The sequence below is a fragment of the Yeosuana sp. genome, from assembly GCF_057126245.1.
The window spans coordinates 57672-106390 of sequence record NZ_DBNGMQ010000049.1; the positions used below are offsets into that span (position 1 = coordinate 57672).

Annotated in this window: 33 protein-coding genes (1 of these 33 only partly in view); 16 read left to right on the forward strand and 17 right to left on the reverse strand. The window is 33.3% G+C overall.

Annotated features, from left to right (window positions below):
* The 3 genes from AC15TD_RS05305 to AC15TD_RS05315 form a co-directional block, all read left to right on the forward strand.
* Nucleotides 1-475 carry the 3' portion of a DUF3109 family protein gene (locus tag AC15TD_RS05305; protein ID WP_484451092.1) on the forward strand. It extends 92 nt beyond the left edge of the window, so only the last 475 of its 567 coding nucleotides appear in the window; its start codon lies beyond the left edge, outside the window; it ends in the stop codon at nucleotides 473-475.
* A 312-nt stretch (nucleotides 476-787) separates the two neighbouring features.
* Complete coding sequence (locus AC15TD_RS05310; RefSeq protein WP_484451093.1) at nucleotides 788-1768, forward strand: ribonucleotide-diphosphate reductase subunit beta; 981 nt, start codon at nucleotides 788-790, stop codon at nucleotides 1766-1768.
* Nucleotides 1769-1861: 93 nt separating this feature from the next.
* Complete coding sequence (locus AC15TD_RS05315) at nucleotides 1862-4336, forward strand: ribonucleoside-diphosphate reductase subunit alpha (RefSeq protein ID WP_484451094.1); 2475 nt, start codon at nucleotides 1862-1864, stop codon at nucleotides 4334-4336.
* A 159-nt stretch (nucleotides 4337-4495) separates the two neighbouring features.
* Here AC15TD_RS05315 and AC15TD_RS05320 read toward each other — a convergent pair whose 3' ends face one another.
* Together AC15TD_RS05320 and AC15TD_RS05325 are read right to left on the reverse strand one after the other, a co-directional pair.
* Nucleotides 4496-6799: an anion permease gene (locus AC15TD_RS05320; RefSeq protein ID WP_484451095.1), complete on the reverse strand. Its 2304-nt coding sequence runs from the start codon at nucleotides 6797-6799 to the stop codon at nucleotides 4496-4498.
* An 82-nt stretch (nucleotides 6800-6881) separates the two neighbouring features.
* Complete coding sequence (locus AC15TD_RS05325) at nucleotides 6882-8090, reverse strand: porin (RefSeq protein ID WP_484451096.1); 1209 nt, start codon at nucleotides 8088-8090, stop codon at nucleotides 6882-6884.
* 411 nt (nucleotides 8091-8501) lie between these two features.
* On the opposite strand from AC15TD_RS05325, the gene AC15TD_RS05330 reads away from it, so the two are divergent.
* Entirely contained in the window at nucleotides 8502-8852 is a 351-nt protein-coding gene (locus AC15TD_RS05330) for a toxin-antitoxin system YwqK family antitoxin (RefSeq protein WP_484451097.1), read from the forward strand.
* 71 nt (nucleotides 8853-8923) lie between these two features.
* Here the strand turns inward: AC15TD_RS05330 and AC15TD_RS05335 are convergent, their stop codons facing one another.
* From AC15TD_RS05335 to AC15TD_RS05345, 3 genes are all read right to left on the reverse strand, one after another.
* The gene (locus AC15TD_RS05335) at nucleotides 8924-10111 is read right to left on the reverse strand and encodes a multidrug transporter (protein WP_484451098.1); all 1188 of its coding nucleotides are present in this window, start codon (nucleotides 10109-10111) and stop codon (nucleotides 8924-8926) included.
* Between the two features lie 30 nt (nucleotides 10112-10141).
* The gene (locus AC15TD_RS05340) at nucleotides 10142-12952 is read right to left on the reverse strand and encodes a TonB-dependent receptor (RefSeq protein ID WP_484451099.1); all 2811 of its coding nucleotides are present in this window, start codon (nucleotides 12950-12952) and stop codon (nucleotides 10142-10144) included.
* 198 nt (nucleotides 12953-13150) lie between these two features.
* On the reverse strand, nucleotides 13151-13537 hold the full coding sequence (locus AC15TD_RS05345) for a carboxypeptidase-like regulatory domain-containing protein (RefSeq protein WP_484451100.1): 387 nt from the start codon (nucleotides 13535-13537) through the stop codon (nucleotides 13151-13153).
* A gap of 160 nt (nucleotides 13538-13697) precedes the next feature.
* Here AC15TD_RS05345 and AC15TD_RS05350 point away from each other — a divergent pair, with 160 nt between their 5' ends.
* Together AC15TD_RS05350 and AC15TD_RS05355 are read left to right on the forward strand one after the other, a co-directional pair.
* Nucleotides 13698-15038, forward strand: coding sequence for a deoxyguanosinetriphosphate triphosphohydrolase (locus AC15TD_RS05350; protein WP_484451101.1), 1341 nt, complete (start codon nucleotides 13698-13700; stop codon nucleotides 15036-15038).
* Between the two features lie 54 nt (nucleotides 15039-15092).
* Complete coding sequence (locus AC15TD_RS05355; protein WP_484451102.1) at nucleotides 15093-18275, forward strand: PA domain-containing protein; 3183 nt, start codon at nucleotides 15093-15095, stop codon at nucleotides 18273-18275.
* A gap of 43 nt (nucleotides 18276-18318) precedes the next feature.
* Here the strand turns inward: AC15TD_RS05355 and dxs are convergent, their stop codons facing one another.
* Nucleotides 18319-20088, reverse strand: a complete 1770-nt coding sequence (gene dxs, locus AC15TD_RS05360; protein WP_484451103.1) for a 1-deoxy-D-xylulose-5-phosphate synthase — start codon at nucleotides 20086-20088, stop codon at nucleotides 18319-18321.
* A gap of 170 nt (nucleotides 20089-20258) precedes the next feature.
* Between dxs and AC15TD_RS05365 the strand changes: the two genes are divergently transcribed.
* Entirely contained in the window at nucleotides 20259-22937 is a 2679-nt protein-coding gene (locus AC15TD_RS05365) for a T9SS-dependent M36 family metallopeptidase (RefSeq protein WP_484451104.1), read from the forward strand.
* 63 nt (nucleotides 22938-23000) lie between these two features.
* Nucleotides 23001-23450, forward strand: coding sequence for a nucleoside deaminase (locus AC15TD_RS05370; RefSeq protein ID WP_484451105.1), 450 nt, complete (start codon nucleotides 23001-23003; stop codon nucleotides 23448-23450).
* Here AC15TD_RS05370 and AC15TD_RS05375 read toward each other — a convergent pair.
* The 4 genes from AC15TD_RS05375 to aspS all read right to left on the reverse strand — a co-directional run bounded on the left by AC15TD_RS05375 (nucleotide 23447) and on the right by aspS (nucleotide 29184).
* Complete coding sequence (locus tag AC15TD_RS05375) at nucleotides 23447-23686, reverse strand: hypothetical protein (RefSeq protein ID WP_484451106.1); 240 nt, start codon at nucleotides 23684-23686, stop codon at nucleotides 23447-23449. The two genes, AC15TD_RS05370 and AC15TD_RS05375, sit on opposite strands and share 4 nt — an antisense overlap.
* Nucleotides 23687-23690: 4 nt before the next feature.
* Nucleotides 23691-25478 (reverse strand): chloride channel protein, encoded by a 1788-nt coding sequence (locus AC15TD_RS05380; protein WP_484451107.1) that lies wholly within the window; start codon nucleotides 25476-25478, stop codon nucleotides 23691-23693.
* Nucleotides 25479-25595: 117 nt separating this feature from the next.
* Entirely contained in the window at nucleotides 25596-27383 is a 1788-nt protein-coding gene (locus tag AC15TD_RS05385; protein WP_484451108.1) for a chloride channel protein, read from the reverse strand.
* A gap of 46 nt (nucleotides 27384-27429) precedes the next feature.
* On the reverse strand, nucleotides 27430-29184 hold the full coding sequence (gene aspS / locus AC15TD_RS05390; protein WP_484451123.1) for an aspartate--tRNA ligase: 1755 nt from the start codon (nucleotides 29182-29184) through the stop codon (nucleotides 27430-27432).
* Nucleotides 29185-29417: 233 nt separating this feature from the next.
* Between aspS and AC15TD_RS05395 the strand changes: the two genes are divergently transcribed.
* On the forward strand, nucleotides 29418-32309 hold the full coding sequence (locus tag AC15TD_RS05395) for a TonB-dependent receptor (RefSeq protein ID WP_484451109.1): 2892 nt from the start codon (nucleotides 29418-29420) through the stop codon (nucleotides 32307-32309).
* A gap of 74 nt (nucleotides 32310-32383) precedes the next feature.
* Here AC15TD_RS05395 and AC15TD_RS05400 read toward each other — a convergent pair whose 3' ends face one another.
* Genes AC15TD_RS05400 through AC15TD_RS05415 form a run of 4 tightly spaced genes read right to left on the reverse strand, consistent with a single transcriptional unit; the run spans nucleotide 32384 to nucleotide 39045 of the window.
* The gene (locus AC15TD_RS05400) at nucleotides 32384-35878 is read right to left on the reverse strand and encodes an efflux RND transporter permease subunit (protein ID WP_484451110.1); all 3495 of its coding nucleotides are present in this window, start codon (nucleotides 35876-35878) and stop codon (nucleotides 32384-32386) included.
* 23 nt (nucleotides 35879-35901) lie between these two features.
* Nucleotides 35902-37080: an efflux RND transporter periplasmic adaptor subunit gene (locus AC15TD_RS05405; protein WP_484451111.1), complete on the reverse strand. Its 1179-nt coding sequence runs from the start codon at nucleotides 37078-37080 to the stop codon at nucleotides 35902-35904.
* Nucleotides 37081-37095: 15 nt separating this feature from the next.
* Nucleotides 37096-38439, reverse strand: coding sequence for a TolC family protein (locus AC15TD_RS05410; RefSeq protein WP_484451112.1), 1344 nt, complete (start codon nucleotides 38437-38439; stop codon nucleotides 37096-37098).
* Between the two features lie 3 nt (nucleotides 38440-38442).
* Complete coding sequence (locus tag AC15TD_RS05415) at nucleotides 38443-39045, reverse strand: TetR/AcrR family transcriptional regulator (RefSeq protein ID WP_484451124.1); 603 nt, start codon at nucleotides 39043-39045, stop codon at nucleotides 38443-38445.
* A gap of 124 nt (nucleotides 39046-39169) precedes the next feature.
* Between AC15TD_RS05415 and AC15TD_RS05420 the strand changes: the two genes are divergently transcribed.
* Together AC15TD_RS05420 and AC15TD_RS05425 are read left to right on the forward strand one after the other, a co-directional pair.
* Nucleotides 39170-40144 (forward strand): polyprenyl synthetase family protein, encoded by a 975-nt coding sequence (locus AC15TD_RS05420; protein WP_484451113.1) that lies wholly within the window; start codon nucleotides 39170-39172, stop codon nucleotides 40142-40144.
* Entirely contained in the window at nucleotides 40144-40491 is a 348-nt protein-coding gene (locus tag AC15TD_RS05425; protein WP_484451114.1) for a hypothetical protein, read from the forward strand. Before AC15TD_RS05420 ends, AC15TD_RS05425 begins: the two co-directional genes overlap by 1 nt.
* A gap of 3 nt (nucleotides 40492-40494) precedes the next feature.
* Here the strand turns inward: AC15TD_RS05425 and AC15TD_RS05430 are convergent, their stop codons facing one another.
* Nucleotides 40495-40995 (reverse strand): c-type cytochrome, encoded by a 501-nt coding sequence (locus AC15TD_RS05430; protein ID WP_484451115.1) that lies wholly within the window; start codon nucleotides 40993-40995, stop codon nucleotides 40495-40497.
* 203 nt (nucleotides 40996-41198) lie between these two features.
* On the opposite strand from AC15TD_RS05430, the gene AC15TD_RS05435 reads away from it, so the two are divergent.
* From AC15TD_RS05435 to AC15TD_RS05445, 3 genes are all read left to right on the forward strand, one after another.
* Nucleotides 41199-43949 (forward strand): 2-oxoglutarate dehydrogenase E1 component, encoded by a 2751-nt coding sequence (locus AC15TD_RS05435; RefSeq protein ID WP_484451116.1) that lies wholly within the window; start codon nucleotides 41199-41201, stop codon nucleotides 43947-43949.
* 28 nt (nucleotides 43950-43977) lie between these two features.
* On the forward strand, nucleotides 43978-45189 hold the full coding sequence (gene odhB / locus AC15TD_RS05440) for a 2-oxoglutarate dehydrogenase complex dihydrolipoyllysine-residue succinyltransferase (protein WP_484451117.1): 1212 nt from the start codon (nucleotides 43978-43980) through the stop codon (nucleotides 45187-45189).
* Nucleotides 45190-45362: 173 nt separating this feature from the next.
* Nucleotides 45363-46064 carry a transporter gene (locus AC15TD_RS05445; RefSeq protein ID WP_484451118.1) on the forward strand — a complete coding sequence of 234 codons (702 nt, stop codon included), beginning with the start codon at nucleotides 45363-45365 and terminating at the stop codon, nucleotides 46062-46064.
* Between the two features lie 346 nt (nucleotides 46065-46410).
* Here the strand turns inward: AC15TD_RS05445 and AC15TD_RS05450 are convergent, their stop codons facing one another.
* Both AC15TD_RS05450 and AC15TD_RS05455 read right to left on the reverse strand, forming a co-directional pair.
* Nucleotides 46411-47034: a response regulator gene (locus AC15TD_RS05450; protein WP_484451119.1), complete on the reverse strand. Its 624-nt coding sequence runs from the start codon at nucleotides 47032-47034 to the stop codon at nucleotides 46411-46413.
* Nucleotides 47035-47085: 51 nt separating this feature from the next.
* Nucleotides 47086-47526, reverse strand: coding sequence for a retropepsin-like aspartic protease family protein (locus AC15TD_RS05455; RefSeq protein ID WP_484451120.1), 441 nt, complete (start codon nucleotides 47524-47526; stop codon nucleotides 47086-47088).
* A gap of 84 nt (nucleotides 47527-47610) precedes the next feature.
* On the opposite strand from AC15TD_RS05455, the gene AC15TD_RS05460 reads away from it, so the two are divergent.
* Complete coding sequence (locus AC15TD_RS05460; RefSeq protein ID WP_484451121.1) at nucleotides 47611-48378, forward strand: TatD family hydrolase; 768 nt, start codon at nucleotides 47611-47613, stop codon at nucleotides 48376-48378.
* Between the two features lie 2 nt (nucleotides 48379-48380).
* The coding region (locus tag AC15TD_RS05465; protein WP_484451122.1) for an asparaginase at nucleotides 48381-48719 on the forward strand (339 nt) is incomplete at its 3' end.

Below are 48719 nucleotides of genomic sequence, written 5' to 3' on the forward strand. Positions count from 1 at the left end.
TGATGGTGAAGCTGGAGCGCCACTAGCAAAAGGTGAGGTAAAGATTTTAGAAGATATTTATCCTAAAGTAAAACCTTTTTTACGTAAAAAAGGCATTAAAGCTATTGAAGATCAAGGTGTGTATATCACTACAGCATTGGGTGATTTGGAAACACCTTTAATTGATGGTGCAGACTGTGCTTATGTTATTTTTGATACAAAAGGAACGGCACTTTGTGCTATTGAAGAAGCCTACAATCAAGGAGAGATTTCTTGGAAAAAACCATTATCCTGTCATTTATATCCTGTAAGAGTAAAAGATTATAGTGAGTTTTCTGGGGTTAACTATGAAAAATGGGAAATTTGTGATGATGCCTGCGCTCTTGGTAAAGAATTACAGGTACCTATTTACAAGTTTGTAAAAGAAGCGCTTATTAGAAAATTTGGAGAGGATTGGTATGCTGAATTAGAAAAAGTAGCTGAGACGTATCAATAGATTTCGAATAAAAAAATAATTCTTTTTACCAAACAAAAAGGGAGCTCTACAACATTTTTTCTTATCATTTAAAAATTGCAATAGCCTTGTTTTATTGTGCTTAAGCAAATATGTATTTTTTTAAATACTTGATTATCAGTATCTTATATTTATATTTTTTAGAGGGTATTAAAAATTAACATATGTTAAGCTTTGTTAAAAACTTGTGGACATTGTTTATAACTATGCCTTTCATTTCCGAGGTCTTTTTTGAATCTTTGTTAATTCCAAAATCAATCTAATTTTCGTTTAATTCTAAAAACAAATAAAATAATGTCGCAGACAATGGAGCCCATTTTACAAGAAAATAAAAACCGTTTTGTTATTTTTCCTATTCAACACCATGATATTTGGGAATGGTACAAAAAGCAAGAAGCGAGTATATGGACTGCAGAAGAAATAGATTTACATCAAGATTTGTCTGACTGGAATAATAAATTAAGTGATGACGAGCGATATTTTATAAAACATATTTTAGCATTTTTTGCGGCTAGTGACGGTATCGTTAATGAGAATTTAGCCGAAAATTTTGTGTCTGAGGTTCAGTACAGCGAGGCCAAATTCTTTTATGGGTTTCAAATCATGATGGAAAATATCCATTCAGAAGTATATTCCTTATTAATAGATACATATGTAAAAGACGAAAAAGAAAAAGATCAGCTATTCAAAGCGATTGAAGTATTTCCTGCGATTAAAGAAAAAGCTGATTGGGCTTTAAAATGGATCGATTCTCCAAGTTTTGCTGAGCGTTTGATTGCATTTGCTGCGGTTGAAGGCATCTTTTTCTCAGGAAGTTTTTGCTCTATTTTTTGGCTTAAAAAGCGTGGGCTATTGCCAGGACTCACTTTTTCTAACGAACTAATTTCAAGAGATGAAGGCTTGCATTGTGATTTTGCAGTGCATTTGCATGAAAACCATATTGTAAACAAAGTGCCTAAAGAGCGAATTACAGAAATTTTAACGAATGCTTTAGATATTGAAAGAATGTTTATCACAGAATCATTGCCAGCAAGTCTAATTGGTATGAATTCTAAATTAATGACGCAATATTTAGAGTTTGTAACTGATAGATTATTAGGCGAGTTCGGTTGTGATAAAGTCTACCACTCAACAAATCCATTTGATTTTATGGACATGATTTCATTACAAGGAAAAACAAATTTCTTTGAAAAGCGTGTCTCTGAATACCAAAAAGCAGGAGTCCTTAATAAAGAAGATGATAAAGATAAGTTCAATTTTGATGCTGATTTCTAAGCAGAGTCCAATATTTGACTAATTATAAAATCTAATAAATAACTAACCATTTTTCTGAAGGTGTATCAGAAATTAATAAAAACCGTGTAAATAATGTATGTAATAAAAAGAGATGGCAGAAAAGAGCAAATCATGTTCGATAAGATTACCGCAAGAGTGCGTAAATTGTGTTATGGATTAAATGAGTTGGTTGATCCATTAAAAGTAACAATGCGCGTTATTGAAGGGTTGTATGATGGAGTAACTACGAGTGAGCTTGATAATCTTGCTGCCGAAATTGCTGCCACCATGACCACTGCTCATCCAGATTATGCACGTTTGGCGGCACGAATTTCGGTCTCAAACTTACACAAAAATACAAAGAAAACGTTTAGTGACGTTATGCATGATTTATACACCTATGTAAACCCAAGAACAGGCAAAGATGCACCACTTTTGGCTGATGAGGTTTACAAGGTTATCATGGAACACAAGGAAACCCTAGATTCTACTATTATATATAATCGTGATTTTGGATATGACTATTTTGGTTTTAAAACACTAGAACGCTCATATTTATTAAAATTAAACGGTCAAATTGCTGAACGTCCTCAGCACATGCTCATGCGTGTATCAATTGGTATACATCTTAACGACATTGAGTCTGCCATAGAAACATATGAGCTCATGTCTAAAAAATATTTTACACACGCTACACCAACATTATTTAATGCGGGTACGCCAAAGCCACAAATGTCATCTTGTTTTTTATTAACTATGAAAGATGATAGCATCGACGGTATATACGATACGTTAAAACAAACGGCTAAAATATCGCAGTCTGCTGGTGGTATTGGGTTATCTATTCATAATGTGCGGGCTACAGGAAGTTATATTTCTGGCACGAACGGAACTAGTAATGGTATTGTACCCATGTTACAAGTGTTTAATGATACGGCGAGATATGTAGATCAAGGTGGCGGAAAACGTAAAGGTAGTTTTGCTATCTACTTAGAACCATGGCACGCCGATATTTTTGAATTTCTAGAGTTAAAGAAAAACCATGGTAAAGAAGAAATGCGCGCACGTGATTTATTTTACGCCATGTGGATTTCAGACTTATTTATGAAACGCGTTCAGGAAGATGGTCCATGGACCTTAATGTGTCCAAATGAATGTCCAGGTTTATGCGATGTTCATAGTGAAGCCTTTGAAGCTTTATATTTAAAATATGAAGCTGCTGGTAAAGGAAGAAAAACGATTAAGGCACGTGATCTTTGGGAGAAAATTATGGAATCTCAAATTGAAACGGGTACACCGTATATGTTGTATAAAGATGCAGCAAACCGTAAGTCAAATCAGCAAAATCTTGGTACTATAAGATCATCAAATTTATGTACAGAAATTTTGGAGTACACATCTCCCGATGAGATAGCTGTTTGTAATTTAGCATCAATTGCCTTACCCATGTTTGTGAAGAACGGTGCTTTTGATCATAAAGAATTATTTCGAGTCACCAAACGCGTAACTAAGAACCTAAATAAAGTCATTGATAGAAATTATTATCCTGTAAAAGAGGCAGAAAATTCTAATATGCGTCATCGCCCTATTGGTTTAGGAGTCCAAGGATTAGCTGATACCTTTATTCAATTACGTTTACCCTTCACCTGCAATGAAGCTAAAAAATTAAATCAAGACATCTTTGAAACTATTTATTTTGCTGCGGTTACTTCTAGTATGGAAGAAGCTAAAGTTGATGGACCTTATAAAACCTATGAAGGATCACCAATAAGCAAAGGGGAGTTTCAATATAATTTATGGGGCTTAAATGATGACGATTTAAGTGGTCTTTGGGATTGGGCGAAGTTGCGTAAACAAGTTATGAAACATGGTGTACGCAACTCATTATTGGTAGCACCAATGCCAACTGCTTCAACATCTCAAATTCTTGGAAATAATGAGTGTTTTGAACCTTATACATCTAATATTTATACGCGACGGGTTTTATCTGGGGAGTTTATTGTAGTGAACAAACATTTATTAGAAGATTTAGTTGATCTTGGTTTATGGAATGATGGTTTAAAGCAAGAAGTTATGAGGGCTAATGGATCCATTCAGAATGTAGATGTTATTCCTCAAGATATTAAAGACTTATATAAAACCGTTTGGGAATTAAGTATGAAAGACATCATAGACATGTCTCGTCAAAGAGGATACTTTATTGACCAGTCACAATCACTTAACCTGTTCTTAGAAGGCGCTACCATGGCTAAATTAACATCTATGCATTTCTATGCATGGAAAAGCGGTTTAAAAACAGGGATGTATTATTTACGTACTAAGAGTGCGGTTGATGCGATTAAGTTCACATTAGATAAGGCTAAGAAAGAAGAGCCAGTCGCAGAGGAAATGGTTAAAGTTGACGAAAATCATTTAGCCCAACAAAAAAAATTAGCGGTTAAGGCTGCTGCTAAATTTGCCCAACAAAATGCCGAAGTAGAACCTATGTCGCCTGAAGAAATGAAAGCCTTAATTGCTCAAGCAAAGGAGTCAACAGGCGGTGATGATTGTTTAATGTGTGGATCATAGAAAAGTTTTTATATGGAAAGTAAATGTTATTAAGTGTTATAAAAAGCGTCTTTAAAAGACGCTTTTTTAAGCAAAACATGGCATCGGGACTAAAAAAAGTTATAAAATAAAAAACCACCTTAAGTAAGGTGGTTTTTTGCTTCTATAAAAAGATTAAACTTATTCGTCTTCCTCACGGGTAATAGTCGCTGGTTTTACAGAACTATCATGAGAACTGTGATATTCTTCTAAAAGATTCATTATCGTTTTTAATAAATCTTTAGTTTCTAATAATAGACTAAAATATAGTGTTGTGTTTTTCGGACTAGATTCTTCAGTACGTGTGCGTTCAACTTGTTTATGAATCTTATCGGATACTAATTTTAAAATTTCTTCTTTTTTGGTTAATATCATACCAATTTCTTCAAAAGAGCGAGACTCAAATGCATGTTTTGTGTTTTCAAATAATTTTTCAAAACGCGCATCAACTTCTTTTAGTTCTTTTATTTGATTGAATTTTAGTTTTTTGTGGTTATTATAAACATGTTTATGACTCACTTTAGTAATATACTCTAATGATTGAACCATATCTTGTAAATACCCTAGAATATGGATATAAAAATTACTGGCCCCAACGCTGGTTTCATCTAAATTCTTGATAAAATAAAAGATATTGTCTCGTAATTCGTCAACTTCATCAGATAATTTAACTATTTGCTTTTTATTCTTTTTAAGTAAATTTAAATCTTGTAACGCTAAACCATTAATGGCATTGGTATAAATCCTGTTTCCTCTTTTTACAACATTGGCAACATTAGCAGCACTTTCATGAATAACTCCTTGAATAGAACTACTCTCAGCTTTTATCAAACTGTCTTCAGCTTTCGATTCTTTACTTTTTTTATTATGAGCTAAAGAGCTTCTTATTAATAATCCAAAAGCAGCTAACAATAATATAGGGAACATGATAGTTATATTCAAGTTCAATAAGTAAGCAACCAAAGCTGCTGCGGTAAAGGCGCTAAATGCCGTAAAGAACCATCCACCAATAACATTTATTACACCAGCTACTCTATACACTGCACTTTCAGCTCCCCATGCTCTATCAGCTAATGAGGTACCCATGGCAACCATAAACGTTACATAGGTAGTAGAGAGTGGTAATTTATAAGAAGTTGCTATTGAAATTAAAACAGCTGCGACCATTAAGTTGACAGCTGCTCTTACCAAATCAAAAGCTGGAAGTTCGTAAGATTTATCTTTACTAAGTTTAATCACAGGCGTTTCAAATTGTTTGTCAATTTTTGTCTGCCATGATTCAGGTAATACATATGCAGATATTTGAGACATTAATACTGCTGATCTTACAAACCCACGTGATAAAAAGTTGGGTTGAAAACGTTCTTTAGTTTCACTCTGACTTGATAAATCAAGCTCCGTTTTAATCACGTTTTTGGCTTTTGTAGAAAACCACAGCGTTAATACCATTATCATGCCTGCTCCAAATAAAAGCCAGTTGTTGGTTGGTACCTTTTCAGCTAATACGTCCATGGGGAAATTCGATGCAGATAAACCAGAAGCAGTCCATTCTATAAAGGCACTATAAGCAGCCATGGGAACTCCAATAAAATTAACTAAATCGTTTCCAGCAAAAGCTAAGGCTAAAGCAAAGGTTCCAATTATAATGATAAGTTTGTAAATATTTGCCTTTGCAAAGGCGATTACACCATAAGATAATAATGACCAGAACATGAAACTAATCCCAACTATTGGCAAAACATTATGTTCTAAAAATGACTTAATGGTTTCTCCATCAATTATGTCATAAGACTGTTTAGCGAAGTTAGTGCCTCCAATTCCTTTCATAAATATGAAATAAGTAATGGATGTTAATGCAACACCTCCAAATAATGCACCTACCCATTGTGCTTTCTTTTCAAAATTATATGATAGAAGTACCCTAGAGAACCATTGTACCAATGCTCCTACAGAAAATGCAACGACAACCGAGAGGAGAATACCAAATATAATTTGCGAAGCTTTTGATGTATTAATATAATTTATTAAATCACCAAAATCTCCACCAGTATGACCAATTTTTATTAAGGCAATGGCCACTGCGGCTCCAAGTAATTCAAATACAATAGATACCGTAGTTGAGGTAGGCATCCCTACAGAATTAAAGAAATCTAGTAAGAGGATATCTGTTATCATTACCGCCATGAAAATGATCATGATTTCATCAAACATAAACTCACCAGGGTTAAAAATGCCCTTACGAGCAACTTCCATCATTCCACTTGAGAAAACAGCTCCAACGGCCACACCAACACTGGCAACAATCATAATTGTTTTAAAAGAAATAGCTTTAGAACCAATGGCAGCGTTTAAAAAGTTTACTGCATCGTTACTAACACCAACAACCAAATCAGCAACTGCTAAAATGGCTAAGGCGATAATCATGTATAAGTAAATATTATCCATAGGGTTTAGTTGTAAAATGTTTGCAAATATCATGACTAATATATAATAATTTGTTATGTAATTGTTATGTTTTTAAATAGTTTTAAAAATGAATATCAAATCCAAGTCTAAAAGTTATATTATTTTCGTTACCATCTAATTCGGTATAACTTAAATCACTCTGAACTTTTAATTTATGGCCAACTATAAATTTATTGACACCTAACGTATATTGTTTTCTTGGAGGTGTATTAGTAATAGTTTCATAATCTACTTTTGTAAATCGACCTGCAATTTCATAGTTACTTTTAAACAAATATCCTGCCTGTAAGTTTAATGCATGACCAGTTAAAACGATGTCACCAGTGGGCGTAGTGCCGTCTATTTCTGTTGCGATTTCATCATCAGCTGTACGTTTTGCATATTCACCCATGAATGAAAAGCCATTGTATTTAAACATGGCATCTGCAAAAAGAGTAGTTTGGTCTGTTTCATAAATAGAGCCATCTGTCCGTATCATATAATCCCCTGCAAATCCTCGTTCTCTAACAGCATCTTGATTGTAGTTATATGTAAAGCCAGTCATAAGTTTTGGTTTTTCCTCACGTTTTAAATCAGATTGACTGTAATCGCCTTTTGATTTAAAGGTTCCAAAAGGCAAAAATTCTAAACGAGCAGTATACTGTAGTCCACCTTCATTCCCCTCCGTAACATTACGGCCCTCACCTTGTGAAACCGAAAACTTTTCACGCATCAAGAAATTTCCACCTAGTTTAGTCTTATGATGTAACTGAATACCTAAATCACGATCAATATTAAAACGGCTATTCAGTAATGAACGGTCTATGAGTTGTAAATTTGCTGAAGAAACGACACGTTCTACATTACCTGGTAATTTGGTTTGACCTGCCCAAAGTTCCCAATTACCAGCAAAATTCCACATAATAACGGCATCTAGTATATAACGTGGTGTGTTTCTGTTAAATTGATTAGCTCCGGAAATATCTCTATTAGATAATCCTAGTTCTAATTTGTACTTAAGTTTAGGGCTATATGCAAAACCATCAAATTTTAAACGAGATCTTCGAACTATAAAATTGTGTTCTGGACTTCCGTATTGGTTGCCATCATGATCCCAAGAAGATATTGAACGCACTTGAAATCGGGGAGCAAATTTTATACTAAAAGAACTGTCTTTTGCAACAAAATTAATTAAGCCATTACCAAATGAAGTATCGCTTATTTCTTGAGCTTTAATGGAATTGATTGTAATGCTCGCTATTATAGCCATTACGCTAAGTCTTAGTTTCATTATAGTTATTAGTTTTTGTCATTGCAAATAACTGAAATCAATGTTAACTTAATGTTTCTATATGATTAAGTTTAGAACAAAAAAACTGCCTTGGCCAAAGGCAGTCATTAGATTCATGATAACGTAGTCGACAAAAACTAATAGATTATATGAAATACTAATTGTATTTTAAAATACGTTCAAATATCACTTTTAAAAGTAACTTGATTGTAAGGAGAATATTAAATAATCATTAAATATGATTTTCATTTTTTTATTCCAATGTTAAGTTTTTAGTGTATTTATATTTATAAGTAACTATAAAACAGAGCTTTGTGATTTCAATGTTAAGTAAACGTTATGAAAACATTTTTTTAATGTAAAATATGGATTATATTTGTTATATAATTATTATTACAACCCTATAGATAGATGAAAAAGATAGTGACACTGGTACTTGTTTTATGTGCTACAATAAGCTTTGCCCAAAAAGAAAGAACATTAAAATTAAATAAAGATACCAACTTAATAGACGTTGTATATTATCATGATAATGGAGAAGTAAGTCAAACAGGAGCTTATACGTTAGATGGTAAATTACAAGGGGAATGGACTAGTTTTAATAAGCAAGGTAAAAAAATTGTTTTAGCTAACTATGATAATGGAAAAAAAGTGGGTAAGTGGTTTTATTATAATAATGGAACAGTTAAAGAAGTTGATTATAGTAGAAATGTTATAGCAGGCTTAAAAGAATCTGAAGTAAAAGGAAATGGCGATTTATAAAATTGCCAAGTGGAATTATATAAAAAAAAGCATCCTATATTTAGGATGCTTTTTTTTAAAAACATATGTTATTAGTTACCTGTAGTCCAGTTTAGTCCCCAAGTAGCAAAATCTGTACCTGTACCATTTCCATCACCAGATTTGATAAAGTCTCCATCAATATTAAATGTAACGCCAGTATCATTCTTAACTTTCGTGGTGACATCAGTAAATGTTACGTCTGTTACATTTAAGTCACCACTTGTAACACCAGCACCTGTAGGGTTATCTCCTGTATCACCATCTAAATCAAATCCTTCTTCAAAACCTTGAATTAATAGGTTTGAAAATACACCTTGAGTTCCTGCTCTTAAACGAATAGCCTCAGTTCCTGCAGTATTTCCTTGACCTATAACTGTTAAATTTGTTACAGTAGGTTTAGAATAAAAACCTGCAGCATTACTAAAGTCTGTGTTATATCCATCAGCTTCAATAGCTTTATCGTGACTTATACCATGCTTTACATAAGCATTCGTTATAGAACCAGAAAACCCTTCTGTCCAGTCTAATGAATCATCCTGACAATTGGTAACGGCAACATAATTTATATTTACGGTTCCACCAAAAAACTCAATGCCATCATCTTTTCCTTCATGTGCTTGAATGTATTGAACTAAGGTTCCGTTTCCAACACCATAAAATGAGATACCATTATTTTCAGATTGCCCATCAGCGGCACCACCAGAATATTCAACACGTACATAACGTAAAATTCCAGAATTGTCATCAGCAGCAGTTCCTCCATAAGGTAAACTTGCAATTTCAGAGGTTGAAGTAGCGCTACCCGATACTGAGTTTATTGGTGCTTTTCCTAATAGGATTAATCCGCCCCAATCACCAGCGGCCGGTGAAGAGGCATCCGAAGTAAATATAATTGGGTTATCGGCAGTTCCGTTAGCAACAATTTTAGCACCTTGAGATATCGCTATATACACATTGGCGCCAGAAGCTAAAGCTGTAATAGTCATGCCAGCAGGAATTGTTAGAGTCGTTCCAGATGTCATAATTAACGCCCCATTTATTTTATAAGAATTGTTAGCATCTAAAGTTAAATTTTCAGTGTATGTTCCTGAGAGGAACATGGTTTGAGGATCTGTAGTGCCACCGCCATTATTATTTATGACGCTGTTATCATTAATAATGATATCTGCAGTGTCATCAGTGGTACATGAGAACATCACTGCAGTTATGGCTAATACTAGTAATAAATTATTTTTCATCATCTTTTGGTTTAATTATTTTTTTTTCGTTTAAAATTTATATTTAAGTAGAAGGCTCATTTCCATGCCTCTTTTATAGTTAGAAACACCTTTTCCGTTTGCAGAATTCACTACAATATCGCCAAGAGTAGTTTCTCTAATGTATTTAATAGTTGGGTTTAAAAGATTTTTAGCAGTAAGGTTGACTTCAAATTTTTTGTTAAAACTATTTTTCCAAATAAAGTCAAGTGTTGATATACTTTTTTCAATTACATTTCCTAATTGGCCAGACCCTAAGGCATCTATTCTATCTGAGAAATATGAAAACACTAGGTTGGCTGTTGGTTTATAGTTTTTAAATGTTGGAGAATAGTTAATATCTGCATTCAGAATTAAAGGAGAGGCTCCTTGCAGCTCTTCAGTAGTTTTGTTGAAACTTACATCATAAGTAGCACCATCTATTTGTTCGTATAAATCTTGTTCTGTATGCATGTAGGTAGCATTAAGACCAAGCGATAATTTAGATTCATCATTTTCGTCTGTTATAAGGTTCTTTCTTACTTCTATTTCTGCACCATAAACCGTTGCCTTATCGCCTGTTCTAAAGTAACGCTGAGTTCCTGTAGCATCAGCTCCTACAACCAGATTTATTGGGTCTTTGATTTTTTTGGTAAAGGCGGCTATTGATAGTATTTCACTTTTGCTAAAAAACCATTCGTATTTTAAATCGAGGTTTAAAATTTGCGAGTATCCTTTTTCTAATAAATCTGGGTTTCCTCCAATACGTGTCGCAATATCTTCATAAACAAAAGGTGCCATTTCCTTAAACTCAGGAATAGATACGGTCTGACTTGCAGAGAAGCGAATATTTTGTTCGTCTGTTAAGCTATATTTTATATTTAAGGTTGGTAAAAAGAAATCTTTTTTAAATGATCTGTCATCTTCGCCGCTATTCCCAAGGTTAATTACATTGTAGGCAATGGTTTGCTCTAAAGACTCCATTCTAATACCAGGAACAAATAACCATTTTTCGCCTGCTTTTATTTCTGCATCAAGATAACCGGCATAAATGTTTAAGTTTCCTTTATATGTGTTTTCTGGAGAACCAGGCCTGTTCGTATTTGAAAGGTAAGAATAGGTATTAATAACTTTAATCTCATAAATACCTTCACCACTTGGGTTTAAGCGCATGTTTTCTAGAGAAAAAATATCATTAAAATTATTTACATCGGTTACTTCAGTTGAAGGACCTACAATATCAAAACCGTATCTAATATTGTCAAATGTTCTTTGTTTATTCCTACCATCATAACCTACATTTAATTTAAAGTTTTCTGAAATATTGTAAGCTAGATTTAATTTGCTGTTAAATTCTTCGTCTTCAATATTCTGAAAATAGCGTTGGTTGTCAAAAACTACGTTGCTATAAAACGTTGGATTGGTATTTGGGTCGTTATCTAATGCAAATTGATAATTTTCTAAGGAGATACGTTTTCTATCGGGTTGCCTTGAGTATACCAGGTTATGACCAAATCCCCAATCAAGTTCTAGCTTACCTGAGGTGTGATTACCTTCAATCTGATTCACAAACATTTGGGTTTGATCAAATTGAACATTCATTTGGTAAAAACCTTGTTCTGTATCTAGAATAGCATCTCTGCTTCTTCCTTTTCCATCAATTCCAAAATATCCAACGACATCCGATGAGTTTGTTATAAAAAGAGAGTTGTATGTTAATGAATTTGAATCATCAATTTTATAGTTGATGTTTGCCATTCCTGTTGTAACTGTTGAATATTCGTATTCTTCGGCTTGTTCAAAGGCTTTCTTTTCAACTAAGGTGTAATCAATCGCCTGGCCTTTTCTGTATTCATAACTATTTTCAAACGAAGCCGTTACAAAAAGACTTAATCGAGAACCATTGTTAAAGTTAAAGGAAGTTCCTGCAGAACCACCATAGCTAACATTTATTGGTTCTCCTGCGCTTTCGGGATCGATACCATGAGATAAAATAACAGCAAATGGGTTGTGCTCATAACGCCCATAATATCCAAAATAACCAGTTCCTTCACTTCTAACAAAGTTTTTTCCTGATGCATTGGTGTTAATTCCAGAACCAGCAAAAAAATCAATAACCCCTTTTCCCTTAAAATCTTTTGAACTAATATCTACATTACCAGCCGAGAAGTCTCCATAAAATCTTGAAGAATACGCTTTACTAATAGATACATTTTCAATAACGTCTGATGAAAATAAATTTAAATCAATATTCTTTTTATTGACATCATTTGAGGGTAAAGACAAACCATTCATAGTGGTGTTTAAATAACGGTCGCCCAATCCTCTAACATAAACATTACTAGATCCTTCTTGCCTAGAAACACCGGAAATTTTTGCAACTGCTCCAGCGGCATTGCTAACACCCTTTCTAGAAAGCTCATCAGCCCCAATACTTTGCTTAATTTCAACAGCTTTTTTTTGTTCTAATAACAGAGCTGTTTCACTTTCTCTTCTGGTAGTTGTGGTAATTACCACTTCATCTAAAGAAGCAGCACTGGCGCTCATTGTTACATTCAACTCAACAACTTTTCCGGCAATAATTTCAATTGCTATATCCTGGGTTTCGTAACCTACAAAACTAAAAGATAGGGTGTATGAACCCGCATCTAAATTTTCGAAACCATATAATCCATCCATATCCGATGTTGTTCCTTTAGTCGTTCCTTTTATTAAAACGTTTGCAAACGCTAAGGGTTCATTATCATATTCTTTATCTATTAATTTTCCAACCACAGAACCTGTGTTCTGAGAAAAGGATAATACGGAAACAAAGAGTATAATTATTAGTATGATTTTTTTCATTCGTTTTTTCATAATTTAATGCTGCAAAGAAAGAGACCTTCTGTAAATAAGATGTTACCTTAGGATTAAACAACAGTAATAAAACTGTTACCTAAGTGTTACTTATTTGGTCTATAATTTTAATTTGGAAACAATGGCTTAACATTCAAAAAATATCGCATTTATTGAATGATGATTTTTTAAAAAAACTTAGGATACTTAATTAAGTGAAGTAGACGTTTTAGTGTCTATCTGAGAGACATTACTTAAAGAAGATATGTCATTTAAAGAAATAGTAGTAGGTCTTAAAGCAAAGTTAACTTCGGTTGGCTCTAATGAATTAACATGAATTTTTATTTCTTCAGATTCATAGCCAACAAAATCACATACTAATGTATAATCCCCCTCGGCAACATTTTCCAAAAGAAATAAACCAGTTACATCGGAGTCCGATTGTATTTCTGTGCCTTTAATTGAAACATTTGCAAAAATTAAAGGCTCATTGATTAATTCTTTATCAAGCACTTTTCCAACAATCATGCCTGCGTTTTGTGCAAAGCCAATACTTGAAAAAGTTAATAATAATAAAGTAATTAAGTGCTTCATAAGTTCCAATTAAATCTTATTGCAAATAAATAGCTTTACTATTATTCAGATGTTATGTAATTATTAAACAACTGTCATTAAAATGTTATCTTAATGTTATGTAATTTTCAGTTTCATTTTTATTGAATTTAGTTATCTTGGCTGTGATTAAAATAACAAGATGAACTGGGAACAATTATTATCTTTAAAACGATTTGGTGACACTAACAAAAGAATAAGAAAAGAACAAGATGAAACACGTCTTGGGTTTGAAGTAGATTATGACCGTGTTATTTTTTCTTCTGAGTTTAGAAGTCTTCAAGATAAAACTCAGGTTATACCATTATCACAAACAGATTTTGTACACACGCGTTTAACGCACAGTTTAGAAGTTAGTGTTGTTGGGAGGTCTATAGGAAGAAAAGTTGGGCAAAAATTATTAGAAAAGTATCCCCATTTACAAACGGTTCATGGCTATCAAGCAAATGATTTTGGTGCTATTGTAGCGTCAGCCGCTTTGGCTCACGATATTGGAAATCCTCCTTTTGGACATTCTGGAGAAAAGGCCATTGGAGAATTTTTTAAAACAGGAAATGGAAAAGCATTTAAAAGTCAGTTAACAGATAAAGAGTATCAAGATTTATGTGATTTTGAAGGAAATGCTAATGGGTTTAAAATTTTAACCGAAAGCAGAGAAGGAAGAGATGGCGGTTTGCGATTAAGTTATTCGACACTTGGTGCTTTTATGAAATACCCTAAAGAATCGTTACCAAAAAAGCCAACGAATCATATAGCTGATAAAAAATATGGATTTTTTCAAAGTGAAAAAGAAGCATTTGTTGGTGTTGCGGACGAATTGGGATTATTAAAGAGAAGTAAGACTGATATAAGCTATTCCCGCCATCCTTTAGCATTTTTAGTTGAAGCTGCCGATGATATTTGTTATACGATTATAGATTTTGAAGATGGAATTAATCTCGGTCTTATTCAAGAAGAATTTGCGCTTGAATATTTAATTAATTTAGTGCGTGACACTATAAACACAAAAAAATATCATCAACTAAAAAATACGCAAGACCGAGTAAGTTATTTAAGAGCCTTAGCAATAAATACATTGATTAATGAAGTTGTTGCCATTTTTATGGATCATGAGGATGCTATTTTAAAAGGAGAATTTAAAACGGCTTTGTTGGATAAGAGCAAATATGAAGCTCAAATAAATGATATAATAAAAATAAGTGTTGAGAACATTTATAAATCGGAGGAGGTTATTGATAAAGAAATTGCAGGTTATGAGATTTTAAAAAATCTTTTAAGTGTATATACAACAGCAATTAATAATATGTTTAATGGCAACGCATCTAATTATGATAAACTTATTTTAAATAGATTGCCAAAAACCATGAAACTAGATGATGATCGTTTATATAAACGCTTATTATCTGTTTGTAACTACATCTCATTGCTTTCTGATAGCAATGCTATTTTAAATTATAAGAAAATAAAAGGAATCCATTTTTAGTATTATCGAATATTTTTAAATATAGACGTATCTTTAATTGCAAAAAATCGTAAAATGAAAAAAATATTACTTTTATTTTTAGTATTCATCCTTTCAGGAAGTTTATTATTTATTAATAAAAATGATTCTCACAAGGCTAATGAAAAATTAGCAGATTTAAGACAAAAGCATGAGAATTTTTTAAGAAATAGCCCTTTTAAAGAAACCTTGAAGATGTCTAAAGAAGAGAGAAAAGGATTAGGATTGCCTCCAAATAAATATGCAGAACGGCAATGGGAACTTACTATGAACCCAGAAACAGGTAAGCCAGAGCCAGAAAAGTTGTTTAAGCTTCAACAGGAATTAAGCCAACGCGCTTTGTTTTCTAAAGTTCCTGGAGAAAATAGTAACAACTGGGTTGAAAGAGGTCCTAACAATGTTGGCGGTAGAACAAGAGCCATCATGTTTGATCCTAACGACGCTACAAACAAAAAAGTTTTTGCAGGTGGTGTTAGCGGAGGTTTATGGGTTAATAATGATATTACAGACGCCAATTCTTCTTGGTCTTTAGTAAACATGCCAGAAAACCTAGCAGTTTCCTGTATTACTTATGATCCTAATAATACAAATACTTTTTATGTGGGTACTGGCGAAAGTTATGTTCAGGGTACGGTCAACGGAAATGGATTATGGAAATCTACAGATGCAGGGAATAATTGGTCTAGAGTATTGGGTGGGGCTACTGCAAACGGAGAGGGAGCTAAAGTTATTGTTAATTCTCCAGCAGGTATTGCAGGAGATTATGCTGCAATACAAGCAAGTTTTGGAGAACCACTTACTTCGATAATTGGAAATTTAGTTTTGGTTGATGATGGGACCGCTCTTACTCCAACTTTAGGTTGTAATCCATTAGTGAATTCTGGCGAAATTGCTGGAAATATTGCTGTAATAGAGAGAGGATCGTGTTCTTTTGATATAAAAGTTAAAAATGCAGAAAACGCTGGAGCTATTGCAGTTTTAGTTGTAAATAATGTTGCTGGAGGACCAATAATTATGGGAGGAGATGATTACACAATTTATATACCAGCCTTAATGGTTTCTCAGGCCGACGGACAGGCTATAATTACTGAATTAGGAAATACGGTAAATGTAACGATTGAACCTGATGTTATACCAGCCAATGCGGCACTTTCTTCAAGCTCAGGAATTCAACATATAAACGATGTTGTTGTAAGAGATAATGGGGGTGTCAGTGAAGTATATGTTGCAGCAGCAGCTAGTGCGTTTGTTCCTAGTTATTCCAGTGGGCAATTAGGATTTTTTGGCACCAGTGCTTATGGACTATATAAATCTTCAGATAACGGAACAACGTTTGAGTTACTCACTTTACCAATAAACGGATCAAATAGTGCCATACAGCCTAATGATATTGAAATTGGGGCTGATAACAAGGTTTGGATTTCTACAACAAGAAGTTTTGTGAGTCCATCTGACCCAGGAGGGCAAGTTCTATCTTCTGCAGACGGCATAACCTTCACACTCGAAACCGCAGTAGCAAACGGCAGACGCACAGAAATTGCAGTTTCCAAAACAGATCCTAATAAAATTTATGTGTTAGCTGAATTAACTTCTGGTACTAATGCCGTGGAAATAATAAGTACTGATGATGGATTTGCAAATCAAACATCACTCCCATTGCCAAATGATGCAGATACGGGTATACCTGAAACTGATTTTACGAGGGGTCAAGCTTACTATGATTTAGTAATCGAGGTAGATCCTACAGATGATAATATTGTTTACACTGGTGGGATAGATTTATTTAAAACTACCGATGGAGGTTCAACATGGAATCAAATTTCTAAATGGTCAAACAATAATGCCTTAGCAGGGCTAAATGTTTCATATGTTCATGCCGATCAGCACGCTATGGCTTTTGGAAACAACTCAGCATCAACTTTAATGTTTGCTCATGATGGAGGTGTTTCGTATTCTTCAGATGCTGGAACCACAATATCTGAAAGAACAAAAGATTATAGTACAATTCAATTTTATAAAGGAGCATTAGGTCCTGACGTTAGTCCTAATGAAAGAATACTTGGAGGTTCACAGGATAATGGAAATTTAGAATCAGGGGTATCTACAATGCCAGGAGCAAATTCGTTTAGTGATATTGAGAACGGAGGAGATGGGGCATACGTATTCATTGATAGAGATAAGAATTATATGATAACCTCATATGTTTATAATAATTATCAATATCAAGACTATAATAATCCAACTGGTCAAATATCTGTATATGATATTGTTGCAGATGAAAATTCAGGAGATTTTATTAATCCTGCCGAACTAGACGATATTAATGATATATTATATACTAATGGTTCATCTGGCACAACGTATCAAATTAATAGGTATATATTAAACATAAGGGGAGCAACAGCATCAAATTTCACTAATGTTTTGTTGGACGCCAATCCAACAGCATTTAAAGCGTCAGAAAACCCATCAACTACCTTGTTTATTGGTACTGAAAACGGAAAGCTATTTAAGGTTGAAGGGGCAGACAGTGCATCTGTTTGGAGTGAAATTACTGGTAACGACTTTTTTGGAAGTATTTCCAGTATACAATTAGGGGCTAGTGAAATGGAAATATATGTTACCTTTTATAATTATGGGGTACAAAGTATTTTTTATTCCCAAGATGGAGGTGCTTCATGGCAAAATAAAGAAGGGAATTTCCCAGATATTCCGGTAAGAGCGATTATGGCAAATCCTTTAAATAGCAACGAGGTAATTATTGGAACTGATTTAGGTGTTTGGGGAACTGCCGATTTTAGTGCTACCAACCCAAATTGGGTACGTTCTCAAAACGGGATGAAAGATGTAATTATAACAAGTTTTGATTTAAGAACTGTTGATAATACAGTTTTAGCATCAACTTATGGTAGAGGGATGTTTACAGGGCAATTTACGGCAGAAGCAAGTACACTATCTACTAAAAATTTTGATTTTAATAATGCTATTAAAGTTTATCCAACCATCTCTAATGGTAATTTTAAAGTTGCTGCTAGTAAAGAAATTAATAATGGAATTTTAAATATTTACGATTTAAATGGTAGAGAGGTTTATGCATCTAACATAGATTTTAATAGAAGCCGAATACAAAATATTTCACTTAACACATCAAGTGGTATGTATATTGTTAAGTTTAAATCTGATAACAAAGTATCTACATATAAAATAGTTATTAAGTAATTAATAATATACTATCCTAATAAAAAGAGGGGTGGAGTAGCGTTTAGCTGCCCCTTTTTTTAATTAAATTACTTATGTAGCTTTTTAAGTATTCTGAGTTTAAGCACACAGATTCTTGTAATTCATTAACAGTACCATGCTCTATAAAGCTATCGGGTATGCCTAAAAGGTTAATATTATTTTTATAGTTATTTTTTGAAGCAAACTCCAAAATCGCACTTCCAAAGCCACCTTTTATTGAATTGTCTTCAATGGTTATAATAGTGTTGTAATTTTTAAAAATAGCATGTAATAATGTTTCGTCTAAAGGTTTAACAAATCGCATATCGTAATGCGATATGTTTAAATTTAAAACAGCTTCGACAACATTTTTTGCTATGGTGCCTATACTTAAAACAGCAATAGTATTTCCTTTTTTAAGTTGAACCGCTTTACCAATTTCAATTTCGGTAAAAGGTTGTTTCCAATCTATAGTTATACCGTGTCCTCGTGGGTAACGAATAGCAATAGGAAGGTTTAAACCAAGTTGAGCGGTGTACATAATGTTTCTGAGTTCTACTTCATCTCGTGGTGCAAAAATAATAAGGTTAGGAATGCATCTTAAGAACGATAAATCAAAAACACCATGATGCGTTGCACCATCTTCGCCAACCAAACCTGCACGATCTAAACAAAAAACAATCGGTAATTTTTGGAGAGCCACGTCATGAATCACTTGGTCATAGGCGCGTTGTAAAAATGTTGAGTAAATATTACAAAATGGAATTAAACCTTGGGTTGCCATACCTGCCGCTAGAGTAACGGCATGTTGTTCTGCAATACCAACATCAAAAGCACGTTCTGGTATTTGCACCATCATATATTTTAAAGAACTTCCAGTAGGCATGGCAGGTGTAATACCTACTATATTTTTGTTCTCTTTAGCAAGTTCAACAAGTGTAAAACCAAATACATCTTGATATTTAGGGGGCTGTTTGATATCAGATTTAGAATACACATCACCTGTTTGTGCATTAAATTTTCCTGGCGCATGATAGGTTACCTGGTCATCTTCGGCCTGTTTTAAACCTTTTCCTTTGGTGGTTATAACATGTAAAAACTTAGGACCTTTTACGTTTTTTAAGCGTTCTAATTCTGAAATAATAGCGTGAATATCATGTCCGTCAATAGGGCCAGAATAATCAAAATTTAAAGCTTTAATAATATTATTGCGTTTTTGAGTGCCTTTTTTAACATTGGTTAAATATTGTTTTAAGGCACCAACACTTGGGTCTATTCCTATGGCATTATCATTTAAAACAACCAATAGATTAGCGTCTGTAACACCTGCATGATTTAAACCTTCAAAAGCCATACCGCCAGCAATTGAGGCATCTCCTATAACGGCAATATGATGTTTATTATCTCCTTTTAGTTGCGACGCAATAGCCATTCCTAAAGCTGCAGAGATTGACGTTGAGGCATGCCCAACCCCAAAGGTATCATAAATGCTTTCATCACGTTTTGGGAAGCCGCTCAAACCCCCTGCTTGCCTGTTGGTGTGAAAATCATCACGTCTTCCAGTTAAAATTTTATGCCCGTATGCTTGGTGACCAACATCCCAGATAAGTTGGTCGTCAGGGGTGTTAAACACATAATGAAGCGCAATTGTTAATTCAACGACACCTAGGCTAGCCCCTAAATGGCCTTCTTTGGTGGCTACTATATTAATTATAAACTCACGTAATTCTTTGGCAAGTTGAGGTAAGTCTTCTTGTTTTAAAAGGCGGAGTTCTTTGGGTGAATCAATCAAGGCTAGATATGATTTTTTCATAGTACAAAAATAATGCTTTTTAAATAGGTATTTTTTAAATAAAAATATTGTTCTCAAAGAAAGTTTACGTAACAATAAAGTCTTAAAATATAAAATTCGTTTAATAATTACAGATTAATTATTTTTTATTTAAGCAGTTAGTTATTTTTACTAAAAAAAATCGCAAAAACATGAGAAAAAAATTAAAAGTTATTGTTCTGTTCTTCTTTTGGACTCAATTGTTCATGGCGCAATCACCACTTAAAGAGTCTAAGCATGCATCATTAATAACTAATTATCTTAAAAGTAATTTAAAAATGGCGAAGTTCTCTAATACAGATTTAGAGGATTTATACATTAATAAAGAGATTATTACTCAAAAAACTGGGCTTACAAATATGTATTTGAATCAGCGTTATAAGGGAATAAAAATTTTTAATGCCATCTCTACTGTTGGAATAAAAAATGAAAACATATTTCATTTTGCCTCTAAGTTTGAAACTAATATCTCTGAAAAGATTAATACGGTAAAGGTGGCAATAGGTCCTTCAGAAGCGGTTGGCAAATTTGCTAGTCATTATAGGTTAGGAAGTACGGGTAATTTAGATATACTAGAGGAAACAAATAATAAGGTGGTATTTTCAAAGGGTAATGTGTCGCAAGAACAAATCTCTGTTGAAAAAGTATACTTTAAAGATAAAGATGGTTTATTAAAACTCGCTTGGGATTTGAATATTCTAACAATTGACGGAAGACATTGGTGGAGTGCTAAAGTCGACGCAATTTCTGGGAAAGTCTTAAATGTTGATGATTGGATGCTGTCTTGTAATTTTGGGAATATAAATCATGCAAATCATAATTATTCACTAAAATCAAGTTTTAATTTATTCGAAACTAAAACGAATATGATGGTAGATGGTTCACAGTACAATGTGTTCTCATTTCCAACTGAAAGCCCAAACCATGGACCAAGAACCATAGAGTTAGAACCTTCTGATGCTATTGCCTCTCCATTTGGATGGCATGATGATGATGGTGTAGCAGGTGCTGAATATACAACAACCCAAGGAAATAATGTTATTGCCCAAGATGATTCTGATGGGAATGATGGGACGGGATATCAGCCAGACGGCGGAGCTTCTTTAAATTTTGATTTTGCTATAGATTTAAGTAAAACGGCGTCAGCATCAATAGATGCTTCCATTACAAATTTATTCTATGTGAATAATATGGTTCATGACATTATATATCAATATGGATTTGATATTGCCACTGGGGCTTTTCAAGAAAAACATTATCAAAGACAAAATTTTACAGGAGCTGGTGACCCTGTATTCGCAGATGGGCTAGATGGTTCGGGGCTAAATAATGCTAATTTTGGAACTCCACCAGATGGAACTAGTCCAAGAATGCAGATGTTTTTATGGAATTCTTCAAATGGTAATGCCCTTACAATAAATGGAGGTTCTCTTGACGGTGGGTATGTTGGCCTTCCTGCTGGATTTGGAGGAAGTCTTTCAGAAGAAATACCAGTTACTGGCGATTTAGTTTTGAGTATTGACGATGATGCTGGAGATTCAACGGATCCTTATGATGCCTGTGATGCTATTATTAACGGTGCAGAATTAGTTGGTAAAATAGCGTTAATTAATCGAGGAACTTGTGAGTTTGGTGTTAAGGTGTTAGCAGCACAAATTGCTGGTGCTATAGCCGCAATTGTAATAACTGACGATAGACCCGTTACTACAATGGGTGTAGGTGCAACAAATCCTAACAGTGTTATTATACCAAGTATTATGATAAGTAGAGAAGATGGAGATGCCATTATAGCTGCTTTGAACAATTCTGAAACTTTAAGCGCATCATTAATTCAACCACCTTTTATTGATGGAAATTATGATAATGGAGTAATTATACACGAATATGCTCATGGTATTTCTAATAGGTTAACTGGAGGAGCCACTGATGTGAGTTGTTTAATTCAATGTACAGAACGAGATGAAAATGGAAATTGTATCCCGGCAACGAGAACTGAACAAATGGGAGAAGGCTGGTCTGATTGGTTTACACTAATGCTTACTATGAAAGCCTCTGATGTTGGAACTACAGGACGTGGTGTTGGAACTTTTGATCTTGAGCAACCAACAGATGGCCCTGGTATTAGACCATATCGCTATAGCACAGACACTTCAATTAATCCATTAACTTATAATGATTCAAATAATACAGCGGCCATTAGTGCACCTCATGGTGTTGGTTCTGTATGGTGTACAATGCTCTGGGATTTAACATGGGCTTACGTTGAAAAATATGGATTTGATTCTAATATTTATTCGGGTACTGGAGGTAATAATAAAGTGATGCAAATTGTTATGGATGCAATGAAATTACAGGTATGTCAGCCAGGATTTGTTGATGGAAGAGATGCTATTTTAGCTGCTGATGTAGCTTTAACAGGTGGTGAAGACCAATGTATGATATGGGAAGTATTTGCGGCAAGAGGTTTAGGTGTAAATGCTGATCAAGGAAGTTCATTGTTAAGAACAGATCAAGTTGAAGATTTTACGATGCCAGACCCTAGTGATCCTTCTTTATTATCTTGTACAACCTTAAGTTCAGATTCTTTTAATTCTAAGGATTATAGAGTATATCCTAACCCTACGAATGGTAGACTAACTATAAAATCTGGTAAAAGTTTAGGAGATGTTATGATAAATTTATTTGATATTAATGGCAGACAGGTGTTAACTAAAAAGGCAACCTTGATGGGGGAAGTAGAATTAAATGTGAGTAATTTAAAATCGGGTCTTTATATACTTAATATAAAAGGCGATTTTATAAATACGAATGAAAAAATAATTATAAACTAGATTTATATAAAATCCATTAAAAAAAGACGAATCAATTGATTCGTCTTTTTTATTTTTGCTTTTATGATACAACCTTTTGATGATTCCTATTTTATGAAAAAGGCCCTTTTAGAAGCAGAAATTGCTTTTGAAAAGGGGGAAATTCCTGTTGGTGCTGTGATTGTTATTGAAAATAGAGTGATTGCAAAAGGGCATAATTTAACAGAAACCTTAAATGATGTTACGGCACATGCCGAAATGCAAGCTATTACGGCTGCTGCTAATTTTTTAGGCGGAAAGTATCTTCAAAAGTGTACCCTATACGTCACCCTAGAACCTTGCCAAATGTGTGCTGGTGCTCTGTATTGGAGTCAGATTTCGAATATTGTTTATGGCGCTAGAGATTTAGAACGTGGTTGTATTAATTTAAAAACTAAACTACACCCTAAGACTGCTATAACTGGTGGTGTTTTGGAAGAAGAGGCAGCCGAGCTTTTAAAACGATTTTTTATTGAAAGACGAAATTTAAATTAATACTTTTTTTCTTCTTTTTGGTTTTCACGCATCTTATCTAAATTTTCTTTGGTAAGCATGTAGTCCTTAACGTTTTTACCTTTCCATCTATGATAAGAAAATAAAGGAAAAACGATAAAAAACAGACCTAAAACTCCAAACCCAATCAGTTTTTGTGAGTGTTCAAAATCCATCAGATATCCAGTAAGAATGCAACCAAGAGATGCTATAAGAGATATGGAAATAAGATATTTCATGTTATTAAGTAAAGTTTATTAATTGCCGTCTATAAGCGGTTAAAAGTTTAGATTTAGAAATATAGCCATGATATTTGCCATCTTTAATTACGGGCAGATTCCATGCGCCTGTAGATTTAAATTTCTTCATAATGTCATTCATAGAATCTACATCATAATTAATAATACCCGCATCTGCATGCATAAGCGTAGAAGCATCAACTTTGTCGTATAAGTTAGAATCAAACATGATATGTCTGATATCATCCAACCGGATAACACCTAAGAATTCATGATCGTCATTAACTACGGGGAAATGATTTCTTGATGACTTTGCTACAGCTTTTTTTAAGATATCACCAAGTTTCATATCGGGGTTGAGAACAATAAAATTGGTTTCTATTACCTTATCAATATCAAGTACCATGAGTACATTCTGATCTTTGTCATGTGTCTTAAGTTCACCTCGTTCTGCCAGTTTTAATGTATAGATGGAGTGGGAAATATAATGTTTAGTAATAGAAAACGAAATGGCAGCAACAATCATTAGTGGCAGGAATAACTCATATCCACCGGTTATTTCAGCAATTAAAAAAATGGCAGTTAATGGCGCATGTAAAACACCAGCCATTAAACCAGTCATCCCAATTAATGTAAAATTGGATTCTGAAACTTCAAATCCTAAACCAACATTATTAATAATTTTAGCAAAAGCATTGCCTAAAGAGCTTCCCATTACTAGCGTAGGAATGAACAGACCACCTACGCCGCCAGCTCCAAATGTGGTTGTCATTGCAATCGCTTTAAATATTGCGATGCCCAGTAAAAGGCCAATAACAATCCAGATGTTTGATAAATCTACTTCAAAGGGGGTTATACCAATAGCAGCAATATGATCACCTTTTAAAAGGTTGTTCATAATACCATACCCTTCACCATATAACGGAGGAATAAAAAATAGCATGGTACCGATGGCTAACCCACCAATTAATAACCGCAAAGCACGACTTTTAAATTGTTTAAAAAAGTTAGTAATGGTGAAAAATACTTTTGAAAAATAAACAGATGCAAAGGCTGTAACCAAACCTAATACCGCATAAAAAGGAATATCGTTAATTTCAAATTTATCAATTAATTCAAATCTTAGCAACACATCAGTTCCTAAAAACATATAAGATGTTACAACCGCTGAAATAGATGCCAATAAAAGAGGGACTAGCGAGGTAAATGCGATATCAAAACTAAATATTTCAACTGCAAAAACTATGGCAGCAATGGGAGCTTTGAACATGGAGGCCATAGCTCCGGCGGACGCACATCCTATTAAAAGAAGCCTGGTTTTAGTATTCATGTGGAATAACCGTGCAGCATTAGAGCCTAATGCAGCGCCAACACTTACGGCAGGTCCTTGTAAACCAACCGAGCCTCCAAACCCAGCAGTAAGTGGTGCCGTAATTAGCGAGGCATAGATATTATATCTTGGGATTATACCATTAAGTTTAGAAATTGCATGAAGCGTTGATGAAATACCATGACCAATATGTTTTTTCAACCATATTTGTTTTATAATATAAACCAGAACCAGACCAATTATTGGAAAAATAAAGTATAATGTAATCTGGTAGTTTTTAAAAAAACTTAATTCAAAAAGTAATCGAATTGAATGCGTAAGGTTCTTGAGAACTACGGTACCCATACCTGCAAGAAATCCAACTAAAATACTGAGTACATAAACAAATTGACGTTCGGAAATATGTTTATATTTCCAAATTAAAAATTTGAATAAAAGACTTTTAGAATTATTAGGTGACATTTTATAAATCTACTAAAAAAGCAAATACAAACAATTTTTTTAATTTATCAAAACTTAATATGAAGCATTTTGGAATGATTTCAAAATAGAGAATTAAAAAAATAAAAAACGTAATTATTAATTAGTAAACTTAATTAACTGTCTTCTGTAAGCGGTTAAAAGTTTAGATTTAGAAATGAATCCCATATAAACATTGTTTTTAACAACTGGTAAATTCCAAGCGCTACTATCCTGAAATTTCTTCATAATGTCGGTCATTTTATCTTTATCAATATCAATAATTTCAGGTGCTGGTTGCATGACATCGTGTGCTCGTATCTCTCCATATAAATCTTGATCAAACATTATAGATCTTATGTCGTCTAAAAGAATAATACCAACAAACTCTTTGGTTTTAGCATGAACAACGGGAAAAATATTTCGTTTAGATGGTATAACAGCTGTATTCACAATTTCCCCTAAGTTCATATTGGGTGTTATGGTTGAAAAATTGGTTTCAATAACTTTATCAATATCCATAAACGTTAGTACGGCATGGTCTTTATCGTGGGTTATTAACTCGCCTTTTCTACCAAGTTGCATATTATAAACAGAATGCGGACTAAAGTGTTTGGTAACGCTAAAAGAAATAATCGAAGTAATCATTAACGGTATAAAGAGCTCATAGCCTCCCGTTAATTCGGCAATTAAAAATATGGCAGTTAGAGGTGCGTGAAGTACACCGGCCATAAGTCCTGTCATACCCACAAGGGTAAAATTAGTTTCTGAAATAGGACTGCTGAATAAACCACAATTATTAATAATTTTGGCTAGACAGTTGCCCATTATACTTCCCATAAAAAGTGTTGGAGCAAAGATCCCTCCAACACCACCAGCGGCAAATGTTAAGGCGCTTGCAATAATTTTAAAAAACACTAAACCTGCCAATAATAAAATAACAATCCATATGTTAGTGACATCAAAGTTTATAAAATTGTTTGTTAAAGCTTTTTCAGGATTACCAGCAATTAGTTTATTAATAACATCAAAACCTTCTCCAAATAGTGGTGGAATTAAATACACTAAAAGGCCCAAAGCGATACCTCCAAAAATTAATTTCTTAATGGGTGAATTTAGTTTATCGAATAGTTTTTGAATGCGTTCATACGCTTGAGCAAAATAAATGGAAACCAAAGCAGCTACTAAACCTAAAGCCATGTAAAAAGGCGCATCTGAAATAAAAAATTTATCTTCAATTTTAAAAGGTAATAACACATCATCTCCAAAGAAAAAATAGGAGGTTAGAATCGCTGAAAGTGATGCCAACAAAAGCGGTAGCATTGATAAAAGCGTTAAATCTAAGCTAAACACTTCAATAGCAAAAATAATAGCGGCAATAGGAGCTTTGAAAATAGATGATAAAGCGCCAGCCGCTGCACAACCAATTAATAAATTTCTGGTTGTTTGATTCATATGAAACATTCTAGAAATGTTAGAACCGATGGCTGCTCCTGTGGCTACCGTTGGTCCTTCAAGTCCCACAGACCCTCCAAAACCTACTGTAAGAGGCGCTGTTAAGATTGAACCAAACATTTGGTATTGTTTTATAAGTCCTTTACGTTTAGAAATAGCATAAAGTGTTGTTGGAATACCATGACTTACTTTGTGTCTAATAATATATTTTATGATGAGATATACTAAGGTTAAACCAATGAGAGGAAATACAAAGTAAAACGCATGATGATAATACTTAACGACTTTACCTTCCAACAGATGCTGAATAAAGTGTGTTAGGTTTTTTAAAACAACAGCTCCTAAACCAGAAACAAACCCAATAACGATACTTAAAATGTATACAAACTGCGTATGTGAAATATATTTGGCTCTCCAAATTAAGACACGCTTTAAAATGGTTTCTTTTGGCATACTTATAAAATTACTAAAAAATCCTGCTCATGCAGGATTTAGTTTTTTATGATTTAATATTGAGTTTTAAACTCAATTCTTGAAGTTGTTTATCATCTAAAGGAGAAGGGGCATCTATCATAACATCACGACCAGAATTATTTTTAGGAAATGCAATAAAATCGCGAATAGTTTCTTGCCCAGCCATAATAGCTACTAATCGATCTAATCCAAAAGCTAAGCCTCCATGTGGTGGAGCACCATATTGAAAAGCATCCATTAAAAATCCAAATTGAGCTTTAGCTTCTTCAGGAGTGAAGCCTAAATAATCGAACATTAATGACTGTGTTTTTTTATCGTGGATACGAATAGAACCACCACCAATTTCATTTCCGTTCATAACTAAATCGTAAGCATTTGCCTTAACAGCCCCAGGATTTGTTTCTAGTAATTCTAGTTGCCCGGGTTTTGGTGAGGTAAACGGATGGTGCATCGCATGATAACGATTGGTCTCTTCATCCCATTCTAAAAGCGGAAAATCAATAACCCATAATGGAGCAAACTCGTTGGGTTTACGTAACCCTAAACGTGTTGCAAGTTTCATTCTTAAAGCACTTAGTTGTGTTCTTACCTTATCAGTTTCACCAGACAGAATGCAAATTAAATCTCCCGGTTTTGCGCCCGTAACGTCTGCCCATTTAGCTAAGTCTGCTTCATCATAAAATTTATCTACAGATGATTTAAAGGTTCCGTCTTCATTATATCTGCAATATACCATGCCTAAAGCGCCTATTTGAGGTCGTTTTACCCAATCAATCAATTTGTCGATCTCTTTTCTTGTAAAACTATTAGCGCCAGGAACGGCAATACCAACAACCAATTCAGCATTATTAAAAACACCAAAATCTTTATGTTGCGTCACACTGTTTAATTCTCCAAATTGCATGCCGAAACGTATATCTGGTTTATCATTTCCGTATAAACGCATGGCATCATCATAAAGCATTCTTGGGAATTTCTCTACCTCAACACCATTTACTTCCTTAAGTAAATGACGCGTTAAACCTTCAAAAGCATTTAAAATATCTTCCTGCTCAACAAAAGCCATTTCACAGTCTATTTGTGTGAATTCTGGTTGTCTGTCGGCACGTAAATCTTCATCTCTGAAGCACTTCACAATTTGAAAATATTTATCCATGCCTCCAACCATAAGCAATTGCTTAAAGGTTTGAGGCGATTGCGGAAGCGCGTAAAACTGACCTGAATTCATCCTTGAAGGCACTACAAAATCTCTAGCACCTTCGGGAGTTGATTTAATTAAATAAGGCGTTTCAACTTCTATAAAACCTTCATTTGATAAATAATTTCTAACGGCTTGAGCTACTTTATGTCTAAAAATTAAGCTGTTTTTAACGGGATTACGGCGAATGTCTAAATAGCGATACTTCATTCGTAATTCTTCACCACCATCTGTTTCATCTTCAATAGTAAATGGCGGAAGCAATGCTTTGTTAAGAATATTTAATTCAGATACTAAAATTTCAATATCACCAGAAGGGATCTTTGGATTTTTGGATGTACGTTCAATAACAGTTCCTTTAACTTGTATTACAAATTCTCTTCCCAAAGTTTTTGCCTCTTGTATGATGGCTTTTGAAGTGCGTTCTTCATCAAAAATAAGTTGGGTAATCCCGTAACGATCGCGTAGGTCAACCCAAATCATAAATCCTTTATCACGAGTTTTTTGCACCCAACCAGCAAGTACGACCTCTTTTTTTACATGTGAGGCATTTAATTCACCACAATTATAACTTCTGTACATATTTAAAATTTGATGTGCAAATTTAGTAAGATATCTTATTAAAAAACTATGATTTAGGGTATAAATTATAAAAGAATGCATGGCACATATCTTTTTAATTATATTCAAATAATTAACTTAAAAAATGCATTTTTATTTAAATAAAATATATAAAAATAGCAATTGGATATAAATTTTGTATTTTTAGTGGATATATTTCTAAAAATAATATTACTAACTCTAACAAATAACTTATGAAAAAAACTTTACATTTTAACTTTTATTTACTGGCACTACTACTTTTTCCCATGGCTATGATGGCTCAAGAAACTGTAACAGGAAGTGTCATTGAAACAAGTACAAAGAGCCCAATTCCTGGTGCGAACGTTATAGTAAAAGGAACTACAACAGGGACTATTACTGATTTTGACGGAAACTTTAGTTTAAACATTTCCAGCTTTCCAGTGACCATTGTTGTTTCCTCTCTTGGATACAATACTACGGAAGTGAAAGTATCGTCATCGCAAAATATTACAGTATCACTAACTGAAGGTGTCGCCTTAGAAGAGGTGATGTTAATAGGGTCGAGAAACCCTAATCGTTCATCGATTGATACGGCAGTTCCGGTAGACGTTATTGATGTAACCGAACTTGTTACTGCTGGGCCACAGGTAAATCTAAATCAGATTTTAAATTATGTAGCGCCTTCATTTACATCTAATACTCAAACTATTTCTGATGGTACCGACCATATTGACCCGGCTTCGTTAAGAGGTTTAGGTCCAGATCAAGTTTTAGTATTAATCAATGGAAAGCGGCGTCATAATTCATCATTAGTGAATGTTAACGGAACGTTTGGACGTGGTAGTGTAGGTACCGATTTAAATGCGATACCTGCAGCATCTATTGCTAGAATTGAAGTATTACGTGATGGTGCGGCGGCTCAATATGGTTCTGATGCTATTGCCGGTGTTATCAATATTGTGCTTAAAAAAAGCACGAATGAATTAAACTTAAATATTACAACAGGAGCAAATTTTTCAAAGAATGCTAATGATCAAACAGGAGGTGTTGATGGAGAGACTACCAATGTGAGCGCAAACTATGGTTTAGACTTAGGCGATAAGGGTGGTTTTATAAACTTTACGGGTGATTTTGATGTAAGACAAGATTATAGCAGAATGAAAGAATGGGAAGGAAGTGTATTTAATCTTTATAACACTGTTGAACGTTTTGCAAATGATGATAATTACGATTTGTCTCAATTGTTAGATAACGATGTTACAGATGTGATTCAATATGCTAATCAAGCCGGAATTGCATTGAATGGCGCTACAACGAAACCAGAATTACGAACTATTTTATCAGCTGACAATACAGCTGCAGAATTAGCTGCAAGAGGCTTAGTAGCGAGCGATTTTAATATGCGTGTTGGGCAATCAGCTTTACGAGGAGGTCGTTTCTTCGCAAACTTTGTTTTACCATTAGATGATCAAGGAACCGAGTTATATTCGTTTGCCGGTATGAGTTCAAGAAAAGGAAATTCTGCAGGGTTTTACAGATTGCCTAATCAATCTAGAACCTACACGCCCGCCTATATTAATGGATTTTTACCCGAAATTAATTCAACCATTAATGATAAATCACTTTCGGTTGGAATAAAAGGTAAAATTAATGATTGGGATGTTGACTTTAGTAATACGTATGGTAAAAATGCATTTTTATATACAATTGGAAACACCTATAATGCTTCTATGCAAAAAGCATCTCCAACATTTTTTGATGCTGGTGGATTCTCATTTGCTCAAAACACAACGAATTTAGATGTCAGCAAATTTTATGACGATATATTTAGTGGTTTAAATGTAGCATTTGGTGCTGAGCATAGACTAGAAAATTATGAAATTATTGCCGGTGAACAACCATCGTATGCGCAATACACCGCCGCTGGTCAAGTAATTACTTTAGCATCTCAAGAACCATCAGAAGACTTCTTTGGGGCGTCAAGACCTGGCGGTTCTCAAGTATTTCCTGGGTTTAGTCCTGCTAACGAATTATCTCGAGGGCGAAGCAGTGTTGCTGGTTATTTAGATATGGAGGCAGATATTACAGAAGCATTCTTATTAAGTCTTGCTGCCAGATATGAAAATTATTCAGATTTTGGTTCTACAATTAATTTTAAATTAGCCACTAGAATTAAAGCTGGTGAAAACACCAATTTTAGAGCGGCTTTTAATACTGGTTTTAGAGCACCTTCTTTACATCAATTAAATTTTAATTCTACATCTACCATATTCGACCAAAATGGAGATCCTCAAGAAGTAGGTACGTTTGCTAATAATAGTAAAGCGGCAAAACTATTGGGAATTCCTCAATTAAAAGAGGAAACTTCTAAAAGTGTTAGTTTAGGGTTTACCACAAAAATACCAGAAGCTAATTTAACGTTTACAGTTGATGGCTATTGGGTTGGTATTGATGATAGAGTGGTATATACGGGTCAATTTACAGGACCAGGTACAGGTACAGAATTAGATAGGTTATTATCTCAAGCCAATGCATCTGCGGCATCATTTTTTGCTAATGCCATAGATACAGAATCTAAAGGGTTGGATGTTGTAATAACATACGACGTTAGAATAGGAAATGCTTCAAAATTAAAAACAGATTTGTCAGGAACATTTTCTAAAACGAAAAAGGTTGGAGATATAAAGGCTTCAGAGGTACTAGAAAATGCTGGATTAGTGGGTACTTATTTCCCAGAAGATAGTAGAGTGTATCTTGAAGAATCTGTACCAAGATCCAAAGTAAATTTATCTAATAGTTTAACAACAGGTAAATTTAATGTGTTTTTAAGAAATGTTTGGTTTGGAGAAGTTACAGAAGCGACCACAAATATAGATAGACAGCAAGTTTTTGCATCAAAACTAGTTACAGATTTGTCTATAGGATATCACGCATCTGAGAGTTTGACATTGACAGTTGGTGCTAATAATTTGTTGGATATTTATCCAGACAGAGCTGCACAAACCCTAGCAGATGGGGGTAATAACCGAAGTGGTGGTCGTTTTGACTGGTCAAGAAGAGCACAGCAATTTGGTGTTGGCGGACGTTTTCTTTTCGCTAGACTTAGTTTTAAGCTTAAATAATAAAAATTATTTATACATCAAAAAAGCCTCAACATTTGTTGAGGTTTTTTTATTATATATCAAATATGTTTATATTATTCAGCTATAAGATCTTCTTTTTTGGCTACCCTATTATTATAAAACCACATTTTAAATCTGGTGACTAAATAAAATAATATTGGAACAACTACCAGTGTTAAAAACGTTGCAATTAAAAGTCCATAAATAACAGTCCATGCGAGTGGTCCCCAGAAAATCACATTGTCACCTCCAAAATAAATATTAGCATCAAATTCACTAAAGAAAGTAAAGAAGTTAATATTTAAGCCAGTCGCTAACGGGATTAAACCTAAAATAGTGGTGATGGCTGTTAATAATACGGGACGCAAACGTGCTTTACCGCCTTTTATAATAGCTTCTAAAAGTTCGTCATTCTGGATATATTGATCGTCTTCTAAGTCATGTTCAATCTTTTTGCGGTCAATTAATAATTGCGTGTAGTCTAAAAGTACAACCCCATTGTTTACAACAATTCCCGCTAATGAAATTATTCCCATCATGGTCATCATAATAACAAAAGAACTACCTGTAATAACCAAACCACTAAATACACCTATTAAACTTAAGAAAATAGCCAGCATAATAATACCAGGTTTTGAAACTGAATTAAATTGGAATATCAAAATGAAGAAAATTAACCCTAAACCAATAAAGAATGCACTCATTAAAAAGGCCATTTGTTTGTTTTGTTCTTCAATTTGGCCCGTATAATCAATTTTTATACTATCAGGTTTTTCAGAAAATGTTTGCATTTCGTGCTGAATTTTCGAAACGATAGCTCCAGCATCTGTATACCCAGGAGATAATGCAGAATATAAGGTAACAACACGTTTTACATCTCTATGTTTAATAGCACTAAAACCAGATGTGTTATTCTGTTTTGCAACTGCCGAGACCGGGATTTCTTTTATTTGCCCAGAGGCCATATCTCTAAAAGTAATTTTCTGATTAAAAATAGCACTTGTGTTGTATCTGTTTTCTTCGTTAAAGCGCACATAAATATCGTAGTCTTCACCACCTTCTTTATATATACCTGCTTTGGCACCAAAAATAGAATTACGTAACTGTTGCCCAACTTGCCCAGAAGAAACGCCTAGTTCACCCGCTTTTTTTCTGTCAACATATACTTGCATGGCGGGTTTTGATTTGTTTACATCAATTTTTAGTTCATCGATACCTTGAATGTTTTTCGTGTTTAGAAAGTTTTTCATTTTTTCGGCTGTATCGATTAATTCCGTATAGTCATCACCTTCAAGTTCTATATTGATGGGATATCCTGCGGGTGGTCCAACGGCATCTTTTTCAACTGAAATGGCAACTCCGGGATAAATATCTTTAAGACTCTCCTGTACTTTTTTAAGAAGTTCCTTACTGTCTGCTCCTCTTCTAAATTTGAACTCGCGCATGGTGGCAGTAATTTTAGCTCGATGTGGCATTTCGGCCGCAGAACCTCCATCGGTTTGAGGATTTCCAGCACCTTCGCCAACTTGAGAGACGGCACTTTCGGTTAAGAAATTATAATCACCATCAAAATATATGGGATCATTGATTATTTTGTAAACACGTTGTTCAATATCTTTAGTTAAAGCATTGGTTTTTTTAATATCTGTTCCTTCTGGATATTCAATATACACAATAATTTGATTGGGTGTATTATCTGGAAAAAATTCAACTTTAGTACGTTTATTTCCAATAGATGCGCCAAAACCTGAAAATGCTATAACTAGTAATAGTACGGTTCCTACGGTAATAAATACAGGTCTTTTCCCTTTTAAAGCAGCACGTAAGGTGCGTTCATAAATACCTTCATATTTTGGTAAAATGTCCTCTTGAAATTTGTTTGACCATTTTCTTAAGAATAATCGATACACCCAAAGTAAAATAGACGTTATGACCATGAGCGTACCTAAACCTCTATAACTACCTCCAAACACAAAAATTAGAATTCCTATAATAGCAATGGTTGCGGATATTTTAATAATCTGTTTTAAAGGAAGATTTTTGTCTTCTATAGTCATAAACTGAGAAACCATCACAGAATTAAAGAATATGGCAACAAATAAAGAAGAACCTAAAACTACCGAAAGTGTAATGGGGAAGTAAATCATAAAATCGCCCATCATACCAGGCCACATTCCTAAAGGTATAAATGCGGCGACAGTTGTTGCTGTAGAAATAATAATAGGAAAGGCGATCTCACCAATCCCTTTTTTTGCTGCTTCCGTTCTGCTTAACCCTTCTTCACTCATCAAGCGGTAAACATTTTCAACAACGACAATACCATTATCAACCAACATCCCCAGACCCATAATTAAACCAAACAGAATCATAGTGTTCATGGTATACCCTAAAATATTTAATATCATGAGCGACATAAACATGGACATTGGAATGGCAAATCCAACAAACAGGGCATTTTTAAATCCTAAAAAGAACATTAAAACGGTCACTACCAGAATAATCCCAAAAAAGATATTATTAACCAAATCATCAACTTGACCTATAGTTTTTGAAGATTGGTCGTTGGCTATAGTTACTTTTAAATCTGGAGGAAACACATTCTTAACAGCATCATCAACAATAACTTGAATCTGCTCAGCAGCGTCAACCATATTTTTTCCAGCACGCTTTTTGACGTCAAGCATTACTACAGGCTCTCCAAATTCTCGGGCATAGGTTGTTTTATCTTCATCTTTAAATGAGATAGTGGCGATATCTTTTAAATATACGGGATTGCTGTTTTCAGATTTTACAACAAAATTATTTAATTCACTCGGTTTATCTATTTCACCAATAATTCTAATAGTACGACGTTGCCCGCTAGTTATTAAGTTTCCAGCAGACATAGTCATATTCTCGTTGCTTATGGTGCTTATAATGTCGTTAAAGCTTACTTGGGCCGCCATCATTTTGTAGATATCAACAGCGACTTCTACTTCTTTATCTTGGGCACCTCTAATATCTACTTGTTTAATTTCTTGCAGACTTTCTATTTCATCTTCAAGATATTCACCGTATTCTTTTAATTTTTCAACAGGATAATCTCCTGAAATATTAATGTTTAGAATAGGCATTTCTTCAGATAAGCTTAAATCAAAAATTGTAGGTTCAACTTTAGCACTGTTAAAGGTTGGCCAGTCTTCACCAGAGGTCTCAGAATCTACTTCATCTTTAACTTTTTGCTTAGCGGCTTCAACAGAAATATTTTCATCAAATTCAACGACAATGATAGAATAGTCCTCTTGAGATGTTGAAATAATTTCAACGACATTACTTACCGTTTTTAACTTGTCTTCTATAGGGTCTGTAATAAGTTTTTCAATGTCTTCGGCAGTATTTCCTGGATATATAGAACTAATATAAATTTTTGTTTCTTTAACTTCGGGAAAGCTTTCACGAGGCATGCTATAGTAAGCACTTCCACCAAGGATGAGTATCAAAATAATCAAAACATACATGGTTGTTTTGTTATTAATAGCCCAAGATGATAATCCAAACTCTTTATGCGATTCTTTTTTCTTTTTAGTCATTTTTAAAATTTTAGTAGTTTGAATTATTGTTTATCTTCAACTACAAGAATTTTTACTTCCTGTCCATCTTCAACACTTCTTGCACCTTCATCAATAATTTCATCACCGTTTTCTAAACCTGAAAGTATTTCTATATAATCTCCTTGTGTTCTACCTGTTTCAATAATAACTTGTTTCGCAGTACCCTTGTTTTCAGATTTATTGGTTATAATATATACATATTGCTGACCCAAAGCATTTTCTGAAATAATACTTTGTGGAATTAATATTGCCTTGGGGTTTGTATAGTCGTTAATTTTAAGTTTTGCTGTAAGGTTGGGCTTAATGTGATCACCCGCATTAGGAACGTAAACTTCAACTTTAAAAGTTCTGTTTGCAGGGTTGATATAATTCCCTGTTTGACGTATTTTAGAAACAACTGTTTTGCCTAGTACTGGAAATTCAACCATCACCTCTTTATCTTTTGTAATATCTGAAATATAGCGTTCAGGTACATTCGTATCAATATACATGTCGTCAAGATTTATAATTCTAAGCAGTTGTGAAATTCCCGGTGAGACAAAACTTCCCTCGTCCGTAATAATATCATCAATGATTCCTGAAAAAGGAGCCCGTACAATAGTTTTTTCAAGCTGCTCTTGTAATTGACTTACTGCTTTTTGTTGTGCTTCGTATGAAGATTTGTATTGAAGATATTGTATTTCACTTCCTATTTTTTGGTCCCATAAACGTTGTTGACGCTCATAAGTGGTTTTTGCTAAATCTGCTTGAATTTGTAATTGGGCTAATTGCTGCTTAAGACCACCATCATCAATTTTTGCTAAAATTTGCCCTTTTTTTACAGATTGCCCTTCTTTTACATACACATTAGATAGAACACCAGAATATTCAGGAAAAACGACAATATTTTGTTTGGTACTCACACTTCCTTGTAACTCTACGAAATGAATAAATAAAGATTCTTTTGTAAGAAAAGTTGTAGTTAACGGAATTTTAGCCTGAGGATCTAATTCTTTAATTTTAGACTCAATTAGTTTTAATTCTGAACTAAGAAGTTGTTGTTGTTCATCTAATTGTGTTTTCTTTTTTCTAATTTTTTCAAGGTCATTAGTTGCTATAACATCTTCTATAGATTGTTTTTTGCCTTCACCACATGATGATAGAACCAGTGTTAGCATGATAATTGAAAATATATGTTTCATAATATTGATTGATTTTTAGTTGTTGATTGAGTTTAATAGAGTTTCTAGCTCTGCTTTTTCATTTATCACATTAAGCATAGCCTGTAAATATTCTTGTTGAGCGGTATATAATTGTGTTTGAGCTTGTCTTAAATCAAAACTTGAAGCAATACCTTCAAAAAACTTGATTTGATTTTTCTGCTCGATACGTTCAGCTAGATTTAAATTTTGCTGTTTATTTTCATATTCTTCAATAGCAAACTGATAGTTGCTTTTAGCTGAAGCGGTTTGGAGTTTTAAACGTTGCTCAGTTTCTTTAAGGTCGTCTTTCGATTTTTCTAAATTTATTTTTGCTCGCTGAGTCGATGCACTTCGTTGTCCCGAGCTAAAAAGAGGGATATCGAGATTTAACCCAAAAACACCATAACCATAATATTTTTGATCGGAATCCGTAAAAGTAAAGTCATCACTATAGGATACATAGCCACCACTTAAAAAACTGATAAGACTTGGTAAAGCCTTACTTTTTTCAAGTTTCACTAAAAGTTCTTTAGACGTTTTATCATTATCTGCTATTTTATAATCTATGGCATTTTCAACTAAAAACGAATTGTTTATCAGACCTAAATCTATATTTTGAACCGTTAATGTTTCTAGAGTATCTGTTAAACTTATAGGGGTTTCTATATCTAATCCTAAAACCAGATTAAGCATTTGATAGGTTACTTTATTTAATCGTATATTATTATTAATAGTGCTCTCAATACCAAACAATGTAATTTGTAACTGTTCAACGCTTTCCTCTTCTTCAAAGCCATTTTCATATAATTGAGATAGTTCATCAAGGTTTTTTTGTAGCGTTATTCTATTTTGCTCAAGAATTTTTAAACTTTCTTCTGTCAGCAAAACATTACCGTAGGCGTTTATTACAGACTTTCTAACTTCTAAATCGGTTTTTATTTTGGCGTTTTTTGAGATTTCTAAAAACACTTTTGCTGATTGTAAACCCACTAAATAAGAGCCATCAAATATTAACTGACTTAATGTTACAGCGCCATTAAGATTTTGTTTTAATCCGAAAGCTGCAGCAGTAAATTCTCCCTCGGCTCCGCCAAAGGCACTTGTAGGAAATACTTGTACTTGTTGTTTTAAAAAATCTTGGTAATCAACATTTGCATTTAACTGTGGTAATCCGGTTGCAATAGTTTCCCATTTTTGTTCATAAGCCGCATCAATGTCTCTTGATGCGTTTTTTGCTGTTCTGTTGTTTTCTAAAGCATAATCAATAGCCTCTTGTAAACTAAAGGGCTGGGTTTCATCCTGCGATAAAACTGAGGAGCTTATTAGAAAAATTAATATGTACGCGATGTTTTTTGACATTTTTTATGTTTGATTATTGATGAATTTGTTTAATGTTAACAGTCCTTTTTCAGTACAAATACCTCTTATATGATATTCTAAATAATTATCCATTAAGGTGTTCATTGAAAAATGATTTAGTGGAAATAATTCGTTGTCCTTTAAGATTGTTATGCTATGAAAATAAATTCTAGAAATAAATTCTATGTTAATATTAGACCGGTATAGCCCTATTTCAATACCTCTGTTAAGGTTCTCTTGAACACAATCTTGCATGACTTCAAACTGTTTCTTTTTAAGAGTTCTAAAAATTTTTGGATAATATTTCTGTAATTGATATTGAGGTGATGATTTCTCATCTTTTAAGTGCTCCATCACAAATTGTTTTATATCAAAAATCTCTTCTATTGGATTCTTTTTTAAAGCGCATATGTCTTCAATTCCACAAGAAATATTTTCAAAAGTAAATAGGGTAACAGCCTCAACGAGTGTGGTTTTGTTTTCAAAATGTTGATAGATTGTTTTTTTTGAAATCCCTAAATGATTGGAAATATCATCCATTGTAATGCTTTTAAACCCGTAGTTTAAAAACAATTCTGCAGCATTCGTTAATATTTTATCTCTCATAATGGGCGCAAATGTACAATAGGAAACTTTAAAAACAATAAAAGTTTCCAAAGTTTTAATGTTTTTTTAACATATAATTTACATACATACTTTTTAATATGGTGTTTTCATTTATTTTTGCCTTATGCTATCAATAGAAATATACCAGGAAAAGTTTGTAGAATATTTGGAAAAGTATTCAATGTTAAAAGAACCCGTAAGCCTTTATGAACCTATTCAATATATATTAAAATTAGGAGGCAAACGTTTGCGGCCCGTATTAACTCTAATGTCTGCGGAAATTTTTAATTGTGATTATAAAATCGCTCTTAATGCCGCATTGAGTATTGAAGTTTTTCATAATTTTTCGTTAGTTCATGATGATATAATGGATGATGCACCAATACGAAGAGGGCAAGAAACGGTACATGAAAAGTGGGATATTAATACAGGTATTCTTTCTGGTGATGCCATGCTGATAATGGCTTATCAGCTCTTTGAAAACTATGACGACAAAACCTTCAAAGCTTTAGCAAAATTATTTAGTAAGACGGCCCTAGAAGTTTGTGAAGGGCAACAATACGATGTTGATTTTGAATCTAGAGATAACGTGACTATTGATGAGTATTTAAAAATGATTCAATACAAAACCGCTGTGTTGGTTGGAGGTGCTATGAAAATGGGTGCCATAGTAGCAAAGGCTTCCGAAGAAGATCAGAATAAGATTTACGATTTTGGAAAGAATCTTGGTATTGCTTTTCAATTGCAAGATGATTTTTTAGATGCCTTTGGTGATCCAAAATCTTTTGGAAAACAGGTTGGTGGTGATATTATTGAAAACAAAAAAACCTTTTTATACATCAATGCGCTTAAACTATCAAGTTCAGAAGATAGCGTTCAGTTGCAACATCTATTTAGTATCAATCCCAATAATCCTGAAGAGAAAATTCAAATAGCAAAGCAAATTTTTATTTCAAGTGGGTCTGCAGAGGCAACAAAACAAGAGATAAAAACGTATACTGAAAAAGCTTTTTCTGTTTTAGAAACACTTCATATTTCAGAAAACAAAAAACGAATTTTAAAACAGTTTGGTGAGCAATTAATGAATAGAAACGTATAATGCAACTTCCTGCAACATTTGAAGTATTAATTGAAGAAGCTACACAGTTAGACTTGTATAAAAAACTTATTGAACAACTCAATAAGGATTTTTTATTAGCTAATATTGATATAGATTTTCGTGAAGACGTTTTACCATCAAGCTTAAAAATTATACTTCATGAGACTGTTTATAAACTCATGCAAAATAAATTTGCAGAGTATCTTAATTTACTATATATAATTGATGTACCAGAACATCAAGTTAAACAACTCGATGGTAATGACACTTTGCAATTGGCAGAACAAGTATCTTTTTTAATTTTAAAACGGGAATGGCAAAAAGTTTGGTATAGAAATAAATATTAAAACCTAATTCAAGGTTCTGTAATATTCGAGAATAGCTCTGGCGTCATCTTCAGAAATATCTTGCTTAATCATTGGTGCATAATTAAACTCAATAAGTAATTCTTTAGCTAAAGGATCTTTTCTAAGCATTTCTTCAGGATTTAGTATCATATTCATAATCCATTCGGGCGTTCTTCTGTTTAAAATTCCTTTACCAGCAGGGCCAATAAATTTTTTATCTGGTCTATGGCAAGCTGTACACATTTTTTTAAAAATAGCTTTCCCATTTTTGGCAAGATTTTGGTCAATATCTTTAGGTAATTCTAAATTTGAAATAGGTCCAATGCCTTTATTTGTTAAGTCAACTTTTTGAGACGCTAGAACTTTTTTTTCTGTAGAATTTTTATTCGTTGAAGGACTTACCTTTTCATAAGTAAAGCCTCCTTTTTTATTTTCTTTAGCTTCAACACAGCCAAGAAAAGTGAAAATGAAAATAGAGAAAATGAGAATATATGGTTTAAGCATATTTTTATTTTGAGCCACCAAAACTAATAAAAAAAAGAGAAATAATAAACATTTGATTTTTACGTAAACGTTATATGATTTACAAAAAATCAAGACTTTTGTTAATTTTTAACACGATATCAATAATAAGGCAATTTTAGTTTTACTAAAAGTTGTATTTTTGATGAAAATTTGCAAACAAAAAGATTACCAGAAACATAATAATGGATAAATTTTCCTTTCTTAATGCTGCTCATACCTCATATTTTTCTGAATTATATGAGCAATATTTACATAACCCAGATGCTGTAGAACCAAGTTGGAGAGCTTTTTTTCAAGGCTATGATTTTGGAACTGAAAACTATGGACTCGATGGAGAAATAATTGAGGGCGTTTCAACTCAAATTCCTGAAAATGTACAAAAAGAGTTTCAAGTTTTAAGGCTTATAGATGGCTATAGAACCCGAGGACATTTGTTTACAAGTACAAATCCTGTAAGAAGTAGAAGAACCTATGAACCTACTTTGGATCTCGAAAATTTTAGACTTTCAGACAATGATTTAGATACAGTTTTTAATGCTGGTGAGGTTCTTGGAATTGGAGCAAAACCATTACGAGAGATTTTATTTCATTTAAACAGAATGTACTGCAGCTCTATTGGCGTGGAATATATGTATATTAGAAATCCAGAAGTGATACAATGGTGGCAGGATAAACTAAATGTAAATGATAATCATCCTAGCTATTCCGTTAGTTCCAAAAAATATATTCTTTCAAAATTAAATCAGGCCGTTACTTTTGAAAATTTTTTACAAACCAAATACGTTGGGCAAAAACGGTTTTCTCTTGAGGGTGGAGAGACATTAATTCCAGCCATAAGCGTAGCACTTTTTAATGCATCCGATATTTATGACGTTAAAGAATGTGTTTTAGGAATGGCGCATCGTGGTCGTTTAAACACGCTTATAAATATTTTTAGAAAACCTATAAAAGAACTTTTTAGTGAGTTCGATGGAAAAGATTTTGAAGATGAAGACATTGATGGTGATGTAAAATACCACTTAGGATTAACCCTTGAAAAAACCTACCAAAACGGAAAATCTATTAGAATGAATTTGGTGCCTAATCCATCGCATTTAGAAACAGTTGCTTCTGTTGCCGAAGGGATTACAAGAGCCAAAATAGATAATGATTATGAAGGTGACGATTCTAAAATACTTCCTATAGTAGTGCATGGAGATGCTGCTATTGCAGGTCAAGGTATTGCTTATGAAGTTGCTCAGATGAGTCAGTTAAAAGGCTATAAAACAGGCGGAACAATCCATATAGTTGTTAATAATCAAATAGGGTTTACTACAAATTATCTTGATGCACGTTCAAGTACGTATTGTACAGATGTTGCTAAGGTAACCTTATCTCCTGTCTTACATGCCAATGCCGATGATGCTGAAGCTGTTGTTCATGCGGTAGAAATGGCTTTAGATTACCGAATGAGATTTAAAAGAGATGTTTATATTGATTTGTTGGGATATAGAAAATATGGCCACAATGAAGGTGATGAGCCACGTTTTACACAGCCCAAACTTTATAAAGAAATCGCTAAGCACCCTAATCCGTTTAAAATATATTCAGATAAGCTAATCGCAAATAAAACCATTGATAAAACCTATCTTAATGATATTGTTGAAGAGTTTAAAAATATGCTGGAGACCCAATATTCAAAATCAAAGGAAGAATCTTCTTCTAAGGTTAGAGAATTTATGGAAGAACGCTGGAAAGGATATAAACGTCAGGGTTTAGAAGAAATGTTATTGCCAGTGGATACAAGTTATCCAAAAGATAAACTGGAAAATATTGTTAAAGTAGTTTCTACAGTTCCGGAAGGTGTTAAGTTTTTAAGAAAGGCAGAAAAGATTTTACATGGTAGAGCTAAAATGGTCTTTGAATCGGACTCTTTAGATTGGGGAATCGCAGAAACATTAGCCTATGGTAGTTTGTTAGAAGAAGGCTATAACGTGCGCATGTCTGGTCAAGATGTTGAACGAGGAACCTTTAGTCATCGCCATGCCATTTTACGTGATGAAATATCTGAAGAACGAATTAATTTATTAAATATTAATCCTAAAAGTAAAGGAGAGATGTTTATTTACAATTCTTTACTTTCAGAATATGCCGTATTAGGTTTTGATTATGGGTATGCTATGGCAAATCCAAATACATTAACACTTTGGGAGGCTCAGTTTGGAGATTTTAGTAATGGTGCTCAAATTATTTTTGATCAATATTTATCGGCTGCTGAGGATAAATGGAAATCGCAAAATGGTATTGTAGTGTTACTGCCGCACGGTTATGAAGGTCAAGGGTCCGAGCATTCATCGGCACGGATAGAACGTTATTTACAAATGTGTGGAGATGATAATATGATTGTTGCAGACTGCACAACACCTGCTAACTTCTTCCATTTGTTACGAAGACAAATGAAGCGCGATTTTAGAAAACCGTTAATTGTATTTACACCAAAAAGTTTATTGCGTCATGCAAAGGCGGTTTCAACGTTACACGAACTTTCAGAAGGTGAATTTAGCGAAGTTATAGATGATACTTTAGATCCTAAAAATGTAAAACGATTGGTTTTCTGTACAGGAAAGTTCTATTACGATTTATTAGCAGAACGCGAAAAATTAGATAGAGATGATGTGGCTTTAATAAGAATTGAGCAATTGTTCCCTTTACATTATGAAAAAATTCAACAGGTTATTGAAAAGTATTCAAATGTGAAAGAATATATTTGGGCACAAGAAGAACCACAAAACATGGGTGCATGGAGTTTTATGGCGCAACGTATGGACTTAGTTAAACTACAAGTGATGTCAAGACCATATAACTCGGTGCCTGCACCAGGATCCAGTACTCGTGATAAAAGAAGACAACAGCGTGTTATTGATGCTGTTTTTGAAGTAAATAAAGAGAATTAAATTCAGAAGACACTTAAAATTATAACGAATGATTTTAGAAATGAAAGTCCCTTCACCTGGGGAATCTATAACAGAGGTTGAAATTGCAACATGGTTGGTTGAAGATGGTGATTACGTAGAGAAGGATCAGGCTATTGCCGAAGTTGATAGTGATAAAGCTACCCTAGAACTTCCTGCGGAAGCTAGCGGAATCATTACACTTAAAGCAGAAGAAGGTGATGCTGTGGACGTTGGTGCTGTGGTTTGCTTAATTGATACTAGTGCAGAAAAACCAGAAGGAGATTCTTCAAAAGATGATAAGAAAGAAGAAACACCTAAAACTGAAACGTCAAAACCTGTTAAAAAGGAAGCCGATGCAACGTATGCAACTGGAAGCCCAAGCCCAGCAGCAAAAAAGATTTTGGATGAAAAAGGAATGGAAGCTTCTCAAATAAAGGGTACTGGGAAAGATGGAAGAGTGACTAAAGATGATGCTGTAAAAGCTACGCCATCGATGGGAACACCAACAGACGGAAATAGAGCAAGTTCAAGAAGTAAAATGTCCATGTTGCGTCGTAAAGTAGCGGAGCGTCTCGTTGAAGCCAAAAACACAACGGCGATGTTAACCACATTTAATGAGGTAGACATGTCCCCAATTTTTGCTTTACGAAAAGAGTATAAAGAAACCTTTAAATCAAAACATAACGTAAGTTTAGGTTTTATGAGTTTCTTTTCATTAGCAGTGGTAAGAGCTTTAAAAATGTATCCTGCAGTAAACTCTATGATTGATGAAAAAGAAATGATTACATATGATTTTTGTGATATTAGCATTGCTGTTTCTGGCCCTAAAGGCTTAATGGTTCCAGTAATGAGAAACGTAGAAAATATGAGCTTTAGAGGTGTTGAATCTGAGGTAAAACGATTAGCGATTCGTGCTCGGGACGGACAAATTACGGTGGATGAAATGACAGGTGGAACCTTTACCATTTCAAATGGTGGTGTTTTTGGTAGTATGTTATCTACGCCTATCATTAACCCTCCCCAAAGTGGTATTTTAGGAATGCACAATATTGTTGAAAGACCTGTTGCAATTGATGGAAAGGTCGAGATTAGACCTATTATGTATGTTGCCTTATCTTATGACCATAGAATTATTGATGGTAAAGAAAGTGTTGGGTTTTTAGTAGCAGTAAAAGAAGCCTTAGAGAACCCAACTGAATTATTAATGAATAATGATGTTAAAAAAGCGCTAGAATTATAACGATATTATAATTTAATATTTGATGAGAAAATCCTGAGCCCTTTAGTTCAGGATTTTTTTGTTTTTAATGACAAAAATCATATTTATTTAGACTAATTAAAAATAAATTTACAACTTTTTAATGACTAATAATTATGATAAAAATAGGATTATTTATTTTTACAATAGTTTTTATGAGTTTTGAATTAGTTGGACAAACGGTTGAACCCTCATCTTGTATTGTGGCTAATATTTTACAACTCGAATTTGAAATATTATATTCAGTTGAAAAAAATCCACCGCAAAAAACAACTTCTTGGAACATTCCAAATATCTTAATTAGATATGGCTTATTAGAAAATATTGAATTACAACTGCACACACCTTTCACTAAAGAACGATGTTTTGTTGAAAATAAATTGACTACTAATGTTTTTGAATTTAATGAAATTGAAATGGGGTTGTCTATCAATTTATGGAAACAAAATAGATATCTTCCTGAAGCAGCAGTAATGGCTAGAATTGTATCACCAACAGAAGCTTTTAATTTTAACGAATTAGGAAATATTGTATCGTTCAACTTTTCAAACCAGATGACAAAAAAAATTGCATTAAATTATAATTTAGGAACAACAACAAGTATCGAAAAACGCACAACAGGTTTTTATATTATAAATATTAGTTATCAATCTAATTCACAACTACGCTTTTTTATTGAAAATTCGAGTAATTTCAATTTTAATAGAACTGAAGCGAATTGTTTAGGAACGGGGTTTGGCGTGAATTTAATGAATAATATTTCAGTTGATTTTTCTTTTTCACAAAGTTTAAAAAATAAAATGTTTTATACTGGAGTCATTTTAGCCTGGGCGATAAATACCCAAAAAGAAAGTTAGTGAGAACTATAAAATTTTTAAAACATAAAAAGGAGAACACTTAATTTAAAAGTTCTCCTTTTTTTGTAACATCTTTAAACTAAAAAAAGTTTACAATTATATTAATTGTAATAACAAGAACGATGATTATAACTAAACTAATTGTAAAATATTTATCTAACTTATTATTCACACTATATAATATAAGATAGTTTCTGGGATTATGACTAATTTTTAAAATTATTAATTGAAAACTCTGTGTCATTACAACACAGAGTCTTCGTAAATTCTCCCTAAGAATTAATTAATAGCAGTGTAAATATATGATTACGTACTTTAAAAAACAATACGCACTTATGCGTATTTTTTATAAAAACGCTTTATTAAGGTTTGCCCAAATAGTAAGGGAACTGGGTTTATTGTCTAAATTAAGTTTAGCAATAATGTGACTTCTGTGTTTATGAATGGTTTTAATAGAGACAGATAATGCATCAGCAATTTCTTGACTCGTTATATTTTCTGCTATTAAAGAAATAATTTTTCTTTCTGTTTTAGTTAGGGTATCTATTATTTCAAGACTTGCGCTGGGTGCTTCTAGAAGGTCGATTAAATCTTTACTAAAATAGGGTTTGTTTTTTAATACATGTTCAATGCAAATTTCGATTTCTTCAATAGCAAACTCTTTTAAGATATATCCGTATACATTAAAAGATTTAGCTTTTTTAAATAGTTCTTCTTCTTTATCAAAAGTGATTAAAATAATTTTAGTTTTTATATTGTTTTTTTGACAATCTTCTGCAATTTCTAATCCTGTTTTATAAGGCATCCTTATATCTAGTATGGCTATTTCTGGTTTTAATTTTACGATAAGATTATATGCGCTGTTGCCATCTTTAGCCATCCCAATAATGGTGAAACTTTTTGAAGTTAAAAAGTCACTTAAGCCTCTTAACATAAGGGGATGATCGTCTGCTATTACAATATTAGGCATTATGTATTTTTAGGGATTTAAAGGCTTAGTTCAAACTTTAAAACAAGACTCTTATTTTTTTAAATATAAATATTTCTTTTCATAATCAATAACGGCTTTTGCTTTTTTTAAAACATCAGCACCTATAATACCATCAATGGGTTTTGAATTGTGGTTAATCAAAGCTGTATTTACGTGAGTAAGATTAAATAAAATAAGAACAACATTATTTTTTTTCCAGGTTCCTATTTTTAAATTGTTTTGTTTCGAAATTTTCGTTTCCATATCAATGGCGCCAGCTCCAGAAGCCTTTATTTCAGAATCGTTGGCTTTCATCTTAAAAGTATCAATGCTATCAAAACCAATGCAGGAACTTGATGCACCGGTATCTAAAATAAAAAGTCCTTTAACACCATTAATGGAGGCTTTTATTTCAAAATGATTCGTCTTAGCAAATTTAAGTTTTACTTTGGTGTACCCTTTTTTATTAAGGAATTCAGAAAGTGATTGCATCAAAATTTATTTTAAACAAAGATACTCATGTAAAACAATTATTTTTGTTCTAGGTTTATAAAAGTAAAATTTTTATCGAGACAGATGGTTATTACAGATACACATGCGCATTTATATAGTGAAGAATTTGATGAAGACAGAAAAGAAATGATAGAACGCGCTATTCATTCAAATGTTACACGCTTTTTTATACCAGCTATAGATTCAACGTATACAACATCTATGCTTGAATTAGAAAAGGCATTTCCCAATCATATTTTTTTAATGATGGGATTACATCCCACACACATAAAAGAAAACTACAAAGAAGAATTGAATCATGTAAAGGAGATGCTCGCGAAACGAAAGTTTTATGCTGTTGGAGAAATTGGGATTGATTTATATTGGGATAAGACGACATTGCAAATTCAACAAGAAGCATTTAGATATCAAATTAAATTAGCTAAACAATATAAATTACCTATTGTTATTCATTGCAGAGATGCTTTTGATGAGATTTTTGAAATTCTTGAGGAGGAAAAGGACAATGACCTTTTTGGAATCTTTCATTGTTTTACAGGCAATTTAGAGCAAGCACATCACGCCATTTCTAATCATATGAAATTGGGAATAGGTGGCGTAGCTACCTTTAAAAATGGTAAGATAGATCAGTTTTTAAGTCAAATAGATTTAAAACATATTGTACTTGAAACCGATTCTCCTTATTTAGCGCCAGCACCTTATCGAGGGAAACGCAACGAAAGTGCCTATATAAATAAGGTTTTAGAAAAGTTGGCTATTATTTATAACAAGTCCGAAGAAGAAATAGCATCCATAACCACTCAAAATTCAAAAGACATTTTCAAAATATAAAAATGAACATATCAAAACCAAATATACTTCTTATTTATACTGGCGGAACCATAGGGATGATTAAAGATCCGAAAACAGGAGCTTTAAGGTCCTTTGATTTTAAAAATATTTTAAAAAGAATTCCAGAATTACAATTATTAGACTGTAAGATAGATACGGTTTCATTTAATGCTCCTATCGATTCCAGTAATATGAATCCTGATTATTGGATTGAGATTGCCGAAATAATTGAATCAAATTATAAAAATTTTGATGGATTTGTCGTCTTACATGGAAGTGATACTATGAGTTATACAGCTTCTGCATTGAGTTTTATGTTAGAAAATTTATCAAAACCAGTT

What these genes read in the sequence shown, in the direction of transcription:
- AC15TD_RS05455 (WP_484451120.1), bottom strand. Translation starts at nt 47,526, where the DNA reads ATGCAATCACTTTCTGAATTCCTTAATAAAAAAGGGTACACCAAAGTA.
- AC15TD_RS05430 (WP_484451115.1), bottom strand. Translation starts at nt 40,995, where the DNA reads ATGCTTAAACCATATATTCTCATTTTCTCTATTTTCATTTTCACTTTT.
- AC15TD_RS05450 (WP_484451119.1), bottom strand. Translation starts at nt 47,034, where the DNA reads ATGCCTAATATTGTAATAGCAGACGATCATCCCCTTATGTTAAGAGGC.
- AC15TD_RS05425 (WP_484451114.1), top strand. Translation starts at nt 40,144, where the DNA reads ATGCAACTTCCTGCAACATTTGAAGTATTAATTGAAGAAGCTACACAG.
- AC15TD_RS05335 (WP_484451098.1), bottom strand. Translation starts at nt 10,111, where the DNA reads ATGAAAAATAATTTATTACTAGTATTAGCCATAACTGCAGTGATGTTC.
- AC15TD_RS05395 (WP_484451109.1), top strand. Translation starts at nt 29,418, where the DNA reads ATGAAAAAAACTTTACATTTTAACTTTTATTTACTGGCACTACTACTT.
- aspS (WP_484451123.1), bottom strand. Translation starts at nt 29,184, where the DNA reads ATGTACAGAAGTTATAATTGTGGTGAATTAAATGCCTCACATGTAAAA.
- AC15TD_RS05320 (WP_484451095.1), bottom strand. Translation starts at nt 6,799, where the DNA reads ATGGATAATATTTACTTATACATGATTATCGCCTTAGCCATTTTAGCA.
- AC15TD_RS05410 (WP_484451112.1), bottom strand. Translation starts at nt 38,439, where the DNA reads ATGTCAAAAAACATCGCGTACATATTAATTTTTCTAATAAGCTCCTCA.
- AC15TD_RS05330 (WP_484451097.1), top strand. Translation starts at nt 8,502, where the DNA reads ATGAAAAAGATAGTGACACTGGTACTTGTTTTATGTGCTACAATAAGC.
- AC15TD_RS05400 (WP_484451110.1), bottom strand. Translation starts at nt 35,878, where the DNA reads ATGACTAAAAAGAAAAAAGAATCGCATAAAGAGTTTGGATTATCATCT.
- dxs (WP_484451103.1), bottom strand. Translation starts at nt 20,088, where the DNA reads ATGAAAAAATCATATCTAGCCTTGATTGATTCACCCAAAGAACTCCGC.
- AC15TD_RS05345 (WP_484451100.1), bottom strand. Translation starts at nt 13,537, where the DNA reads ATGAAGCACTTAATTACTTTATTATTATTAACTTTTTCAAGTATTGGC.
- odhB (WP_484451117.1), top strand. Translation starts at nt 43,978, where the DNA reads ATGATTTTAGAAATGAAAGTCCCTTCACCTGGGGAATCTATAACAGAG.
- AC15TD_RS05310 (WP_484451093.1), top strand. Translation starts at nt 788, where the DNA reads ATGTCGCAGACAATGGAGCCCATTTTACAAGAAAATAAAAACCGTTTT.
- AC15TD_RS05375 (WP_484451106.1), bottom strand. Translation starts at nt 23,686, where the DNA reads ATGAAATATCTTATTTCCATATCTCTTATAGCATCTCTTGGTTGCATT.
- AC15TD_RS05380 (WP_484451107.1), bottom strand. Translation starts at nt 25,478, where the DNA reads ATGTCACCTAATAATTCTAAAAGTCTTTTATTCAAATTTTTAATTTGG.
- AC15TD_RS05445 (WP_484451118.1), top strand. Translation starts at nt 45,363, where the DNA reads ATGAGTTTTGAATTAGTTGGACAAACGGTTGAACCCTCATCTTGTATT.
- AC15TD_RS05350 (WP_484451101.1), top strand. Translation starts at nt 13,698, where the DNA reads ATGAACTGGGAACAATTATTATCTTTAAAACGATTTGGTGACACTAAC.
- AC15TD_RS05365 (WP_484451104.1), top strand. Translation starts at nt 20,259, where the DNA reads ATGAGAAAAAAATTAAAAGTTATTGTTCTGTTCTTCTTTTGGACTCAA.
- AC15TD_RS05370 (WP_484451105.1), top strand. Translation starts at nt 23,001, where the DNA reads ATGATACAACCTTTTGATGATTCCTATTTTATGAAAAAGGCCCTTTTA.
- AC15TD_RS05405 (WP_484451111.1), bottom strand. Translation starts at nt 37,080, where the DNA reads ATGAAACATATATTTTCAATTATCATGCTAACACTGGTTCTATCATCA.
- AC15TD_RS05415 (WP_484451124.1), bottom strand. Translation starts at nt 39,045, where the DNA reads ATGAGAGATAAAATATTAACGAATGCTGCAGAATTGTTTTTAAACTAC.
- AC15TD_RS05355 (WP_484451102.1), top strand. Translation starts at nt 15,093, where the DNA reads ATGAAAAAAATATTACTTTTATTTTTAGTATTCATCCTTTCAGGAAGT.
- AC15TD_RS05340 (WP_484451099.1), bottom strand. Translation starts at nt 12,952, where the DNA reads ATGAAAAAAATCATACTAATAATTATACTCTTTGTTTCCGTATTATCC.
- AC15TD_RS05435 (WP_484451116.1), top strand. Translation starts at nt 41,199, where the DNA reads ATGGATAAATTTTCCTTTCTTAATGCTGCTCATACCTCATATTTTTCT.
- AC15TD_RS05385 (WP_484451108.1), bottom strand. Translation starts at nt 27,383, where the DNA reads ATGCCAAAAGAAACCATTTTAAAGCGTGTCTTAATTTGGAGAGCCAAA.
- AC15TD_RS05315 (WP_484451094.1), top strand. Translation starts at nt 1,862, where the DNA reads ATGTATGTAATAAAAAGAGATGGCAGAAAAGAGCAAATCATGTTCGAT.
- AC15TD_RS05420 (WP_484451113.1), top strand. Translation starts at nt 39,170, where the DNA reads ATGCTATCAATAGAAATATACCAGGAAAAGTTTGTAGAATATTTGGAA.
- AC15TD_RS05325 (WP_484451096.1), bottom strand. Translation starts at nt 8,090, where the DNA reads ATGAAACTAAGACTTAGCGTAATGGCTATAATAGCGAGCATTACAATC.
- AC15TD_RS05460 (WP_484451121.1), top strand. Translation starts at nt 47,611, where the DNA reads ATGGTTATTACAGATACACATGCGCATTTATATAGTGAAGAATTTGAT.